The 44,657-nt window shown below is 68.1% G+C and carries 40 protein-coding genes; 18 read left to right on the forward strand and 22 right to left on the reverse strand.

The genetic code is table 11. The annotated features are described in order from the left end of the window. Positions 1 to 1,242: DEAD/DEAH box helicase (locus B2J86_RS15560; protein WP_173026051.1), on the reverse strand; the 1,242-nt coding region annotated here is incomplete at its 3' end. Between the two features lie 248 nt (positions 1,243 to 1,490). Here B2J86_RS15560 and ettA point away from each other — a divergent pair. Both ettA and B2J86_RS15570 read left to right on the forward strand, forming a co-directional pair. Beyond that, a complete protein-coding gene (gene ettA, locus B2J86_RS15565) occupies positions 1,491 to 3,152 on the forward strand; it encodes an energy-dependent translational throttle protein EttA (RefSeq protein ID WP_169169421.1) in 1,662 nt (553 codons plus the stop codon). A 61-nt stretch (positions 3,153 to 3,213) separates the two neighbouring features. After that, entirely contained in the window at positions 3,214 to 5,454 is a 2,241-nt protein-coding gene (locus B2J86_RS15570) for a DUF1631 family protein (protein ID WP_254068150.1), read from the forward strand. A gap of 11 nt (positions 5,455 to 5,465) precedes the next feature. Here the strand turns inward: B2J86_RS15570 and B2J86_RS15575 are convergent, their stop codons facing one another. After that, a complete protein-coding gene (locus B2J86_RS15575) occupies positions 5,466 to 6,788 on the reverse strand; it encodes a TAXI family TRAP transporter solute-binding subunit (RefSeq protein ID WP_169169419.1) in 1,323 nt (440 codons plus the stop codon). Positions 6,789 to 6,799: 11 nt separating this feature from the next. Continuing rightward, entirely contained in the window at positions 6,800 to 7,804 is a 1,005-nt protein-coding gene (locus B2J86_RS15580; protein ID WP_169169418.1) for a P1 family peptidase, read from the reverse strand. 312 nt (positions 7,805 to 8,116) lie between these two features. Here B2J86_RS15580 and B2J86_RS15585 point away from each other — a divergent pair, with 312 nt between their 5' ends. Next, positions 8,117 to 8,959, forward strand: a complete 843-nt coding sequence (locus B2J86_RS15585; protein ID WP_169169417.1) for a MetQ/NlpA family ABC transporter substrate-binding protein — start codon at positions 8,117 to 8,119, stop codon at positions 8,957 to 8,959. Between the two features lie 461 nt (positions 8,960 to 9,420). On the opposite strand, the gene B2J86_RS15590 is transcribed toward B2J86_RS15585, so the two are convergent. From B2J86_RS15590 to B2J86_RS15635, 10 genes are all read right to left on the reverse strand, one after another. Continuing rightward, positions 9,421 to 11,817, reverse strand: coding sequence for a copper-translocating P-type ATPase (locus B2J86_RS15590; protein WP_173026053.1), 2,397 nt, complete (start codon positions 11,815 to 11,817; stop codon positions 9,421 to 9,423). 36 nt (positions 11,818 to 11,853) lie between these two features. Then, entirely contained in the window at positions 11,854 to 12,291 is a 438-nt protein-coding gene (locus B2J86_RS15595) for a copper-binding protein (RefSeq protein ID WP_173026054.1), read from the reverse strand. Further along, complete coding sequence (locus B2J86_RS15600) at positions 12,288 to 12,818, reverse strand: DUF411 domain-containing protein (RefSeq protein ID WP_169169414.1); 531 nt, start codon at positions 12,816 to 12,818, stop codon at positions 12,288 to 12,290. Before B2J86_RS15600 ends, B2J86_RS15595 begins: the two co-directional genes overlap by 4 nt. Positions 12,819 to 12,861: 43 nt before the next feature. Continuing rightward, positions 12,862 to 13,362, reverse strand: a complete 501-nt coding sequence (locus B2J86_RS15605) for a cupredoxin domain-containing protein (protein ID WP_254068158.1) — start codon at positions 13,360 to 13,362, stop codon at positions 12,862 to 12,864. 23 nt (positions 13,363 to 13,385) lie between these two features. After that, the gene (locus B2J86_RS15610; RefSeq protein ID WP_173026056.1) at positions 13,386 to 14,768 is read right to left on the reverse strand and encodes a multicopper oxidase family protein; all 1,383 of its coding nucleotides are present in this window, start codon (positions 14,766 to 14,768) and stop codon (positions 13,386 to 13,388) included. Position 14,769: 1 nt separating this feature from the next. Then, complete coding sequence (locus B2J86_RS15615; protein ID WP_173026057.1) at positions 14,770 to 16,194, reverse strand: TolC family protein; 1,425 nt, start codon at positions 16,192 to 16,194, stop codon at positions 14,770 to 14,772. After that, positions 16,191 to 16,520, reverse strand: a complete 330-nt coding sequence (locus B2J86_RS15620) for a hypothetical protein (protein ID WP_173026058.1) — start codon at positions 16,518 to 16,520, stop codon at positions 16,191 to 16,193. The genes B2J86_RS15615 and B2J86_RS15620 overlap by 4 nt, the downstream gene beginning before the upstream one ends. 98 nt (positions 16,521 to 16,618) lie before the next feature. Further along, positions 16,619 to 17,026: a hypothetical protein gene (locus tag B2J86_RS15625; protein ID WP_169636248.1), complete on the reverse strand. Its 408-nt coding sequence runs from the start codon at positions 17,024 to 17,026 to the stop codon at positions 16,619 to 16,621. A gap of 59 nt (positions 17,027 to 17,085) precedes the next feature. After that, the gene (locus B2J86_RS15630; protein WP_173026059.1) at positions 17,086 to 17,718 is read right to left on the reverse strand and encodes a YitT family protein; all 633 of its coding nucleotides are present in this window, start codon (positions 17,716 to 17,718) and stop codon (positions 17,086 to 17,088) included. Positions 17,719 to 17,886: 168 nt separating this feature from the next. Then, the gene (locus B2J86_RS15635; protein WP_173026060.1) at positions 17,887 to 19,974 is read right to left on the reverse strand and encodes a cation-translocating P-type ATPase; all 2,088 of its coding nucleotides are present in this window, start codon (positions 19,972 to 19,974) and stop codon (positions 17,887 to 17,889) included. A gap of 88 nt (positions 19,975 to 20,062) precedes the next feature. Here B2J86_RS15635 and B2J86_RS15640 point away from each other — a divergent pair, with 88 nt between their 5' ends. From B2J86_RS15640 to B2J86_RS15655, 4 genes are all read left to right on the forward strand, one after another. Beyond that, positions 20,063 to 20,545, forward strand: coding sequence for a Cd(II)/Pb(II)-responsive transcriptional regulator (locus tag B2J86_RS15640; protein ID WP_169169407.1), 483 nt, complete (start codon positions 20,063 to 20,065; stop codon positions 20,543 to 20,545). Between the two features lie 103 nt (positions 20,546 to 20,648). After that, a complete protein-coding gene (locus tag B2J86_RS15645) occupies positions 20,649 to 21,449 on the forward strand; it encodes an ABC transporter permease (RefSeq protein WP_169169424.1) in 801 nt (266 codons plus the stop codon). A gap of 64 nt (positions 21,450 to 21,513) precedes the next feature. Continuing rightward, positions 21,514 to 22,512, forward strand: a complete 999-nt coding sequence (locus B2J86_RS15650; protein WP_173026061.1) for an MlaD family protein — start codon at positions 21,514 to 21,516, stop codon at positions 22,510 to 22,512. Beyond that, positions 22,509 to 23,249 carry a hypothetical protein gene (locus tag B2J86_RS15655; RefSeq protein ID WP_254068154.1) on the forward strand — a complete coding sequence of 247 codons (741 nt, stop codon included), beginning with the start codon at positions 22,509 to 22,511 and terminating at the stop codon, positions 23,247 to 23,249. The genes B2J86_RS15650 and B2J86_RS15655 overlap by 4 nt, the downstream gene beginning before the upstream one ends. A 37-nt stretch (positions 23,250 to 23,286) precedes the next feature. Here the strand turns inward: B2J86_RS15655 and B2J86_RS15660 are convergent, their stop codons facing one another. Next, positions 23,287 to 23,487 carry a hypothetical protein gene (locus B2J86_RS15660; RefSeq protein WP_169169405.1) on the reverse strand — a complete coding sequence of 67 codons (201 nt, stop codon included), beginning with the start codon at positions 23,485 to 23,487 and terminating at the stop codon, positions 23,287 to 23,289. A 150-nt stretch (positions 23,488 to 23,637) separates the two neighbouring features. Here B2J86_RS15660 and B2J86_RS15665 point away from each other — a divergent pair, with 150 nt between their 5' ends. Together B2J86_RS15665 and B2J86_RS15670 are read left to right on the forward strand one after the other, a co-directional pair. After that, on the forward strand, positions 23,638 to 25,068 hold the full coding sequence (locus tag B2J86_RS15665; RefSeq protein ID WP_169636264.1) for a DUF2868 domain-containing protein: 1,431 nt from the start codon (positions 23,638 to 23,640) through the stop codon (positions 25,066 to 25,068). Continuing rightward, positions 25,043 to 26,461, forward strand: coding sequence for a GTPase/DUF3482 domain-containing protein (locus tag B2J86_RS15670; protein WP_169169403.1), 1,419 nt, complete (start codon positions 25,043 to 25,045; stop codon positions 26,459 to 26,461). Before B2J86_RS15665 ends, B2J86_RS15670 begins: the two co-directional genes overlap by 26 nt. A 208-nt stretch (positions 26,462 to 26,669) precedes the next feature. On the opposite strand, the gene B2J86_RS15675 is transcribed toward B2J86_RS15670, so the two are convergent. The 3 genes from B2J86_RS15675 to B2J86_RS15685 form a co-directional block, all read right to left on the reverse strand. Further along, positions 26,670 to 27,200, reverse strand: a complete 531-nt coding sequence (locus tag B2J86_RS15675; RefSeq protein ID WP_169169402.1) for a porin family protein — start codon at positions 27,198 to 27,200, stop codon at positions 26,670 to 26,672. A 145-nt stretch (positions 27,201 to 27,345) separates the two neighbouring features. Further along, positions 27,346 to 27,705, reverse strand: coding sequence for a hypothetical protein (locus B2J86_RS15680; RefSeq protein ID WP_169169401.1), 360 nt, complete (start codon positions 27,703 to 27,705; stop codon positions 27,346 to 27,348). Between the two features lie 242 nt (positions 27,706 to 27,947). Then, positions 27,948 to 30,020 carry an ATP-binding protein gene (locus B2J86_RS15685; protein WP_173026062.1) on the reverse strand — a complete coding sequence of 691 codons (2,073 nt, stop codon included), beginning with the start codon at positions 30,018 to 30,020 and terminating at the stop codon, positions 27,948 to 27,950. A 166-nt stretch (positions 30,021 to 30,186) separates the two neighbouring features. On the opposite strand from B2J86_RS15685, the gene bamE reads away from it, so the two are divergent. Further along, positions 30,187 to 30,528, forward strand: a complete 342-nt coding sequence (gene bamE / locus B2J86_RS15690; protein WP_169169399.1) for an outer membrane protein assembly factor BamE — start codon at positions 30,187 to 30,189, stop codon at positions 30,526 to 30,528. A 103-nt stretch (positions 30,529 to 30,631) separates the two neighbouring features. Next, positions 30,632 to 31,363 (forward strand): response regulator, encoded by a 732-nt coding sequence (locus tag B2J86_RS15695; protein WP_173026063.1) that lies wholly within the window; start codon positions 30,632 to 30,634, stop codon positions 31,361 to 31,363. Positions 31,364 to 31,380: 17 nt separating this feature from the next. Here B2J86_RS15695 and B2J86_RS15700 read toward each other — a convergent pair whose 3' ends face one another. The 3 genes from B2J86_RS15700 to B2J86_RS15710 are packed head-to-tail and all read right to left on the reverse strand — an operon-like array spanning position 31,381 to position 37,148. Then, complete coding sequence (locus B2J86_RS15700) at positions 31,381 to 34,509, reverse strand: efflux RND transporter permease subunit (RefSeq protein WP_173026064.1); 3,129 nt, start codon at positions 34,507 to 34,509, stop codon at positions 31,381 to 31,383. Further along, positions 34,506 to 35,681, reverse strand: a complete 1,176-nt coding sequence (locus B2J86_RS15705; RefSeq protein WP_173026065.1) for an efflux RND transporter periplasmic adaptor subunit — start codon at positions 35,679 to 35,681, stop codon at positions 34,506 to 34,508. The genes B2J86_RS15700 and B2J86_RS15705 overlap by 4 nt, the downstream gene beginning before the upstream one ends. Positions 35,682 to 35,705: 24 nt before the next feature. Further along, positions 35,706 to 37,148 (reverse strand): efflux transporter outer membrane subunit, encoded by a 1,443-nt coding sequence (locus B2J86_RS15710; protein ID WP_173026066.1) that lies wholly within the window; start codon positions 37,146 to 37,148, stop codon positions 35,706 to 35,708. A gap of 311 nt (positions 37,149 to 37,459) precedes the next feature. On the opposite strand from B2J86_RS15710, the gene B2J86_RS15715 reads away from it, so the two are divergent. Genes B2J86_RS15715 through B2J86_RS15735 form a run of 5 tightly spaced genes read left to right on the forward strand, consistent with a single transcriptional unit; the run spans position 37,460 to position 41,962 of the window. Then, entirely contained in the window at positions 37,460 to 38,674 is a 1,215-nt protein-coding gene (locus tag B2J86_RS15715) for an amino acid ABC transporter substrate-binding protein (protein ID WP_173026067.1), read from the forward strand. Between the two features lie 24 nt (positions 38,675 to 38,698). Beyond that, entirely contained in the window at positions 38,699 to 39,562 is an 864-nt protein-coding gene (locus B2J86_RS15720) for a branched-chain amino acid ABC transporter permease (RefSeq protein ID WP_173026068.1), read from the forward strand. Then, positions 39,559 to 40,506 (forward strand): branched-chain amino acid ABC transporter permease, encoded by a 948-nt coding sequence (locus B2J86_RS15725; RefSeq protein ID WP_173026069.1) that lies wholly within the window; start codon positions 39,559 to 39,561, stop codon positions 40,504 to 40,506. The genes B2J86_RS15720 and B2J86_RS15725 overlap by 4 nt, the downstream gene beginning before the upstream one ends. Next, the gene (locus tag B2J86_RS15730) at positions 40,503 to 41,237 is read left to right on the forward strand and encodes an ABC transporter ATP-binding protein (protein WP_173026070.1); all 735 of its coding nucleotides are present in this window, start codon (positions 40,503 to 40,505) and stop codon (positions 41,235 to 41,237) included. The genes B2J86_RS15725 and B2J86_RS15730 overlap by 4 nt, the downstream gene beginning before the upstream one ends. Continuing rightward, complete coding sequence (locus tag B2J86_RS15735; RefSeq protein WP_173026071.1) at positions 41,234 to 41,962, forward strand: ABC transporter ATP-binding protein; 729 nt, start codon at positions 41,234 to 41,236, stop codon at positions 41,960 to 41,962. The genes B2J86_RS15730 and B2J86_RS15735 overlap by 4 nt, the downstream gene beginning before the upstream one ends. Before the next feature lie 18 nt (positions 41,963 to 41,980). Here the strand turns inward: B2J86_RS15735 and B2J86_RS15740 are convergent, their stop codons facing one another. Then, a complete protein-coding gene (locus B2J86_RS15740; protein WP_173026072.1) occupies positions 41,981 to 42,256 on the reverse strand; it encodes a hypothetical protein in 276 nt (91 codons plus the stop codon). Positions 42,257 to 42,922: 666 nt separating this feature from the next. On the opposite strand from B2J86_RS15740, the gene B2J86_RS18265 reads away from it, so the two are divergent. Then, positions 42,923 to 43,018, forward strand: coding sequence for a DUF4113 domain-containing protein (locus B2J86_RS18265; protein WP_254068161.1), 96 nt, complete (start codon positions 42,923 to 42,925; stop codon positions 43,016 to 43,018). Further along, positions 43,015 to 43,083: a DUF4113 domain-containing protein gene (locus tag B2J86_RS18270; protein WP_254068163.1), complete on the forward strand. Its 69-nt coding sequence runs from the start codon at positions 43,015 to 43,017 to the stop codon at positions 43,081 to 43,083. The genes B2J86_RS18265 and B2J86_RS18270 overlap by 4 nt, the downstream gene beginning before the upstream one ends. A 351-nt stretch (positions 43,084 to 43,434) precedes the next feature. Here the strand turns inward: B2J86_RS18270 and B2J86_RS15750 are convergent, their stop codons facing one another. Further along, the gene (locus tag B2J86_RS15750) at positions 43,435 to 44,595 is read right to left on the reverse strand and encodes an IS30 family transposase (RefSeq protein ID WP_173024929.1); all 1,161 of its coding nucleotides are present in this window, start codon (positions 44,593 to 44,595) and stop codon (positions 43,435 to 43,437) included. Positions 44,596 to 44,657: the final 62 nt, after the last annotated feature.

Consider the following 44,657-nt stretch of genomic DNA (forward strand, 5'->3'; position numbering starts at 1 on the left):
CTTGGCTGCGGCCTGCATCACGTCGCGGCTCGGCGGTTTGCCGGCACCGCCCCAGATGGTCTGGCGGCCCATGGCGATGGGCTCGGCCTTCTCGCCCTCGTCGGGGCCGAAGCCGTCGATGACCTGCACCGGAATCGTTTGCTTGGTGAAGCGTTCGATGTCCATCATGAAGCCTTCCTCGTCCATGCAGACCAGGCTCACGGCCTCGCCGCTGGCGCCCGCGCGGCCGGTGCGGCCGATGCGGTGCACGTAGTCTTCGGAGACGTTGGGGATTTCGTAGTTGACGACGTGTGGCAGCTCGTCGATGTCGATGCCGCGCGCGGCAATGTCGGTGGCCACCAGGGCGCGCACGTCGCCGCTCTTGAAGCCGGCCAGCGCCTGCGTGCGGGCGCTCTGGCTCTTGTTGCCGTGCAGCGCCATGGCGCTGACGCCGTTCTTGGTCAGGAATTCGGCCACGTTGTTGGCGCCGAACTTGGTGCGCGTGAACACCAGCACCTGGCTCCAGTTGTGCTCCTGGATGATGTGCAGCAGCACCTGCTTTTTCTTGCCGCGGCCTACCGGGTGGATCACCTGGGTGATGCGTTGCACCGTGGTGTTGCTGGGCGTGACCTGGATGCTCTGCGGGTTCTTGAGCAGGGTCGCGGCCAGGTCGCGGATCTCGTCGCTGAAGGTGGCCGAGAACAGCAGGCTCTGCTTGTCCTTGGGCACCAGCGCGAGGATCTTTTTCACGTCGTGGATGAAGCCCATGTCGAGCATGCGGTCGGCTTCGTCGAGCACCAGCACTTCCACGGTGGACAGGTCCAGGAAACCCTGCTGCTGCAGGTCGAGCAGGCGGCCGGGCGTGGCCACCAGGATGTCCACGCCGCGCTTGATGCGGTCGATCTGCGGGTTCATGCCCACGCCGCCGAACACCACGGTGGAGTTCAGGTCGAGGTATTTGCCGTACTGTCGCACCGACTCTTCCACCTGTGCGGCGAGTTCACGCGTGGGCGTCAGCACCAGGGCGCGCACGCCCTTGCCGCCAAACTTGCTCTTTGGGGCTGCTTCGAGCGACAGGCGGTGCAGCAGCGGCAGCGTGAAGGCGGCCGTCTTGCCGGTGCCGGTCTGGGCGCCAGCCAGCAGGTCTTGGCCGGCCAGCACGGCCGGAATGGCCTGTGCCTGGATGGGCGTGGGGTGTTCATAGCCTTGCTCGCGCACGGCTTTCATGATGGCTGGGGCCAGGTTCAGTTCGTCAAATGTCATGTAAGAAACGCGTCCATCCGGGCGCTGGGTATCGGCCTGTCGGGGCAGCCCGTGTGGGGTTGCCGAGCCAGTGTCAGGCTGATCTGGTTCAAATGAGGGAGCCCGCAATGAAGGTTTGCATCGTCCCCAGCAGAGAGCTGTATTGCGCACAACTGGAGTGCGCAACAGCGGTTATTGTCGCATGAGTCGATAATCGGGGTTTGTTTGCAGAATCCTCTGCCTTCTTTTTGCAGGTGTGACTACTTCCGATGGCCCAATACGTTTATTCCATGAACCGTGTCAGCAAGACCGTGCCGCCCAAGCGGCAGCTCTTGAAAGACATTTCGCTCTCGTTTTTTCCTGGCGCCAAGATTGGCGTGCTGGGCCTGAACGGCTCGGGCAAGTCCACCTTGCTCAAGATCATGGCCGGGGTCGACAAGGAGTTCGAGGGCGAAGCGCTGCCGATGCCGGGGCTGACCATTGGCTATCTGGAGCAGGAACCCAAGCTCAATGACGAGCACACGGTGCGCGAATCGGTCGAAGAGTCGATGGGCGCGGTCTTTGCCGCCAAGGCACGCCTGGAAGAGGTCTACATCGCCTACGGCGCCGAAGACGCCGACTTTGACGCGCTGGCTGCCGAACAGGCCCAGCTTGAAGCCATCATTGCCACCGCCGGCACCGACTCTGAGCACCAGCTCGAAATCGCGGCCGATGCACTGCGCCTGCCGCCGTGGGACGCCAAGATCGGCCTGCTTTCCGGTGGCGAGAAGCGCCGCGTGGCACTGTGCCGTCTGCTGTTGTCCAAGCCCGACATGCTGCTGCTCGACGAGCCCACCAACCACCTGGACGCCGAGTCGGTCGAGTGGCTGGAAGTGTTCCTCAAGCGCTTTACCGGCACCGTGGTGGCCATCACCCACGACCGCTACTTCCTCGACAACGCCGCCGAGTGGATACTGGAGATGGACCGCGGTCGCGGCATTCCATGGAAGGGCAATTACAGCACCTGGCTGGAGCAGAAGGGCGACCGCCTGGCACAGGAGCAAAAGAGCGAAGAGGCCCACGCCAAGGCCCTGAAGAAGGAACTTGAATGGTCGCGCCAGAACCCCAAGGCGCGCCAGGCCAAGAGCAAATCGCGCCTGGCCCGCTTTGAAGAGCTGAGCGACTTCGAATACCAGAAGCGCAACGAAACGCAGGAAATCTTCATCCCTGTGGCCGATCGCCTGGGCAACCAGGTGTTCGAGTTCAAGAACGTCAGCAAGTCGTTTGGCGACCGCATGCTGATCGACAACCTGAGTTTCAACATTCCGGCCGGCGCCATCGTCGGCATCATCGGTCCGAACGGTGCCGGCAAGTCGACGCTGTTCAAGCTGCTGGCTGGCAAGGAGCAGCCCGACAGTGGTGAGGTCATCGTCGGCTCGACCGTGAACATGGCCTTTGTCGACCAGCACCGCGACGTGCTGGCCAACGAAAAGACCGTCTGGGAAGATGTCTCGGGCGGGCTCGACATCCTCAACGTCGGCAAGTTCCAGATGGCCAGCCGCGCGTACTGCGGACGATTCAACTTCAACGGCGCCGACCAGCAGAAAAAGGTCGGCATGCTCTCGGGCGGCGAGCGCGGGCGCCTGCACCTGGCCAAGACCTTGATTGCCGGTGGCAACGTGCTGCTGCTGGACGAGCCGTCCAACGACCTGGACGTGGAAACCCTGCGTGCCCTGGAAGATGCGCTGCTGGAATTTGCCGGTAGCGTGCTGGTCATCAGCCACGACCGCTGGTTCCTCGACCGCATCGCCACGCACATCCTGGCCGCCGAGGGCGACAGCCAGTGGACATTCTTCGACGGCAACTACCAGGAATACGAAGCCGACAAGAAAAAGCGCCTGGGCGAAGAGGGGGCTCGGCCGCACCGCATGCGGTTCAAGGCGCTCAAGTAGCATCGGCGATCCAACGCCACCCGCCGGGGATCGCTTCGCCATGCCAGTGCCTCCATCCCGCTTGAGAACGGTCTTTCGGGCCTGTGTCGTCACCGCCGTGCGCGAGGGCGAGGCGGTGATGGCGCAACTCATCGAGGCCACGCGTGGGGCGTTGGCCGGCCAGGAATCGGGCACGCGCGGCATTGCGCAGCGCAACCTGGCCAGCGACGCGCTGCGCCTGCTGGGCCAGCACGAGGCTGCGCTGCTCAAGGCCTATCCGATGGCCTTGCTGGAAGTTTTTGCCGAAGGGCCTGCTGCCGCGCGGCCCCGGCAGACCGACCCTACCGGCATGGATTTTGGCGAACTGGCCCTGGTGGACGACGCCGAGGTCCAGGCCCAGGTCGAGCTCTCGCGCGCGCAGCAGCGGGCGCTGCATGCCACCGATGCGGCGCTGGCAGAACTCAACGCCCTCGTCAGCGCCGCCCAGGGCCTGCAGCGCGTGCAGCCCGAGCGCAACCCCTTGCGCCCGGAAAACTACATCCGTGCGCTGCAACGGGTGGTGACCGAGACCGGTGCGCCCGCGCCGGTGCGGGACCTGTGGATGCAGCATTTGGGCGAGTTGCTCGGGCCACAGCTCGTCGGCGCCTACCAACGCGCTGCCCAGGCGCTGCGCGGGCAGGGCGTCGAGCCCGTGGGCTACGGCGTGGCGCTTGTGCCCGGCGTGCGTTCGGGGTATTCGGGCTACGCGAGTGCCTATGCCGACAGTGGCCACCACAGCCAGGGCATGGCATACGGGGCACCGTCGGGATACGCGCGCGGTGGGGAGGGCGCCGGCTGGATGGGCGACCCCGCAGTGGGGACGTTGACCGCAGAGACCGAAGAGGCCTGGCTCACCGTAGGCATCCTGCGCCAGTTGTTGGCCGGCGGCGATCCGTACGCTGCGCTGCACGGCAGCGCATATGCAGTGGAGGCACCGACCCCAGGGCTGCACCCCGCATGGGCCGAGCCCCAGGTAGCAGGAGTCCCAACGCACACTGAACGGGCCGGTGGCCCGCTGCCAGCGGCTGCGGCCGAGGCCTTGCACGACATGGCGCAGCTGGAGCGGCTGGTCGGGCGCTTGGCCCAGGGCGCCCCCCTGTCTGGCGCGCGGCCCCTGGGGGCTGCGCTGGGCAGCCAGAATATTTCTTCTGGCAGTTCCATCGATTCCCCAGGGCGCGCCGCCGAGGTGGTTGCGCGCATGGTCGAGAACCTGGCGCAGGATGCGCGCCTGCTGCCAGCCGTGCAGCGTGCCGTGCAAAGCCTGGAGCCGGCGATCCGCAAGCTGGTGCGGCACGACCCCCGTTTCTTTTCCGACAGCCTGCACCCCGCACGCCGCCTGCTCGATGAGTTGACGCAGCGCAGCCTGGCATTCGCCTCACCGGAGGCGCCCGGCTTTGCTGGCTTCATGCGCACCGTCCATGAACGGGTGGAGCCGTTGTGCCGCCTCGAGGTCGTCAACGCCGCCTCCTTCGAGTCCGGGCTCGGCGCGTTGCAAGCCGCCTGGGATGCGCAGGCGCACGAACTCCAGGCGCGGCACGAGGGAGAGGCGCAGCAGCGGTGGCAGGCGCAGCAGCGCGAAGCGCTGGTGGGGCGGATCGCCGCCGACATCCGCACGCTGTCCGGTGCCGAACAGGTCCCTGCCGATGTCTTGGACTTCGTGGCCGGACCGTGGGCGGATGTGGTGGCGCTGGCACAGTTGGAGGGGCCTGAGGCTGCCGATGGCGATCCGGGGGGCTACCTCGCGTTGGTGCCCGAACTTTTCTGGAGCGCCCAGCCCGCGCTGGCGTGCACCGATCCCGCGCGGTTGATTGAGGCCATGCCGCACCTGGTGGCCACGCTGCGCACCGGACTGCAGTCGATCGGGCACCCCGAAGACCTGGCCCGCGCCTTTCTGGAGCGCTTGACCGGTCTGCACCAAAGGGCGCTGGCCGCTGTTGAGACCATGCCGTCTGTGCCCGCGCAGCACGCTGCAGAGCCCGTGCCCCCGAAGACGGCCACCGCGCCGGCGCCGCCCGAAGTGGAGGTCGAGTTCACTGTGGGCACCTGGGTGGAGCTGCTCAGCAACCGCCGCACGGTGCGCACGCAACTGACCTGGACCAGTCCGCAGCACACGCTGTTCCTGTTCACGGCCCCGGACGGAAGCACCCAGTCGATGACGCGGCGCATGCGTGACAAGCTGGCGGCGCAAGGGGCCCTGCGCGTGGTCCCTGCGCCCCCGATGGCGCGTGCCACTGAGGGAGGTGCGGCCTCAGCGCCCGTGCGCAAGCCGCCCCACAGCCGCTGACGCGGCCCGGCTCACGCCGGAGGAAGCCGCTGGCGCACCAGCTGGATGTGGTTGCGCAGCGCATACAGCTCGTCGGCATATGACAGCGGCACGCTCACTTTTTCCACCTGCGCTTCGAGCTGGTCCAGCGCCTGCGACAGCGCCGCCATGGGCAGCTGGCCCGATTCCATGTCGGTTTCGATCTCGCGCAGCCGCCCGTACCAACGGAACACGCGCGAGCGCACGCGAAACTGGTAGAGCGGCGGCACGATGCGCGAGAGCGGCAGCAGGGCGGCGAGCAAGATGCCCAGTACCAGCCACATGCGCTCGATCAGGTTGGCGATCCAGAACGGCAGGTAGCGCTGCAGCAGCGGCACCGGCTCGTTGATCGCGCGGTCGGCCTCGGGGGCCATCGGCAGCTCGCTGAGGCGCGTGTTCGGAAACTCGCGGGCCCGGTTGAACCAGCCGGCCCCGCTGTGCAGCGCCTGGCCGGCCTGGGCAAACAGCTGCAGCAGGGCCGGGTGCGTGCCGCCCTGCGCCAGCAGCGCGGTGGTGGACGCCACCAACCTCACGTCGGCGGGCGGCACATCGCCCGCCAGGTCGACCACGCCGCGCGGCAGCGTGACGGGGCTCAGGAACGCAAAGCGGCGGCCATAGGCTTCGTGCTGCGGAAAGTCCATCAGTTGCACGCCGGGCGTTTGCAGCAGCATCTGCACCATCGGTGCCTCGGGCGCCGAGGCAAACACCAGCACATCGAGCTTGCCGGCGAGGAAACCCACCGTGGCCGGCGTCTGCCCGAGCTGCGAGAGCCGGAGGTCGGTGGGCGCGATGCGGTTGGCAGCGAGCAGTTTTTCGACCAGCGTGGGCACACCGCTGCCGGCCGTTCCGACGTTCACGCGCAGGCCGCGCAGCTGGGGCAGGGCGTCCAGGCGCCCCGAGCGGTTGCGCTGGCGCGCGGCGTCCTCGCGGTAGAACAGCCACAGCGGCTCGACGAACAGGCTGCCCAGCGAGGACAGCCCTTCCCGGTCGCTGGCCTGCAGCTCGGCCGTGCCGCCTTGCACGAAGGCCAGGTCCGCGCGGCCCTCGCGCAGCAGCTGCAGGTTGGCCGACGAGCCTTCGCTGGGCAGCAGCACGACGCGGATGCCATCGGCCGCCAGCGCCTTCTGGTAGCGCTTGCCAAACTCTTCATAGGCACTTTGCGCCGGGCCGGTCGCCAGCGTCACCTGCTTGGGCGGCGTGGGCTTGAGCCACGCATAGGCCAGCGCCAGCAGGCCGACGGCGAGAAAGGCGAGGGGGCCGGCGGAGATCAGCAGGTCGCGCAGCGACAGCAGCGTGTTGCGAAAGGCCTGGGGCATGGGCTGGGCCTTCAGGCCAGATCGGCCATGCAGGGCAGGTGCAGGCCTTCGTGCGTCGTGAGGCTCCGCGCGGCCTGCACCGCGCGCAGCGTGGCGCGCGCCGTCGCCTCGGCGGCCATGGTGGCCAGCACCAGCATGCCGGGGTGATGCGCCGCTCGGCCGGTGGCCAGGGCGAACAGCGTGTCACCGTCGCTCATGGTGTGTACGGGATTGATGCTGCGCGCCAGCCCGTCATGACCGGCCATGGCCAGGCGCTGGGCCTGCACCTTGGAGAGCAGTGCATTTGTGGCGATCACGCCAATGGTGGTATTGCTGCCGGCCAGTATCGGATGGGGCGGCTCGCCGCGCAGCAGGGCGCGGCGCGTGTCGCGCAGCGCCAGTCCATCCACCGTGCGGGCTCCCGCCAGGGGCAGGCCAGTATCCGGGTCGACCACGTCGCCCACGGCATTGCAGGCGATGAGGGCGCCCACGGTCACATCGCCCACGCGCACCGACGCGGTGCCCAGTCCGCCCTTCATGGCGTGCTGCATGCCGAACATCTTGCCCACTACCGCCCCGGCGCCTGCGCCCACATTGCCCTCGACCGGCGGCTGCCGCGTGGCGGCGGCGCAGGCAGCGTAGCCAGCGGCCGCATCCGGACGGATGGTCATGTCGCCCACATGCAGGTCGAACAGCACGGCAGCGGGCACCAGCGGCAGGCGGCCCACGCCCACGTCCAGACCCACACCCTGCTCTTCCAGCCAGCGCATGGCGCCTGTGGCGGCGTCGAGACCCCAGGCGCTACCGCCGGCCAGCATGATCGCATGCACGCTGCTCACCAGGTTGCCGGGTGCCAGCAGATCGGTCTCGCGCGTGCCGGGTGCGGCGCCGCGCACGTCCACGCCGGCGACGGCACCCTCGCGTGCGATGACCACGCTGCAGCCGGTGGGGCGGCGCGCGTCGGTGTGGTGGCCGACCTCGATTCCGTCCACATCGGTGATCGCGCCGACCGACGGGTTGTGTGTGTCAAATGGCATAACGCGTCCATTATCCAGGGCGTGGCAGGGCGGCCTGTGGCAGCAGCTGTCACAAGTTTTCAGATGGGCGGTGAGCAGGGATTCGTCGCGACATGGCTTAAATAAATGAAATCACATAAGCATTCGTTTTTATATTTGTTGTGTGTATGAGGTGTTCTTTTCATACTACGTCCCGTTGGTACCGCAAGAGCTGGCGCCGCACCGTACGCGTCGACATGTACCCCGTGGCCAGCCAGCTGCAGAGGGGGCGTGCCGCCGATTCACATTCACAGAGAACGCAGGTGCCAGTTGTGCACCCGGAGATAGACACCCATGACCGATCGCTTCAAGACCCGCCGCTCCGTGCTGGCCATGGCCGCTTCCATCGCAGCCATCACCGCAACCTCATTCGGTTTGCCAGCAACGGCCATCGCCCAGGACGCTGGCAAGCAGCAGATCGTGATTGGCGGCACCGCCGGCTCCAACATCGACCAGCTGCAGGCCGGCATCGTGCCGCTGCTGCAGAAAAAGGGCTACAAGGTCAAGCTGGTCGAATTCAACGACTATGTGCAGCCCAACCTGGCACTGGCCGATGGCTCGCTGGATGCCAATTTCTTCCAGCACGAGGTGTACTTCAACCAGTTCAAGGGCGATCGCAAGCTGGATCTGTCGGCGCTGGTGCAGGGCCCCATCGCACCGATGGGCGTGTACTCCAAGCAACGCAAGAGCCTGGCCGAGTTGAAGGAGGGGGACCGTGTGGCCCTGCCCAACGACCCCAGCAACCTGGCGCGTGGCATCTTGCTGCTGCAGCAGGCGGGGCTGGTGAAGCTCAAAGAGGGTGTGAACCCGCTGCGCGTGTCGGAACTGGACCTGGCCTTTAACCCCAAGAAAATCAAGCTGGTGCCGCTGGACGCAGCCCACCTGCCCCGCGCGCTGGACGACACGCAGTTCGCCATCATCAATGGCAACTTCGCCATTTCCTCCGGTCTGAAGCTGCAGGAAGCTGTGTTGCTGGAAAAGACCCCCGAGCACTACCTGAACATCGCTGCCGTGAAGACCAAGGACAGGAACACGCAGTGGGCCAAGGATCTGGAGGCTGCCTTCCGTTCGCAGGAATTCAAGGCCGTGGTGGACACCAAGTTCGCGGGCTATGCCAAGCCCGGCTTCCTGCAGTAAACGTCATCGACACCAGCACCCCTTTTGCGTCAGGTATCACGCAGCCCAGGCGGCGTGATCCCGGGCCATGCATCTCTCCCCGGTGTGCTGCAGCAGCTTTCGCGGCAAAAGAGCCAGGCACGCGTTTCTGGCTCTATTTGCAGCCACGCTTTATCGGTGCGTTTGGGCATCGCCGCGCTGGCAAGGCGCACCAAAGTTACTGGCGCCGGATTGCCCTCGGCGGGTGATTGCAGGGTGCCAACAGATCGGTTTCGCTTGTCCCGGTTGTCGCGCCGCACATGTCCATGGCGCCCTCGAACGCCATGACAACACGGCAGTCCGTGGGATGGCGGTGCTCAGTGAAAGTGGCCGACCTCAATGCCCGCCACGCGGGTGCTGCTGCCGGGGGCGCCGGCGGGAGAAGGTGCATGCATGGCGGGCGATTGCGGCGCCGGGATCCCGTGGCCCGGCGCGCTCGCCATTCAGAGCTTGCTGTTGCGCAGCCGCAAGGCGTTGCTGATCACTGAGACCGAGCTCAGGCTCATCGCCAGCGCCGCAATCATGGGCGACAGCAGCCAGCCGGTGAATGGGTACAGCAGGCCCGCCGCCAGCGGGATGCCCAGCGCGTTGTAGGCGAAGGCGAAGGCCAGGTTCTGCTTCATGTTGCCCACGGTGGCCACCGATAGCGCGCGTGCCGTGGCGATGCCGCGCAGGTCGCCCTTGACGAGGGTGACCTGCGCGCTGTTCATGGCCACATCGGTGCCGGTACCCATGGCGATGCCGACATCGGCGCGCGCCAGCGCAGGCGCGTCGTTGATGCCGTCGCCGACCATGGCAACGTTGCGGCCTTCTTTCTGCAGGCGCTCGACCAGTGCCAGCTTGTCGGCCGGTTTGACCTCGCCATGCACCTCGTCAATGCCCAGCCGCTGGCCCACAGCGCGCGCAGTGGTCAGCCCGTCGCCCGTGGCCATCACCACGCGCAGGCCGGCGGCGCGCAGGCTGGCCAGGGCTTCGGGCGTGCTGGCCTTGACGGGGTCGGACACCGCCAGCAGGCCGGCCAGTCGGCCGTTTACCGCCAGGTGCATCACGCTGGCGCCCTGGCTGCGCAAGGCCTCGGCCTGCGTGGCCAGCGGTGCCACGTCCACGCCGGTTTGCTGCATTAGCACCGTGTTGCCCAGCGCCAGTGCCTGCCCGGCGACGTTGCCGCGCACGCCGATGCCGGAGGCGGAGTCGAACTGCTCGGCTGCGGTCAGCGCCAGGCCACGCTCACGCGCCGCATTGACGATGGCCGCCGCCAGCGGGTGTTCGCTGCCCTGGTCCAGGCTGGCGGCCAGGCGCAGCACGTCGTCGTCCGCAAAGCCCGCTGCGGCCACCGCGCGCTCGAAGGCCGGCCGGCCTTCGGTCAGGGTGCCGGTCTTGTCGACGATGAGGGTGTCGATCTGGCGCAGGTTCTCGATGGCCGCCGCATCACGGAACAGTACACCGCGGGTGGCGCCGCGACCGGTGGCGACCATGATCGACATGGGCGTGGCCAGGCCCAGCGCGCAGGGGCAGGCGATGATGAGCACCGCCACGGCATTGATCAGGCCATACACCCAGCTCGGCTGCGGGCCGAATAGCCCCCAGCCGAAAAACGTCAACAGCGCCGCTGCCACCACCGCCACCACAAAGTAGCCGGCCACGGTGTCGGCCATGCGCTGCATGGGTGCACGCGAACGCTGGGCCTGCGCCACCATCTGCACGATCTGCGACAGCACGGTGGCCGAGCCGACATGCTCCGAGCGCATGACCAGCGCGCCGCTGGTGTTGAGCGTCGCGCCGATGAGCTTGTCGCCCACGCGCTTGGTCACCGGCAACGGCTCGCCGGTCAGCATGGATTCATCGAGCGCGCTGCTGCCTTCCTCGACCACGCCGTCTACCGGCACCTTCTCGCCGGGGCGCACGCGCAGCCGGTCGCCCACATGCACATGGGCCAGCGGAATGTCTTCTTCGCTGCCATCGGGCGCGATGCGGCGCGCCGTCTTGGGCGCCAGGCCGAGCAGCGACTTGATGGCGGCCGAGGTCTGCGAGCGCGCCTTCAGCTCCAGGATCTGCCCCAGCAAGGTCAGCGAGATGATCACCGCTGCCGCCTCGAAATACACCGCCACCCGCCCCATGGAGATGAACGAGTCGGGGAACACCTGGGGCGCCACCGTGGCCACCACGCTGTAGGCAAAGGCCGCGCTGGTACCCAGGCCGATCAGCGTCCACATGTTGGGGCTGCGGTTCACCACCGACTGCACACCGCGCACCAGAAACGGCCAGCCGGCCCACAGCGCAATCGGCAGCGTAAGTACCAGCTCGATCCAGCTTTGCACGGCCATGTCGAACCAGCCCAGCCGGTGGCCGAACATCGCCAGAAAGGTGACCACCAAGGTGAGCGGCAGCGTCCACCAGAAGCGGCGCTGAAAGTCCACCAGTTCGGGATTTTCTTCCTCGGTCAGTTCGGGAATCAGCGGCTCCAGCGTCATGCCGCACTTGGGGCAATTGCCGGGGTGGTCCTGCCGGATCTCCGGGTGCATGGGGCAGGTGTAGACCGCGTGGTCGCCGGCTGGAGCGTTCACTGGTGCTGCTCCAGATGCGTGCTCGGGCACAGGCGGGGCGTGACCCGGTTCATGTGGATGTGCATGTGCATGCCCCTGCCCGGAGCCTTCCGGCTGCAGTGTCATATGGCATTGAGGGCAATGGCCGGGGTGGTCTTGCCGCACCTCCGGGTGCATGGGGCAGGTGTAGATGTTGCCGGGGATCGTCGGGGCCTGCGCCGACGGGTGCTGTGGGCCGTGGCCATGGTGCGAAGGGCCATGTGGGTGGCCTGGGGTGGCTGCATTGGGCGGGTTCATGCGGGACTTTCTGGCTGGATGTGCCGGTGGGTGTCCTTAGCGTGCGGCTTCCATGCGGGTGATGAAGTACCCGCCACTTTGCCGTTCGACGTGGAAGCGCACCTTGTCGCCGGGCTGGAACGACGCAAGCATGCTGGCGTCGTTCACGCGGAACACCATGGTCATGGGCGGCATGCCGAGGTTCTTGATTTCGCCGTGGCGCAGTGTGACCTTGAGCGTGCGTGGGTCCCAGCGGGTGATTTCGCCTTCGCTCAGCTCACTCTGGTCTGCAGACGCGCTGCTCTGTGCGCGCTGTGGGGCCGGCGCAGGAGGGGCCGGCGCAGGAGGGGCCGGCGCAGGAGGGGCCGGCGCAGGAGGGGCCGCGGCGGAGTGGTGGCTGTCGTGGTCGTCCGCCGAGGCTGGGGCCTGCGCCAGGGCTGGGCCCAGCGCGCCGGCCAGCAGCAGGGCGATGAGGGCAGGGGCGAGTGCTTTCATGACGCGGCCTTCTGGTTGTAGCTCTTGAAGACGCGGGTGCTGCCATCGCGCGCGACCAGCAGCACATCGTAGGGGTCGCGGCGGTTGCCGTACACCGCGCCGTCCATGCCGGGCGAGCCCACGGGCATGCCGGGGACGGCCAGGCCGAGCGCCTTGGGCTTTTGCTGCAGCAGGGCGCGCACGTCGCTGGCGGGCACATGGCCCTCGAGCAGGTAGCCGCCGACCAGCGCGGTGTGGCAGGAGCCGAGTTTTTGCGGCAGGCCCAGGCGGCTGCGCACGGCGTTGTTGCCGGTGTCGTGCACGGTGACCTTGAAGCCATTGGCCTGCATATGCTCCACCCAGTCTTTGCAGCAGCCGCAGCTGGGGTCTTTCCAGACCTCGACGGCGGTGGAGGTGCCGGTGGCCGCGCGCACCAGGCGCGGCGCGGCCAGGGCTGCGGCCAGCAGGGGAAGGGTCGTGAGCAGGCGGCGGCGGGCGAGGCCGCTGTGCGGGGCTGCCAGGGTGGTGAAAGCGTGGGGTGTCTGCATGGTGGTGTCCTTGGGTGAATAGCGTGGATGGGGGATGTGCGGGTCAGCGGGCGCGGGGCCGCACGGTGATGGTTCCGGTCATGCCAGCCTGGTAATGGCCTTCGATAAGGCAGGCGAAGTCGAAATTGCCGGGGCGGTTGAACTGCCAGACGATGTCCCCCTGCTTGCCGGGGGCCACGTGCGCCATCGAGGGCGCGTCGTGCTCCATGCCGGGGTGCTTGCGCATCATCTCGGCGTGGACGTCGAGGTCGGCCTGGGTGCCGAGCACGATCTCGTGCATCAGTCGGCCCTGGTTCTCGACGCGCAGGCGCACGGTGTCGCCCTCGCGCACTTCGATGTGGTTGGGCTCAAAGCGCATGGCGTCGGTCATGCGCAGCGTGATGGTGCGCTGCACGGCAGCAGCGTCGCCGGCAATGCCCCAGGCGGTTTGCTCTTCGGCGGGCTCGGCCGCGTGGGCTGGGGCATGGGTTGCGCCTTCATGGCCAAAAGTGGCTCCAGCGCTTACCAGTAAAGCGCAAGAAGCTATGAATTTAATAGTTTTCAGGGTTTCTCCTGGAACAAAAATCGTCAATGGGAATGGGTGCCGGCGGTGGGTTTGCGCACCGTGGTGGCGCCGGGGGCGGTGGCTGCGGGTTGGCTGCGCGGGGCTTCGGGCAGCTGCGCGGGTGCGCCCTGCCATTCATAGGGCTGCGTGCCCGGCGGGTGCTGAAAATCGCCCGGATCGCGGTAGTCGTCCGCAGCCAGCCCCTTGCGCACCTTGAGCGCGGTGAACATGCCGCCCATCTCCAGCGGGCTAAAGGGGCCGGTGCCGGTCATCATCGGGAAGGTGTTGTCGGGCAGGGGCATTTCCATGGCACCCATGTCGGCCATGCCGCGCTCGCCCATCACCATGTAGTCGGGCACGATTTTCTGGATTTTGCCGACCAGGCCGCGGTGGTCCACGCCGATCATGGTGGGCACGGCGTGGCCCATGGCGCCCATGGTGTGGTGGCTCTTGTGGCAGTGCAGCGCCCAGTCGCCCAGTTCGTCGGCAATCAGCTCGACTTGCCGCATCTGGCCCACGGCCACGTCGGTGGTCACTTCGGGCCAGCGCGCGCTTTGGGGCACGGGGCCGCCGTCGGTGCCCGTCACCTCGAACTCGTGGCCATGGATGTGGATGGGGTGGTTGGTCATGGTCAGGTTGCCCACGCGGATGCGCACCCGCTCGCCCTGGCGCGCCACCAGCGGGCTGATCGCGGGGAACACCCGGCTGTTGAAGGTCCAGGTGTTGAAGTCCGTCATGGTGTTGACCTTGGGCGTCAGGCTGCCGGGCTCCACATCGTAGGCAGACAGCAGGAAGGCATAGTCACGCTGCACTTCGGCGATCAGCGGATGCTTGCCCTTGGGGTGCGTGATCCACAAGCCCATCATGCCCATGGCCAGTTGCACCATCTCGTCGGCATGCGGGTGGTACATGAAGGTGCCTGGGCGGCGCGCCGTGAACTCGTAGACGAAGGTCTTGCCCGGCGGAATGTGCGGCTGGGTCAGCCCCGCCACGCCGTCCATGCCGTTGGGCAGGCGCTGGCCGTGCCAGTGCACGCTGGTGTGCTCGGGCAGGCGGTTGGTGACGAAGATGCGCACCCGGTCGCCTTCGACCACCTCGATGGTCGGGCCCGGGCTCTGCCCGTTGTAGCCCCACATGTTGACCATGAAGCCGGGCGCCACCTCGCGCACCACGGGCTCGGCCACCAGGTGGAATTCCTTGACGTTCTGGTGCATGCGCCAGGGTGCCGTCCAGCCGTTCAGGGTGACCACGGGGTGGTAGGGCCGGCCGGTGTGCGGCACCAAGGGTGGGGCGGTGTCGGCGCTGGACTGGAGGGCGGGCTCGGGCAGCGCGGCCAGGGCCACGCGGCTGACGGAGGCAGCGGCCACGGCGGCGGCTGCGCCGGAAAAGAAATTGCGGCGGTTCATGTCAGTGGCCTTGTGGGGATGAAGTGGCAGCAGCGCCGGATGTCAAACCTTGCAAGGCGCCCGGCGATGTGCCGGTAAGCGCGAGCTGCAGATCGGTCTCGGCCAGCCAGAAGTCGCGCTGGGCCTCGATGGCGTTGGCCACGGCTTGCGTGCTGGCGCGCGCCTCGGCCAACAGCTCCCACACGCTGGCCAGCATGCCGTTGTAGCGCAGGGTGGTCTCGTCGGTGATGAGCTGGCGCAGCGGCACCACCTCGCCCTGCTGCTGGCGCGCCAGATCGAGCGCGGTGCGGTAAGTGAGCCAGGTGGCGCGCACCTCGCTGCGGGCGCGCACGGCGGTGTCTTGCAGTTGGGCGGCGCTTTGCTCCACCTGGGCCTGGGCGCGGGTGCGTGCGGCGCCGCCCCAGTCAAACAGGGGCAGGGGCAGGTCCAGCTCCCAGCCGCGCTTTACGTCGCGCTCGCCCGTCGCTCTTTCGGTGATGGTGTTGCGGCTGTAGGCCAGGCCAATATCGCCAAACACGGCGCCCGCGCGGCTCCAGCCTTGGCGGGTGGCCTGGGTGTCGAGCGCGCGGCGCGCGGCCTGCACATCGAGCCGTTCACGCAGCGCGCTGGCTTCAATATCGTCGGCGGGTAATGCGGTCGCGGGCAGCGGCGGGAGCTGTTCTGCCAGCCGGTACTGCGCTTGCAGCCCCCATACGCCCATGCGGCGGTTGAGCTGTTCGCGCTCGGTGGCGGCGGCCAGGCGGGCGCGGGCCAGCTGGGCGCTGGCCTCTTGCAGCACGGCCTGTTCGCGCGCCTGCTGCAGGCGGCTCCAGTTGCCCACGCGCACCATGCGGCGGGCCAACTCGGCGCCGGCTTCGGCGGCTCCGACCATGCGCTCGTGCGTGGCAGCCACCTGCTCGGCGGCGACGGCGCGCAGCCAGGCGCGGCGAGTGTCAGCGGCCAACGCCACCACCCCTTGCGCGGCCTGCAGCGTGGCGATCTGCACATGCTCTGCCTGCCGCGCGGTGCGCCAGGGCAGCGTGATGAGGTCCAGCAGACTGAAGGCCAGCGTGCGTTCGATTTCGCGCTCGTGACTGTTGGTGAAGCGTCCCAGCGTCAGGTGCGGATTGGGCAGCGTGAGGGCCTGCACGCGCTCGGCATCGGCGATGCCCAACGCGGCCAGCCGGGCTTGCAGGCCCGGGTTGTTGAGCAGCGCAATGCGCACGGCCACGTCCTGCGTGAGGGGCTGGGCCAGCCAGCCCCGGATGGCGTCTTGCGCTTGCGCGCGCGCGGTGGGGTCGGACGAGGGCAAGGCGACCTCGGTGCCCCCGGTGCGGCTGCCGGCCAGGGCCTGGACTTCGCCGCGCAAGCCATCGGGCGAAACGCTGGCGCAACCGGCCAAGAGTGCCGCAGACGCCAGCAGCGCGAGGCGGTGAAAAGCGCTCATGGTTGCCTCTCCCCAGCGTGTTGCGGGTGCATGGGCGGGGCGCCCGCTGCGGCCTGCGTTGCCTCCCAGACCAGGATGTCGGCGTGGCCGCGCGGGAAGGCGCCTACCGCTTCGTTGGCTGCGCGCCAGGCCTGGGGGGCGGAGTCCTGCGCTTGAACTCGCAAGGGACTGATACCCCGGTAGTTAATGGGGGCCGTGGGTGCGGCGGGGTTGGCCGCGTCCGCCAGGGCATGGGTTGGCAGGCTTTGTGCCAGCGCGAGCCACGGCACCAGCAGGGCCAGGCCGGCAAGCCGGCGGGGCGGAAAAAACGGTAAAGGGGCGCGCATGGCGATCTCCGGACAACGAACAAGGCATTGCGCTGCGACCTGCCAAGCGCCGCAGGGGCGCTTTCAGGCTATTGCAGACGCACTTCGGGCGTCGGAGATCAGAGGATGGGTGGCTTGACGGCGAGCGCGGCCTGCGCGCTGGCGAACGGGGCGGTGGCGGTGGGATGCACTTCGCTCGAAGCGTGGGTGGGCGGCGCCGCCAGGGTGGGCGGCGCCAGCAGGGCCGAGTGGCAGATATCGCAAACTGAGCAGGCGGGGCTGTGCGCGAGGACGTCGCAGCCATGGCATGCGGCCTGCGCTGTGCTGTCACGGGGATCGCTTGCGCCGGCATGCAAAACGGCGTGCGCTGGGACGGTGGGGGCGGCGCTTTGCGCCAGTGCATGCCCCACATGCACCGTTGGGCTGGTGGCCGGCAGTGCCGGCACCATCCCCGCCGCCATGGCGGTGCCCATAAGACCCCGAAGGACCAGTAGGAGCATCAAGGCGAGGGAAAGAAAGCGGCGCATGGGCTAATGATAAGGCGGCGTCTGCAAAGGTTCCACGGCGCGCAGGGGAGATGCACGGGTCATACCGCCATGTAGCGGCCGGGCCGGTGGTTCATGGCCAGCACCAGGTTCAGGGCCACGGCGCCGGCCACCGACCAGGCCACGCGCACGGGCTCCACCGTCCACAGCGCCAGCAGCACGATGCAGCAGTCGACGCCCATCTGCGCCTTGCCGGCGCGCCATCCGTAGCGGTTTTGCAGGTACAGCGCCAGGATGCCCACGCCGCCCAGGCTGCAGCGGTGGCGGAACAGCACCAGAAAGCCGGTGCCCGTGATCAGCCCGCCGGTGATGGCGGCATAGAGCGGCTGCAGCTCGGCAAAGCGCAAGAAATGCGCCTGCAGCTCGGTCACCACCGACAGCAGCAGCACGGCCACAAAGGTCTTGAGCGTGAACGCGCGGCCCATCTTGCGCAGCGCCAGCCAATAGAACGGCAGGTTGATGGCAAAGAAAATCTTGCCAAAGCCGATGCCCGTGGCGTAGTGCAGCAAAAACGCCAGCCCCGCGGTGCCGCCCGTCAGCAGCCCGGCACTGGTGTAGAAGGCCACGCCGACCGAGATCAGCAGCACGCCGGTGAACACCGCCACGGCGTCTTCGGTGGGGCTGTGCGCGGTGGTCTGGGCCATGGAGGTAGTTGGGGTGGTGGGCGTCGTCATGGGCAGCGGGGCAGGCAGCGGGCGGCTGCGCGGGGGATTGCACCATGGCGCCGAGACTGCGCCTTGAGGCACATCAAGGCGCGCGCGCAGGCGACCGCGTTGTTGCTCTTGAATTGATAGCTTCAGGCGATTGTCCCATAAGCGATGGATGTCTTTTTCATTCGAAACTTACGCTGCCGTGCGCTCGGGCCGCAGCATGCGCAGGCCGTTGGCCACCACGAGGAGGCTGGCGCCCATGTCGGCGAACACCGCCATCCACATCGTTGCCTGCCCGGCCAGCGCCAGGGCCAGGAACACCAGCTTGATGCCCAGCGCGAACGCGATGTTTTGCCGCAGCACGGCGTGCGTGCGGCGCGACAGGCGCACCGTCTCGGCCACGCGGCGCAGGTCGTCCTTCATGAGGATGACATCGGCGGTCTCCATCGCCACGTCGGTGCCGGCGCCACCCATGGCAAAGCCGAGGTCGGCCTGGGCCAGGGCCAGCGCGTCGTTGATGCCGTCGCCGGCCATGGCCGTCATGCCGTATTGCTGCTGCAACGCGGCGATGGCGGCCAGCTTGTGCTCGGGCAGCAGGCTGGCCTGCACGTGCTCGATGCCGGCCGCGCGCGCGGCGGCGTGCGCTGCCGCCGCATGGTCGCCGGTGAGCATGGCAGGCACGATGCCGAGCGCGCGCAGTTCGGCCACGGCCTGCACGGTCTGCGGCCGCAGGGTGTCGGCCACGGCAAACAGCGCGCGCACGGCCGTGGCGTCGGCCAGCAGCGTGACACTGCGGCCCTCGGTCTCGTGCGCGCTGGCGGCGGCCTCGGCGGCGGCGCTCCACAGGCCACGCTCCTCCATCAGCCGCCGGTTGCCCAGCTGCCAGAGGCTGCCAGCGATCTGTGCCTGCACGCCGCGGCCCGGCAGGGCGGTGAAGCCGTGGACCTCGGGCAGCAAGATGGGCGAGGGCAGACCGGCCGCGATGGCCTGCGAGACCGGGTGGTCGGAGCGCCCCGCCAGCGCAGCGGCCACGGCGCTGGGGTCTGCGGCGCCCCCGCCAAAGAACTGGTGCCCGACCAGCACCGGGCGCCCGGTGGTCACGGTGCCGGTCTTGTCGAAGGCCACCGCGCGGATGCCGCGCGCCTGCTCGAGCCGCGCGCCGCCCTTGATGAGGATGCCGCGCCGCGCCGCCGCCGCCAGCCCGCTGACCACGGTGACGGGCGTGGACAGCACCAGCGCGCACGGGCAGGCAATCACCAGCAGCACCAGCGCGCGGTAAATCGCGTCCAGCCAGCTCCAGCCCAGCAGCAGCGGCGCGCCCACGGCGACCCCGGCAGCCAGCGCAAAGATGGCCGGCGTGTAGCGGGCAGCAAAGCGGTCGACCAGTCGTTGCGTCGGCGCGCGCGCGGCCTGGGCCTGCTCGACAGCGTGGACGATGCGGTCGAGCGTGGTGTGGCCGGCGGCGGCCGTCACACGCAGCTCCAGCTCGGACTGGGCATTGAGCGTGCCGGCAAACAGCGGGTCGCCGGGGGCCTTGTCCACGGCCAGGCTCTCGCCCGTCACGCTGGACTCGTCGACTGCGCTGCGCCCGCGCACCACGGTGCCGTCCAGCGGGACGCGCCCGCCGGGGCGCACGCGCACCGTGCTGCCCACGGCCACCTGCACGGCCGGCACGCTGCGCCACTGGCCATCGGGCCCTTGCATTTCGGCCTGGTCGGGGCTGAGCGCCAGCAGCGCGCCGATGGCGTGGCGCGCGCGGCCCACGGCGCGCTCTTCGATGCGCTCGGCCAGCGCGTACAGCGCCATCACCATGGCGGCTTCGGGCCACTGGCCGATGGCAAAGGCGCCGGTCACGGCCACCGCCATCAGCGCGCTGATGCCCAGCTGCCCGCGCCAGAGCGAGCGCACGCCGCTCTGGTACACGCCCAGGCCGGCGAGCAGGATGGCCGCCGCCGCCAGCGCCATGCCGGCGCCGTGCCACAGCGGTGTGTCGGGACCGACCAGGTGCAGCAGCTCGGCGCCGGTGGCAGCCAGCAGGGCAGCGCCGATGCGGCCCCAGCCGGGCAGGGCGCTGTGGTCGTGGCCGCCGTGGCTGCTGTGGCCGTGCGCGCCCTGCGGCGCGGTGGCGCCGGAACTGCACGCGGCGGCCCTGTCGCTCGGGCAGCACGAGAGGTCGATGCGCGCTCCGGTGGCGCTGCCCGTTGGGTGGCTGTGCGCCTGGCCATGGGGGTGCGCATGGCGATCGGCGCCGGGTGCGGGTGCGGCGGTGGGGTTCTGCATGGATTTCCTCTGTCTTTCTTCGGTGGCGGGCGGATTCCGATCCGCCATGCCATGATTGGAATCCTTGAAGCCACTTGAAGGTCAAGCCATGTCCGCACAAGTCCCTGCCGCGCTGGCCGATACCGCGCGCTGGCGCATCGGCGAGGCGGCGCGCCGCTCGGGCGTGTCGGCGGCCAACATGCGCTACTACGAAAAGGAAGGGCTGCTCAGCCCGGGCAGCCGCGAGGACAATCGCTACCGCCTCTACAGCGAGGCCGACGTGCACCGGCTGCGCTTCATCCGCCTGTGCCGGGCCATGGACATGTCGCTCGACGAAGTGCGCACGCTGCTGGCGCTGAGCCGCGACGCGCCGGCCGACGCCCACGTCGCCTGCCACACGCTCGACGAGCACCTGGCCCACGTGCGCACGCGCCTGCAGGAGCTGGAGGTGCTCGAGCACGACCTGCGCGCGCTGCGCAGCCGCTGCGATGGCGCCGACGCGCACTGCCGCACCCTCGACGCGCTGCACGCGCAGGCCGATGCCCAGGCCGGGGGCCTGCCGGGCGGTGCCGCGCCCAAACGCCATGTGTGAAGGCCGGGATCGGCAAGGCCATTCACTATGAAAACAATAGCTGTCAGCGTATGACAGGCAAGCGCAGGGGCCGGTTTTCATGGATATTCAGTATGATGCGCCCATGCTGACCCGCCTGCCCGCCCTCTCCCTGCCCGAGCGCCTGTGGCGCGCCGCGCAGCGCTGGGCGCTGGCCTGGGCGCGCATCGTCTACCTGGGCGCCGTGGTGCTGGTGATGGTGCTGTCGCCGTCGAGCTATGGGCGCGCGTCGCGCCGCACGCTGGCGCGCCACCTCTACACGGACACCGCGCCGGTGCTGATGGGCTTCACGGTGCTGGCGGCGCTGCTGTGCGTGGTCGTCACGCGCATCGTGGTGGTGGCGGCGCTGAGCTATGGGCTCTCGCGCTACGCGATGGAAATGCTGATCCGCGTGCTGGTGCTCGAGCTCATCCCGCTCACGGCCACGCTGTTCGTGGCCATGCGCTGCACCATTCCGAGCGGCTCGCAACTGGCACTGCTGCGCCAGTCGGGCCACTTTGCCGCGTTGCGCCGCGCCGGCGGCGACCCGATGCGCACCGAACTGCTGCCACGCGTGGTGGCAGGCGTGTTTGCCAGCATCACGCTGGCCGCGCTGTCGTGCGTGGTGGCGCTGGTCATGGTGTACCTCAGCGTCTATGGTTTCAACGCCGCCGGCCTGCCGAGCTACACGCGCGTCTTTGGCCAGGTGTTTACGCCCGCGGTCACGCTGGTGTTCACGCTCAAGACGCTGTTTTCGAGCATGGCGGTGGCGCTGATCCCCATGACCGCCGGCATGTACGACAGCGGCCAGGGTGCACAGCCCGACTCCGAACTGGGCGGCCTGGCGCGCATGTTTGCGGTGCTGCTGCTGATCGAGCTGGGCTCGCTGATGGGCAACTACTATTGAAAGGGAGGGCACCCATGCCCCTGCTTCGTGTTTCGTTTTTCCCGTGCCGCGGCGGCCTCGCCCCATGAACGGCGACCTGCCTCCCCAGCCTGCGCCGCCCAGCGCGCTGCCTCCGGCCGCCGAGCCGCTGCGTCCGGTGGCGCACCTGCAGCTCAAGGCCGCGGCGCTGCTGCTGTTTACGCTGGCGCTCATCGTCGGCTCGGGCGTCTACCTGCTGTATGCGCGTGGCGCGTTCGAGCCCACGCAGACGCTGGTGCTCACGGCCAACGACTCCGAGGGCGTGGTCGTGGGCATGGACATGACGTTCTCGGGCTTTCCGATCGGGCGTGTGCGCCGCATCGAACTGGCCGAAGGCGGCAATGCCCGCATCCTGATCGACGTGCCGCGCAAGGACGCGCACTGGCTGCGCACTTCGAGCGTGTTCACGCTGGTGCGCGGCGTGGTGGGCGGCACCAACATCCGCGCCTACAGCGGCATGCTGACCGACCCCGTGCTGCCCGACGGCGCCGAGCGCCCGGTGCTGGGCGGCGATGCGCTGGGCGAGGTGCCGCAGCTCATGGCGGCGGCGCGCGAACTGCTGGGCAACCTCAACACGCTCACGGCGCAGGACTCGGCCCTGGGCACCAGCATGGCCAACGTGCAGGCGCTGACCGAACGCCTCAAGGGCCCGGGCGGCGCACTGAACCTGCTCATGGGCAGCGAAGCCGATGCGAAAAAAATCGTCGCCACGCTCGACCACACCAATGTGCTGCTGGCGCGCATCGACGCCATGGCCGCCAAGGCCGACACGCAGGTGTTTGGCCCGGGCGGCGTGATGCCCGAAGTCCGGGCCACCGTGGTGCAGCTCAATGGCCTGCTGGCCGACACGCGCAACAGCCTCAAGAAAGTCGATGGCGTGCTGGCCGAGGCACAGGCCGTGGGCGCCAATGTGCGGGCGGGCACGCAAGACCTGGGCGCGCTGCGCGCCGAGGTCGAGAGCAACCTGGCCAAGATCGAAGGCCTGGTCAACGAGATCAACCGCAAATGGCCGTTTGCGCGCGACCGGCAGGTGACGCTGCCATGAAGCGGTTCCCGTCCGTGCCAGACATTTCGCAACGCCCTGTGCGCGCGCAACGCAGGCCGCGCCTGGGCGCTGCCGCCGCGGTGCTGCTGTGCGCCGCGCTGGCCGGCTGCGCCAGCCGCCCGCCCGTGCCCGACTGGCAGCTCAACGCCCACGGTGCTGCGGAAAAGGCCGTGCAGGCCTACCTGTCGGGCAATGCGCGTGCAGCGCAGCGCGCGTTCGACAACGCCCGCGCCGAGACCGCCCGCACCGGACAGCCGGCGCTGCTGGCGCGCGTGGAACTGCTGCGCTGCGCGGCCCAGGTGGCCAGCCTGGTGAGCGAGCCCTGCAGCGCGTTCGAGGCCCTGCGCGAGGACGCTGCCGCCCCGGAGACAGCCTACGCCCATTACCTGGCAGGCCAAGCTCAGCCAGCCGATGTGGCGCTGCTGCCCGCGGCCCAGCAGGGCGTGGCGGCGGCGGCCGCAGCGGGCGACGCAGACCATGCCGCCGCGGCGTTGGCGCGCATCCCGGACCCGCTTTCGCGCCTGGTGGCGGCGGGCGTGCTGCTGCGCAGCGGCCAGGCCAGTCCGCCGGTGGTGGCCGCTGCGCTCGACGCGGCGTCGCGCCAGGGTTGGCGCCGTCCGCTCCTGGCCTGGCTGGCCTTGCAGGCGGCACGCGCCGAGGCTGCGGCCGATGCCGAAGAAGCGGCGCGCCTGCGCCGGCGCATGGCGGTGGTGGAGCGCAGCGGGGCTGCGCAGTGAGGTGCGTGGCACCCGCGCGCGGGGCCGGGCTGGCCGCTCAGTGGGGCAGCAGGCTGGCAGGAATCCAGTGTTCGAGCCCCTGGCGGGCCCGTGCGAGCGCATCGGCCGCATTGGTGGCCGAATCGGGCCACAGCAGAGCGGCCGAAGCGACCAGGGCCAGAACCACGGTGCCCACGAAGGCCACCAGCGCGCGCGAAGGAGCGATGCCAGGACGTTGGAGGTGGTGGCGGCGCTTCATGGCGATTTCTCCGGTCAGTGCACGTGGCCGACGTGGCCACTGGCTGCAGTATTTCGATTACAGCCCGCGGTGGCGGTTCCGCATGTCAGACAAAGACGCTTTGCGGCCGTCGTTACAAGAACAAACCAGCACGCGCGGGGGCACTGCCTGATGGCGCCGGCATCCCGATCGCCTTTGGCCGAGGTGTGGATGGCGCTGGCCGTGCGCGGCATCGAGCAGGACGGGCCGCTCGACGATGCCCACGCCCTGGCCGAGGCCGCGCGCCTGCAGGCCGCGCCACAGCAGCGCTTGCGCGAGCGCGCCTGGCTGCTGGGCGAGCGGCTCGGCCTGGTGGCGCAGATGGCACGTTGGCGCGAGGCGGCCTGGCTGCTGGGCGCCGCTTTGGCCGTGGCCGTGGTGTTGCTGGCCAATGGCCTGGTGCTGGCCATGCTGACCGACGCGCGCAGCATCAACGCCGGCAGTGCCCTGGTCGCGGCGCTGGGGGTGCATGCGTTCACACTGCTGCTGTGGCTGGTGGCGCTGCTGCTGCCGGGCCGCTCCGGACCGGGCGCCTGGGGGAGACTGTCGTTCGGGCCCTTGCTGCTGCAGGCGCTTGCGCGCCTGCCGATGGGCCCGCGCCCCCAGGCGCAGGCGCTGGCACGCGCCGCAGCGCAGATGCTGCAGCGTGCGCGCCTCGCGCCCTGGGCCTTCGGGCTGGTCAGCCACCTGGTGTGGTCGGCCGCCTTTGTGCTGGTGCTGGGCGCACTGTGGCTGGCCTTTGCCTTCCGCGAATACCGCCTGACGTGGGAGACCACCATCCTCAGCGCCGACCTGTTTGCCGCCTTCGTGCAGGCCACGGGCCGGCTGCCGGGGTTGTTGGGCTTTCCGGTGTCCGAGGTGGCGGGGCGCGCCAGCGCGCAGGCGCCGCTGGTGCTGCCCGCGCGTGCGGCCGCCTGGTGGTTGCTGGGCTGTGTCACGGTGTATGGGCTGCTGCCGCGGCTGCTGTGCGCTGCGCTGTGCGCGGTGGTGTGGCAGCGGCGCAAGGGCCGCATACAAATCGACACCTCCGACCCGTATTTCAGCCAGTTGCTGGCGCGCTTCGCGGCCCTGCAGCCGGGCTGCGTGACCGATGCGGAGCACCCCGCGCCGCAGGGTCCCGCGTCGCTGGCCACGCTGGCGCCCGGCGCTGCCGGCCAGGCGCTGGCCGTGGTGGGCTTTGAGCTGCCGCAGGGCCAGGACTGGCCGCCCGGGGCGTGGGCCGCCGCCGCCCTGATCGAACGCATCTCCGGCACGCTGGACGAGCGCCGCAGCGTGCTTGGCGCGCTGGCCCGGCTGCGCCCGCGCGCGCTGGTGCTGGTGTGCAACGCCGCCGCCACGCCGGACCGCGGCACCGAGCGCTTTCTGCGCGAGGCCTGCGCCCACGCCGGCCACTGTGCGCTGTGGCTGGCCGATCCGCCCGCGGGACGGGGCCAGCCCCAGCGCCAGCGCTGGCGCGACTGGCTGGACGCCGCCGGCCTGCAGGGCGTGGCCAGTTTTGCCCAACCCACCGATGCCCTGGCCTGGGCCGAGCAACACCATGATCACAGCCGTACCGCCCCTTGAGATCGCCGTGGTCGGCCACACCAACGCGGGCAAGACCTCGCTCTTGCGCACCCTGGCACGCCAGCGCCACTTTGGCACCGTGGCCGACCAGCCCGGCACCACGCGGCACGTCGAGCGCATCGACCTTTGCATCGACGGCGTGGTGGCCGTGCGCTACTTCGACACCCCCGGCCTCGAAGACGCGGCCGCGCTGCAGCAGTATTTGAAAAACCTGCCCGGCGAGGGCACGCCGGTCGAGCGGGTGCGCGCCTTCTTGAAGGGCCCCGAGGCGCACGCTGCCTTTGAGCAGGAAGCCAAGGTGCTGCGCACGCTGCTCGCGGTGGACGCCGCCATCTACGTGATCGATTGCCGCGAAGAGGTGCTGCCCAAGTACCGCTATGAGATCGAGATCCTGAGCGCCTGCGCCAAGCCGGTCATGCCGGTGCTGAATTTCCTGCGCAGCGGGCACAGCCAGGAAGCGCAGTGGCGCGAAACGCTGGCCGCCTACCACCTGCACGCCTGGGTGCAGTTCGATGCGGTGGCGCCTTTCACGGGCGCCGAGCGCCAGCTCTACCAGGACCTGGGCGTGCTGCTGCGCGCGCGCCGCACGCAACTGCAGGCCATCACGGACGAGCTGGAAGCGCAGGCGCACGCGCGCCGTGTCGCCGCCACGCAGCTCGCCGCCAGCGTGCTGGTGACGGCCGCTTCCATGCGCCGCGAAATCGGCCGCGATGCAGCCGCCGACGCGTTCCGCAAGGCCGCCCTGGTGCGCGACTTCAAGGCGAGCCTGGCCGTCCATGTGGACCGGGGCGTGCAGGCCATGCTGGCGGTGTACGGCTTTGGCGCTGGTGACGCCGACGTGCACCTGGCGCCCTGGGCCAGCGGACGCTGGCAGACCGACCTGTTCAACCCGCACACGCTGGCAGATGCGGGCCAGAAGCTGGGCACCGGCGCCGCCGTGGGCGCGGCCGTGGGGCTGGTGGCCGATGTGGCGCTGGCCGGGCTGTCGCTGGGCGCGGCCACTGCCCTGGGCGCCGCCGTGGGCGGCCTGGCGAGCCAGGGCTGGAGCCAGGTGCCGCGCAAGATCGCCAACCGCGTGCGCGGCACCGAAGAGCTGACGCTCGAAAACGAAGTGCTTTTGCTGCTGGCGGGCAGCCTGCTGCACCTGTGCGCGGCGCTGGAGCAGCGCGGCCATGCAGCGCTGGACACACTGCACGTGGCCGCAGCCGGCGACGCCGATCCACCGCAGGGCACGCAGGCGCTGGCCGCCCTGGTGCGCAGCCTGGCGCCAGCGCGCAGTTACCCGCAGTGGGAGCTGGCGCAGCACGACCTGGCCGGCGCTGATGCGCGGCGCAGCCGCCTGGTCGAGCGCGTGGCGCAGGGGCTGCGCACGCTGCTCCAGGAATTTCCCTGAAAAGTGCCGGTAACGCTTGGTGGTCAAGCGCTGGCAGCTATTAAATCAATAGTTTGATGCAGCGCTGGCGGCGCGGACACGCCGATCCGCCGGCCGGCTGCGTTCGGGTGGAAAACCTAAAAAGTGAGCTGCTTGCGCACATGCGTGCTGTGTTTCGATGTGTTTTATGCCTGAAACCCAACAGCAGAATGCGCAAGCAGCTATGGATTTAGAAGCCCACGCGTACGCCGATGGTGTAGAGATCGACGTTGCTGTGGCCACCAAACACGCTCGGGCGGTAGCGCTCCCACTCGCCGCGCAGCGCGACATTCGGGGTCAGCAGGTACTGCGCGCCCAGGCCGAGCTTGAGCCCGTTGCCGCTGCTGTCGCCGGCCGGTGTGTCGAGCGTGGCGTGGGCCAGGCCCAGGCGTCCCAGCAGCGCCCACTGGTCCGTGAGCGGCGCCAAGCCCACCGCATCGACGAATGCGCTGCGGCCGCGCACCCGGCTGCCGCTCAGCCCGACGCGGCCCAGGTCGCTCAGGCCCGCTTCGAGCGCGAAGTTGGGTGTGAACTGGTAACCCCCATAGAGCTTGCCGGCGACCGATGAGCCGCCGCTGTCGAAGCCATTAACGGTGTCGGGGTAGTTGGGAACGCCCAGACCGCCTCCGACGTAAGGTCCCTCATTGGGCGCGCAGAAGGCGCCCACGTTGCATAGAAGCAGTGCCGCGCCCAGCGCGGCTTTGAGCGTGAAGATCTGCATGGTCGACTCCTTTGGGACAGTGCGCAGCGGCAGGCTCCATGGTTCGCAGTGCAATGATGCGCCCGCGCGATGCCAAATGCATCTCTGCATTGCATTTGCCATCGATATGTGACGACTCGTTACGTACTCTGGCCTTCTGCGAGCCTCAGTGCCCAGGATGCGGCAGGCGCACGTGCAGGTCGAACGAACTGCCCGGGCTGAGCGCGACGGTGTAGCTGCGCCGGGTGTTGCCACGCCGGGCGGTGACGCGGTAGGTGCCGGGCTGCAAGGCCACGTCGACCAGCGAACCGGCCAGATCAAGCGCAAGCACGCTGTGGCCTCGCTGGTCATGGATCTCCAGCGCCAGCCGCGTGCGCTCCGGGCACGGTTGCGGCAGGACACGGGCGCGCATGCGCTGCAGCAGGGCTTCCAGGCTCCAGCCCTCGGCCACCGCGGCACCGGTGTGGATCAGCAGATGCGCCCCGGCCGCCGAGCCGGTGCCTTGGGGCAGCGCAGGCAGGCTCATGGGTGCAACCGGTTTCTCGCTCCACAACGCCATGCGCATGCACCCGCCGGGTGGCTGCCGGGCCGGCAAGGCGCTGGCTGCACAGCGGTGGCAGCTGCGCGCGGGATGGCGCTCGGCGGCATGGGCGGACCTCTTTTCATGGGAACCATCGCAAAGGGTGGGAGCGGTGACGCGCATGCTCGCAAGGCCCGGGTGCAGCCATGTGTCCGAAGGCTGGGCGCGAAATGCCATTTGCAATGAAATCAGCCCAGCAGATCGACCAGGGCACGGGCAAGATCGGCGCGCTGCAGGGGTTTGGCGAGAACCCGGGCCACGCCGGCGGCAGTGGCGCGGCGTGCCAGCGACGCACCGCCGTAGCCACTGAGCAGCAGCACGGGCAGCCCCGGCGCATGTGCCCGCAGGGCGGCGGCCAGCTCGGTGCCGGTGAGCCCGGGCATGGCCTCGTTGGTGAGGACGGCGGCGAAGCGCTGCGGCTGCGCCTGCAGCGCCTGCAGCGCGGCGCGCGGGTCGGTGAAGCCGGCGCTGGCATAGCCCATGTCCCGCAGCAGCTCCCCCACCAGTGCCATCAGTGAGGGGTCGTCGTCCACCACCATCAGCTCCAGTGCCGTGCCTTCGGGGAAGGTGCGGCGTGCGGGTGCGCCCGCGCCGCCGGCCTCGGTGCATTCGGGGAAGTAGAGGGTAAAGCAGGCGCCCTGGCCGGGCGTGCTGCGCACGTCGATGGCGCCGCCGAATTCGGCCACCACGCCATGGACCACGGCCAGGCCCAGGCCGGTGCCCGACTGCGCGCCGCGCGTGGTGAAGAAGGGCTCGAACAGGTGCTCCATGACCTGCGGCGTGATGCCGACGCCCTGGTCCGATACGCTCAGCGCCACATAGTCTCCGGCCGGCAGGGCACTGTGCGAGAGCACGCGCGGTGCGGCCACGTGGGCACGCTCCAGGTGCACGCTCAGCAGGCCGTTGCCGGGCATCGCCTGCAGGGCGTTGGTGCACAGGTTCATGACGGCTTCAAAGGCCTGGGTCGGATCGCCGCGCAGGCGCGCGCCCGTGGCATCAAAGCCGCGCTCCAACACCAGCCCGGGGCGCAAATTGACCGAGAGCAGGGTGAGGACCTCTTCGACCACGGGTTCGAATTCGAAGACGGTGGAGACGCGGGCCCCGCCGCGGCTGAAGGCCAGGATGCGTTCGACCAGCGCCTTGCCGCGCAGGGAGGCCTGGAGCACCTTGTCGAGGTGGCGCGCCTGGTCGCTGCCATTGGGGGCGGCGTCGCGCGCCATCTCGCCAAAGCCCACGATGCCCGCCAGCAGGTTGTTGAAGTCGTGGGCCACGCCGCTGGCCAGCGTCCCCAGCGATTCGAGCCTGCTGGCGCGCACCAGTTGCCGCTGCAGCGCGCGCTGGGCCTGCAGGCGCCGGCGCTCGGCGCGGCGCACAAAAAGCAGGGCGGCCAGCGTGGTGGGCAGCAGCAAAGCCAGCACCGCCGCCGCCATGTCAGCGGCTCCGCGCCAGGGCCGCAGCGCGGCCTGGAGGTCGAGCGACACCAAAATCTTGACGTTATAGCGGGGCACATGGTGCAGGCTCACCAGGTTCTCGCTGCCGTCGCGAAAGCTCCGGATCTCTTGGTTCGGGCGCTGCGCCAGGCGCTGCGCCATCAGGGACTCGCTGACGCTGGACGGGGCGGCATTGGCGCTGGCCAGGCGCACGCCATCGTTGCGGAACACCGCCATGCGCGTCTCCGGCCCCTGCTGGGCTGCGCTGAAGGCGCCCAGCAGGGCGCTGGCCGGCAGGGCGGCCAGGATCCAGCCGCTCGACGTGCCCTGCGCGCTATGGAAGCGAATGCCCAGCGCCACCTGCATCTCGTGCGCGCTGCCATCGGCGAACGGACGGCTCAGCGTGGCGGCGTCCTCGGCCAGCTGCGCGCCGGCGGGCGCGAAGGCCGCTAGCTCTGGCGCGGCTGCCGTGCTGGAGGCGGCGAGCACCTCGCCCCCGCCGTCGACCAGCCACAAGGTGCGAACCAGGGGCATCAGGTCGGCGCGCATGCGCAGCGCCTGCACGGCGTTCGGGCTCTCTATGGGCAGGCGTCCGTCATGCAGCTCGGTGCGCAGCGCGTACAAGCCTGCCTCGGTGCCGCGCAGGCTGCGCTCGATTTCGTCGGTCAGCGCCAGCGCCAGCAGCTCCAGTTCGCGGGTCTGGTGGGCGACTGCGTCTCGGCGCAGCTGCCACAAGGCGACGCTGGCAACGCCCGCCAGCGCCAGCCACAGGCCGAGCGCCACCACCCAGGGCAGCCAGGGGTGCGAAGGCAGCGGTGCGTCTGTTTCCATGCGCGGTGCGATCGGGTGGCTGGTGGGAGGGTTCCTCATGACATCTGACATGCGGCGCTGGCCTGCTGCAATGCGCGCGCTGCTTTGTGCGCCCACCATGGCGGCCCAGGTGGGGTGTTTCTGTCGAAGACCGCCCTGAGACCTCATTCCAAGAAAGAAGGACATCATGGCACTCAAATTCATTCCCGGGGCCGCACGTCTGCTCGTGGTTGCCGGGCTGGCCTGTGGCGCAGTCGCCTCCCAGGCGGCAGGCGGCGTCACGATCAGCCATGCCGAGGAAGCGCTGGTGTCGCCCGGCATGAGCATGGACCAGGTGCAACAGGCCCTGGGACGACCGGAGCAATCCATCAAGTATCGCAACCAGCCCGGCCCTACTTACACGTACCGGGTCAGGGACGTGGAGCAAACCCTGTTTGATGTCGATTTCAGTGCCGACGGGCGGGTGCTTTCCATGAACGAACGCATGGATCCCAATGCCGGTGGTGGCGACGGCGGCAGAAACCAATGAGCGCTTGCACCGATATCCACAAGCCGGGTTGACAGACTTGCACTGTGGCTTCCATTGGAACTATGCTGCACAGGCGCCGCAGCCATCTTGGCGCGCCTGCACCATGTCCACAGCCTCCACCCCGCACATCCTCGTGATCGACGACGACGCCGGTGTGCGCGACCTGGTGGTCGAGTACCTCGGCAAGAACGACATGCGCGTGAGCGCCGGCTGCTCGGGCCAAGAGATGTTCGAGCTGTTCGACCGCGAGGCCATCGACCTGGTGTTGCTGGACCTGCGGCTGCCCGGAGAAGACGGTATGCAGCTGGCGCGCAGCCTGCGCGATCGTGCCACCGTGCCCATCGTGTTGCTCTCCGGGCGCAGCGACGAGGCCGACCGCGTGATGGGCTTGGAGCTGGGCGCTGACGACTACATGACCAAGCCTTTCAGCCCGCGCGAACTGCTGGCGCGTGTGCACGCCGTGCTGCGCCGCTACCAGGTGCAGGCCACGCTGCCCGAGCGTGACAACACGCGCCGGGCCTTCCGTTTTTCGGGCTGGGAGCTCAACTTGCGCACGCGGCGCCTGGTGGCGGCCGACGGCCACTCGGTGGAGCTGTCGAACGGTGAATTCAGCCTGCTCAATGCCTTGTGCCGGGCGCCGCAGCGGGTGCTGACGCGCGACCAGTTGCTGTCCCTGTCGCGCTTGCACGAGGCGGAGGTCTATGACCGCACGATCGACGTGCAGATCCGGCGGCTGCGGCTCAAGATCGAAGCCGATTCGGCCCATCCCACACTGATCGTGACTGAGCGCGGCGCCGGCTACCGGCTTGCCTGCAGCGTCGAGACGCTGTTCTGAGCCGCTCCCTTCCTGGTTCAGGGCGTATGTGCCTGCCCCATGCCGCGCCGGCGCATGAACCAGTAGTGCGCCCGGTCCAGGTAGAGGTAGACGACGGGCGTGGTGAACAGCGTCAGCGCCTGCGACAGCAGCAGCCCGCCGACCATGGCGTAGCCCAGTGGCCGGCGCAGTTCCGAGCCGGCACCGTGGCCCAGCATCAGCGGCAGGCCACTGAGCAGCGCGCACAGGGTGGTCATCATGATGGGGCGAAAGCGCAGCAGGCAGGCCTGGTAGATCGCGTCACGCGGCGCCAGGCCCTGCTCGCGCTCGGCGGTGAGCGCGAAGTCGATCATCATGATGCCGTTTTTCTTGACGATGCCGATCAGCAGGATGATGCCGATCAGCGCGATCACCGTCAGCTCGTAGCCGCCCGCCATCAGGATCAGCAGCGCACCGACGCCGGCCGAGGGCAGCGTCGACAGGATGGTGAGCGGATGGATGTAGCTCTCGTAGAGCAGGCCGAGCACGATGTAGACCGCGACCAGCGCGGCGGCAATCAGGTAGGGCTGGGTGCGCAGCGAGTCCTGGAAGGCCTGTGCCGTGCCCTGGAACGACCCCCTCAGCGCCTGCGGCAGCCCCATGCTGCTCTGGGCCTGGTTGATGGCCTCCACCGCCTCGCCCAGCGCCACGCCGGGCGCCAGGTTGAACGACAGCGTCACGGCCGGGAACTGGCCCTGGTGGCTGATCGAGAGGTAGGCGGTCTTGTTGCTGTCGAGCTTGACGAAGGCCGACAGCGGCACCTGCTGGCCGGTCAGCGGCGAGGTCATGTAGAGCTTGCCAAACAGCGAGGGATCGGTCTGCAGCGTCGGCGTCACCTCCAGGACGATGTGGTAGCTGTTGATCTGCGTAAAGAACTGGGCCACCTGGCGCTGGCCGATGGCGTCGTAGATCGTCGCGTCGACGGCGGCGGGCGAGAAACCGAAGCTCGACGCACGGTCACGGTCTATCGTCAGCGTGGCCGTAGCGGCGGCATTTTGCAGGTCCGAGGCCACGTCGGTGAGCTGCGGCAGTTGCGCAAAGCGTTCCAGCAGCCGGGGCGCCCACAGGTTGAGCTCGTCGAGGTTGGCGTCGGTCAGGGTGTACTGGTACTGCGTGCGCGACAGGCGCCCGCCCACGTTGACGTCCTGGCCGGCCTGCATCAGCAGCGAAGCGCCCTCGATGTTGGCCACCTTCGGGCGCAGCCGGGCAATGATCTGGTCGGCGCTCAAGGTGCGCCCCTCGTCCCTGGGCTTGAGCGAGATGAAGAAGTTGCCGGTGTTGAAGATCGACGAGTTGCCGAACATCGCCAGGCCGGTGACGTCGGGGTCCTGGCGCACCACGTCGGCAAACTGCACCATGCGCCGGTTCATCGCAGCAAACGAGGAGTCCTGTCCGGCCTGCGCCGACCCGAAGATGAAGCCCGTGTCCTGCTGCGGGAAAAAGCCCTTGGGGATGGCGATGAACAGCGCCACCGTGGCCACCAGCGTGGCAAAGAAGACGCACAGCGTGATGAACTGGTGGCGCAGCACCACGTTCAGGCCGCGCCGGTAGCCGTCGAGCAAGGTGTCGAAGCCGCGCTCGAAGAACTGGTACAGCCGCCCATGCGCGCGGGCGTGCTGGTTTTGCAGGAAGCGCGAGCACAGCATGGGCGTGAGGGTGAGCGAGATCAGTACCGAGACGGCGATGGCCAGCGTCACGGTGATGGCGAACTCGCGGAACAGCCGGCCCACGATGCCGCCCATCAGCAGCAGCGGAATGAACACCGCCACCAGCGAGACCGAGATCGACACAATGGTGAAGCCGATCTCGCCGGCCCCCTGGGTGGCCGCCTCCATCGGCGCCATGCCGTCCTCGATATGGCGGTAGATGTTCTCCAGCATCACGATGGCGTCGTCCACGACAAAGCCGACCGAGATCGTCAGCGCCATCAGCGACAAGTTGTCCAGGCTGAACCCCACCAGGTACACGATGGCCGTGGTGCCCAGCAGCGCCAGCGGCACCGTCACGCTCGGGATCAGCGTCGCCGCCACATTGCGCAGGAAGATGAAGATCACCAGCACCACCAGCGCGATGGTCAGCATCAGCGTGAACTCGACGTCGTGCACCGAGGCGCGGATGGTCTGCGTGCGGTCGACCAAGGTGTGGACCTCGACCGTGGGCGGCAGCGCGGCCTGCAGGCGCGGCAGCGCGGCCTTGATCTGGTCGACCGTCTCGATCACGTTGGCGCCCGGCTGCTTGAAGATGACCAGCAACAGAGCGCGGCCGTTGTGGATGCCGCTGTCGGGTTCGGCGGCGCCGGCATAGGCCCAGGCCGCCACCTTGTTGTTTTCCGCGGCATCGACGGCCACGCCAATGTCGCGCACCCGCACTGGCGCGCCGTTCTTGTAGGCCAGCACCACGTCGTTCCAGGGCGCGGCGCTGAGCAGCTGGTCGTTGGTGTAGACGGTGAAGCTCTGCGCCGGCCCGTCCAGCGTGCCCTTGGGCTGGTTCACCGACACGGTGGCCATCACGCCGCGAATGTCTTCCAGGCTCATGCCCGTGGCGGCCAGCTTGGCTGGGTCGACCTGGATGCGCACGGCGGGCTTTTGCGCTCCGCCGATGTTGACCAGCCCCACGCCCGTGATCTGCGAGATCTGCTGGGCCAGGATGTTGTCGGCGTAGTCGTTCACCTGGATCAAAGGCAGCGTCTGCGACTGCACGGTCAGCAGCATGATGGGCGAGTCCGCCGGGTTGATCTTGCGAAAGGTCGGCGGGCTCGGCAGGTTGGCCGGCAGCTGGCCGCTGGCGGCGTTGATGGCGGCCTGCACGTCGAGCGCGGCGGCGTCGATGGGGCGGTTCAGGTCGAACTGCAGGGTGATCTGCGACGAGCCGGTCCCGCTGAGCGAGGTCATCTGCGCCAGGCCGGCGATCAGCGAGAACTGGCGCTCCAGCGGCTGCGCCACGTTCGAGGCCATGGTCTCGGGGCTGGCACCGGGCAGGCTGGCCGACACCTGGATGGTCGGAAAGTCCACCTGCGGCAGCGGCGCGATGGGCAGCAACGGAAACAGGGCCATGCCCACCAGCAGCAGCGCCAGGGCCAGCAGCGTGGTGCCGATGGGGCGCTGGATGAAGTGGGCGGAAAGGCTCATTTCCGTGCCCCTGCGCTGGAGGGCATTGCAGCGGCAGGCGGCGTGGCTTCAGCGATGGCCGATCCCGGCTTGAGCTTGTACTGTCCGGCCACCACCACGCGCTGGCCGGCGCTCAGGCCCTGGGTGATCACAGCCAGCCCGTCCTGGATCTGCGCCACGGTGATCGCCTGGTTTTGTACCGTGCGGCCATCGGCTCTGACCACATAGGCATAGGTGCCGTCCTGGCTGCGCTGCACGGCGGCAGCGGGCACGGTCAGCGCCTGATCGCGCATGCCCAGCAGCAGGCGCACGTTGACGAACTGGCCCGGCCACAGGCGGTGCTGCGGGTTGGGAAAGCGGGCCTTGAGCTGCACCGTGCCGGTGGCCGGGTCGATCTGGTTGTTCAGCAGCACCAGCGTGCCGCTGCCCAGCAGCTCCTGGCTTTCGCGCGGGTAGGCCTGCACCGCCAGCGGCTCGTGGCTGGCCTGCAGGGCGCGGTTGATGTCCTGGAAGGCGTCCTCGGGCAGCGTGAAGACGACGGCAATCGGGTCGATCTGGTTGATCACCACCAGGCCATTGGCGTCGGTTGCGTGCACGATGTTGCCCGGATCGACCAGGCGCGCACCCACGCGCCCGCTGATGGGTGCCAGGATGGTGGTGAAGCTCAGCTGCACCTGCGCGTATTGGACCTGCGCGTCGTCGGTCTGCACGCTGGCCTGGAGTTGCGCGACCAGCGCTTTTTGCGTGTCCAGCTGCTGCTGCGTCGCCGCGTCTTCGCCGATCAGGCGCACAAAGCGCTGCAAATCGCTGCGCGCATTCATCAGCTGGGCCTGGTCCCTGGCGCGCTGGGCCTGGGCCTGCGCCAGCTGCGCCAGCAGCGTGCGCGGGTCGATGCGCGCCAGCATCTGGCCGGCCTTGACATCCTGGCCTTCGGTGAAGCCGACCTGGTCCAGCTGGCCGTCGATGCGGGTCTTGACGGTGACGCTTTGCGCGGCCGTGACCGTGCCCAGGCCCGTCTGGTAGATGGGCACCGCCTGCGACAGCACGGGCGCTGTGATGACCCGCACGGGGGGTGCCGCAGTGGACCGTGCAGCCGGCGCCGGGCGGCTGAAATACCAGGCGCTGGCGAGCACGGCAACGAGGCAGACCAGGCCCAGCAGAACGTAGCGGCGGCGGACAGGCGATGCGTTCATGGGGGCGGCTTCCTTTGAAGCGCATCAAGGCGTGCGTGCAAGCGCTGCGGCATCGCGTTCGCGGCCGGCCGCGCTCCAGCCGCCTCCCGTGGCCGCGATGAGCGCGACACTGGCGACAAGCTGGCGGCCGCGCAATTGTTCGAGTGCGCGCTGGTTGGTCAGCGACAGCGTCTGGGCATTGATCACCGCGAGGTAGCTGGCGCTTCCGGCGCGGTACTGGCTCAGGGCCAGCCGCTCGGCCAACCCGGCGGCCTGCACGGCACGCTCCTGCACGGCCGATTCCTGGCCGAGCACGCGCAGGGCGGCAAGGTTGTCTTCCACCTCCTGAAAGCCGGCCAGCACGGTTTGCCGGTATTGGGCCACGGTGATGTCGTAGGCCGCCACCGCCTGGGCGTCGCGCGCCCTGCGCAGGCCGCCGTCAAAAAGCGTACCCGCCAGTGCAGCGCCGAGTGACCAGACGCGGGCCGGGGTGGAGAACAGCGTGGCCAGGCTGGTGGCGGTGCTGCCGACGCTGGCGCTGAGCGTCAGCGCGGGGTAGTAGGCAGCACGGGCCACGCCGATATTGGCGTTGGCCTTCGCCGCGCGGCGCTCCGCGCTGGCAATGTCGGGCCGGCGCTCCAGCAGTTCGGAGGGCAGTCCGGTCGGAATCAGCGGCAGCGTTGCCACCGGCGCATCAAGCGCTGAAAGCGCGAATGCAGCCGGCGCCTTGCCCAGCAGGACGGCGATCGCGTGTTCCAGCTGGTTGCGCTGCACTTGCAGGTCGATGCGCTGCGCGTTGGCCGCTTCGAGCTGCGTCTGGGCCAGCGCCACGTCCGAGCGCAGCGTAACGCCGGCGTTGTACTGTGCCTGCGCCAGTGCCAGCGCCTTGCGGTAGGCGGCGACGGTGCGTTCATAGAGCGCGATCTGGCGGTCGGTGGTGCGCAGCTGAAAGTAGTCCTGCGCCAGCGTGGACTGCACGCTCAGGCGCGCGGCCGCCAGATCGTCGGCGCTGGCCTGGCTGCCGGCGTTGCCGGCCTCGACCGCACGCCGCACGCCGCCCCACAGGTCGGGCTCCCAGCCGGCCTGCAGGCCCACGCTGACCGTATTGCCAAGATGGCTGCCGTTGCTGTTGGTCAGGGCATGTTCTGCACCAGCCGTGGCGCCAACCGTCGGAAAAAAGCCCGCCCGGGCCGCATCGGCAATGGCACGCGCCTGGCGCACCTGCGCTTCGGCTTGGGCAATGTTCTGGTTGGCCTGGGTTGCTTGCGCGATCAGGCGATCGAGTGTGCCGTCGGCATACAGCGACCACCAGGGGTGCTCGCTGTCGATGCTTTGAGGCTGTGCGGGCCGCCACGGCCCCTCCTTGTAGGTGGGGGGCGCTTCGATGGGCGGGCGCACATAGCTGGGGCCCGCGGCACAGCCGAAAAGCAGGGCGGCAGCAACCAGACCCGCAGTGCGGCGCGCTGAAGCGAACCATGGTGCATCCATGAAGTCTCCGGAAAAAAGCAGCGGGTGCTCCGAAGTGCCATGCTCCGGGTGGATTCAGCATCCCGCCCAGGGGTGCGCGGCCTATGTCAAGTGTTCTGCGCCGCGTGACATTTGCAACAACCGCAGCAGAGCAGGGCCTGTCAGTGCATTTGGGTTAGGTGCGCTGGCGACAGGACATCGCACTGGCCTTTGAGCGGTAACAGTGCTATATATGCATTCATGCTGCATCTTTTTGGAGAAAGCAGGGCGCGGCGATAGCCCCTCTCTTTCGGATGTCGGCTCGACGCTGTCGCCTTGTCTAGGAGATCGTCATGCTGTCTCTCAAGCGCTCCCAGTGGATTGCCTCTGTATTGGCCGGCTGTTTCGCGGCATGGACTGGGTGCGCTGCGCTCGCGCAGGAGGTCGTGCTGGGGGCCTCGGTGCAACTGACCGGGCCGGTTGCCAACACCGGCCGCTATTACCGCGATGCGTATCAGCTGGCGGTCGACAAGATCAATGCTGCCGGTGGCGTGAAGATCGCCGGCCAGCCGCACAAGCTGGCGCTCAAGCTCTACGACAACCAGTCCGATGTCAACCTGAGCGTGCGCCAGTACACCCAGCTCGTCTCGCAGGACAAGGTCAACCTGCTGCTCGGCCCGTTCGCCAGCAACTTCGCCCTGGCCGATTCGGCCGTATCCGAAAAGTACAAAGTGCCCATGGTGCAGGGCGGTGGCGCCTCCGACCAGATCTTTGCGCGCAATTTCAAGTACATCTTCGGCACGCTCGCACCGGCAAGCAATTATTTTGGCAGCACCGTCGACATGCTTCAATTGCTCAAGCCGCCGCCTAAAACGGTGGCGCTGCTGTATGCCGACGATGCGTTCGACGTGTCGGTGGCCCAGGGCACGCGGCCGATGCTGAAGAAAGCCGGGCTGGAGATCGCCGTCGACGAGCGCTACAGCACCAACGCCACCGACTTCAGTTCACTGCTGTCGCAGATCAAAAGCAAGAACGTCGAAGTGATGCTCGTGGCGGGTCACGAGACCGAGATTCTCAACTTCGTGCGCCAGGCCAAGAGCCTAGCCGTGGCGCCGAAGATGTATTCGTTCACCGTGGGCGTTCCCAGCGAAGACTTTCGCAAGGCCCTGGGCAAGGATGCCGACTACGCCTTCGGCATGACGGCCTGGCTGCCGTCAGCGGCGCTGAAGGACCGCTGGTTCGGCGATGCCCTGCAGTTCGCCAAGGAGTACCAGGCGCGCTTCGGCTACGAGCCCGACTACCACGCCGCTTCCGGCGTGGCCGACGTGGAGGCGCTGGTGCAGGCGATGGAAGACGCCGGCAGCACCGATCCGCAGAAGGTGCGCGATGCACTGACCAAGCTCAAATTCGACAGCGTCTACGGCCCGGTTTCGTTTGGCAAGAACGGCCAGATCGATCTGCCCCAGGTGGTGATCCAGGTGCATGGCGATAAGCTGGTCGAGATTTACGGCGCCAAGGGCTTCGTCACCCCACCCAAATACCCGATGCCGGCCTGGAACGCGCGGTAGCAGGCAGGCCCTTAGGAACGCCGCGTGGACCTGCTCGCGCAAATCCTGCTCAACGGCGTGCTGCTGGGCGGGCTCTATGCCGTCATGGCGCTGGGCCTGGCCTTGGTGTGGGGCGTGCTCAACATCGTCAACTTGGCACATGGCGCCTTCATCATGCTCGGCGCGTACCTGTCTTGGTATCTTTACACCGACGCGCACATCGACCCTTTTCTGGGCCTGCCGATCACGGCGGTGCTGATGTTCTGCCTGGGCTACATGCTGCAGCGCGTCGTGCTGAACCTGGTCGTGCGCGCACCGATGTTCAACACGCTGTTGATCACCTTCGGCATCGAGGTCGTCCTGACCTACCTCGCCCAGATGGCGTTCTCGGCCGACTTTCGCATCATCAACCCGCCGTATGCGGGCAACAGCGTGCAATGGGGACCGGTTGTGTTGCCGCTGGCACGCCTGGGCGCGTTTGGCGTGGCCATCGTGCTCACGGTCGGCATGTGGTTGTTTTTGCTGCATTCTTGGCTCGGGCGGGCGATACGCGCGACCGCGCAGAACCTGGTCGCGGCGCGCCTGTATGGCGTCGAGCCCAGGCACCTTTACGCCAGCACTTTCGGCCTAGGGCTTGCGCTGGCGGGCGCCGCGGGCGGGCTGTATGGCACGGTGTCGCAGATCAACCCCTACATCGGCGCGTCGCTGACCGCAAAGTCGTTCGCCATCGCCATCATCGGCGGGCTCGACAACCCGCTCGGCGTCATCGTCGGCGGGCTGTTCCTCGGCATCGTCGAGGCATTGACCTCGCTCTACATCGGGCCCACCTACCGCGACGTCGCCAGCTTCGGCATCCTGGTGCTGGTGCTCATCGTGCGCCCGGGCGGCCTGCTGGGGAGGACGGCGTGAAGGCCGTGCGCGTCGGCCTCGTTCTGCTGGCGCTGCTGTTGCTCGCCGGGGTACCGTGGTATGGCTCCGACGTGCTGGTGCAATTTGGCATCAACACCCTGTTGCTCGCCGTACTGGCGCAGGGCTGGAACATCATCGGCGGCTACACCGGTTATGCCTCCTTCGGCAACTCCGTCTTCTATGGCCTCGGCAGCTACGGAGTGGCCATCGCCATGGTGCAGTGGGGCCTGCCGTTCGGCGTGGGCCTGGCCTTCGGCGTTGCGCTGGCCGTGGTGTTCGCCTTCGTGCTCGGCTTGCCGGTGCTGCGGCTCAGGGGCCACTATTTCGCCATCGCCACGCTGGCACTGTCGCAGGTCATGACGGCCATCGTCTCGAACGTCGAGCTGGCGGGCCGCAACATCGGCCTGGTGCTGCCGCCGCTCAACAACGACCGGCTGTTCTACGAGCTCTCACTGGCGCTGCTAGTGGTGGCCACGCTGGCCATCTTCTGGCTGACGCGCAGCCGCTTCGGTTTCGGCCTGATCGCGATCCGCGAGAACGAGGAGGCCGCCGCCGTCATGGGTGTGAACACCACGCTGTACAAGGTGCTTGCGTTTGCTCTCTCGGGTGTGTTCAGCGCGCTGGCCGGCGGCGTCCATGCTTACTGGATCACCTTCCTCGACCCCGAAAGCGCGTTCGACATCGGCCTCAACGTCAAGATGATCATCATGGCCGTGTTCGGCGGCCCGGGCACGGTGCTCGGCCCCATCGTCGGCGCCTTCACGTTGTCGGCGATTTCCGAATACCTGTCGAGCGCAGTCACCAGCATCGCCGGGTTGTTCTTCGGCATCGTCATCGTGGTGGCCGTGGTGCTGATGCCGCGCGGCCTGGCCGACCTGCTGCGCCACTTGTGCAAAACAGGCTGGCGCTACTTCATCGACAACATCAAGGCACACCGGCTATGAGCGCGCTGCTCGACGTCCGCCATGCCTCCCGGCGCTTTGCCGGGCTGGTGGCCGTCAACGATGTCAGCTTCACGCTCGCGCCCGGCGAAATCCTCGGCCTGATCGGCCCCAACGGCGCGGGCAAGACCACATTGATCAGCCTGATCAGCGGCACACTGGCTGCCAGCGAGGGCGAGGTGCTGTTCCAGGGCGAGCGCATCAATCACCTGCTGGCCTACCAGCGCGCGCGCCTGGGCATTGGCCGCACGTTCCAGCTCATGCGGCCGTTTCCGGGCCTGTCGGTGCTCGACAACGTGGCCATCGGCGCGCTGTTCGGCCATGCCGCCCAGCGAGCCAGCCTGGCACAGGCGCGCGAACAGGCGCAAGCCTGCCTGGAATTCGTGGGCATGGGCGCGCACGCCGCGCAGCGCGCCGACGAGCTCGGCGGCCCGGGCCGCAAGCGCCTCGAATTGGCCAAGGCGCTGGCGATGCAGCCCAAGCTGCTGCTGTGCGACGAGGTCATGGCCGGCCTGAACATAGTCGAGATCGACGAGGTGATAGCCATCATCCGCAAGCTGCGCGACCAGGGCATCGGCATCCTGGTCATTGAGCACGTCATCAAGGCCATCAAGAGCCTGTCGGACCGGCTGTTGGTGATGCACCATGGAGAAAAAATTGCCGACGGCGTGCCCGATGCCGTGCTGTCCGACCCCGCCGTGGTCGAGGCCTATCTCGGAAAGCGGCGCGCATGAGCACGGCACAGGCGCCGGCACCGCTGTTGGCCGTGCGTGGGCTCAGCGCGGGCTACGGCGGCATGCTGGCACTGCACGATGTGACGCTCGATGTCTACCCGGCTGAGCTGGTGGCGCTGGTCGGCAGCAATGGCGCCGGCAAGACCACCTTGCTGCAGGCTCTGTCGCGCGTGCTGCCGTGCACCGGCAGCATCGCCATGAACGGGCAGGAAATATCGGGCATGACGCCCGACCAGGCGTTCGGCCTGGGGCTGGTGCAGGTGCCCGAGGGGCGCCAGTTGTTCGACCGCATGAGCGTGCAAGACAACCTGCTGATGGGCGCCTACCGGCGCCCGGACAAGGTGATGGTGGCGCGCGACCTGGAGCGCATGTACGCACTCTTTCCGCGCCTGTCCGATCGGCGCCGCCAACTGGCGGGCAGCATGTCGGGTGGTGAGCAGCAGATGTGTGCCATGGCCCGGGCGCTGATGGCCGCGCCTACGCTGCTGCTGGTCGATGAGATGAGCCTGGGACTGGCCCCGGTCGTGGTCGAGCAACTGATGGACGTGCTCGCCAGCATCCGCCGCAACGGCGTCACCATCCTTCTGGTCGAGCAGGACGTGCAACTGGCCTTGTCGGGTGCGGACCGGGGCTATGTGCTCGAGACCGGGCGCATCGTGCACAGCGGCGCCGCACAGGACTTGATCGACGATCCGGCGGTGCAGCGGGCGTATCTGGGGCTGTAGTGAATCGCCCCTGATTTTCTAGACACTTCCGAGCCTCAAACTTGAGGCCCTGTAGGAGGTGCCATGCCCCATCACGAGGACAATGACGATAACGCTCCGAATCAGGCAGGCGACGGTACCGCCAATGTTGTAAGCCAGATTGGCCTTCGGTATCGCACCAGACAACGCCTTGCCGCTCACCCAGACGGAATACAGCCACAGCGGCAACATTAACAGCATAGGCATGCCGACCGCTGTCAAGCCCGCAGGCAGCATGCTCACCACCAGCCACGATGCGACGAGCAGGTTGAACATGTCGCCCTGCCCATCCCAACGTCCGCCGCGGCGCTGCAACAGGGAATGCACGCGCATGATGCGGCCGACCACCTGGATACCAAAGTTTGCGTCGCGGTACCGCGCAAGGCCGCAAGGGTGAAGGCGCGTGGGGAATCAAAGCCCATGGCAATCGCCATCTTAAACACCAGCACTTCAACGCCCGGGTCGTGCGCCAGTGCCTGCAAGTTGGGGTCCGGCTCTTCGCTGACATGCACCTTGACGGCAGACACGGGGAACTTGAGCGGGCCGGTCAGCGTCGAGGGTGGGCCAAGTGGGGCGCACTAAAACCATTTACCTCTGCCAAAGCCAGTGTGGCAGCCTGTTCTGGTCGAGTGCGCACTGCCACCAACACAATGCCTTTATCGAGCGCACCGAGAGCGTGCCATCGAACATGGGCTGGGACGATCAAGTGCGCCACGCCCAACACCAGCGCGATCAGGCCCAGGCGCTCACTGCCCCTGCGCCAAGAGCTGCGGCTCCGCAGCGCCAGCCACTGCCGAATCGCACGGCCGAATGCTCAGCGCTCGATGAGCGCGTGAAGATGCTCGACAGCATGGGTCGTGCCGAGAGCCGGCACTACGACCTCGACTGGGTCAGAAGGGAGAGAAAAGACGCGCGGGATCAGCAGTTCAGGTGGCGATGCTGATGGTGGCGCTGGACACGCTCAACGGGCGCTACGGCAAAGGCACCGTGCATTCAGCGAGCACGGGTGGCACCCACAAGGTGAAGGAGTGGGGATGAAGCAGGAGAGGCGCACACCGCAGTACACGACGCGGTGGGAGGATGTACCGATAGCAAGAGCGTGATTGAACCGATGTGCTGGGCCTGATGGCGGCAGCGGTTTTGAGTTTTTTGCTTCCTACGGGCGCACCTGCAGCTTTCGGGCTGCTCAGTAGGCCCAGGCGTACTTCTGCTCAGAGTGGCGGAGCAGTGGTTCGCGCCGGAATCAAGCAGCCGGTCGCGCTTTCCGGATCAAATTCTGCAAGCAAGGAGCGGTACTCCTGAAAGCCGTGGTTTGGGTCGGCACAATGTCGCGCTGACGAACGGCAATAAAGTGGCCTTTACTTTATAGTGCGCGCGCCGCGAACACCGGGCAACAACCGCTGCCGATCAGCCGGTCACGCGCTCGGAGTCAATGACCGCAACAGGCGGCGGATTCAACCGGTCGACGCAACAAGTTCGCTGAACATCTCAGCGGGCGTCTGGAAGCCAAGCGTCTTGCGCGGCCTCTCGTTCAATTGTCTCGCGATCGCGTTGAGCTGAAGCTGCGAGTCCCCCGAGATGTCAATGCCCTTCGGCATGTACTGCCTGAGCAGCCCATTCGTGTTCTCGTTGCTTCCACGCTGCCAAGGGCTTTGCGGATCACAGAAGTAGACCTGGATATCAGTGGCCATCGTGAATCGCTTGTGGCCATGCATTTCCGTACCTCGATCCCAAGTCAGTGATTTGTAGAGCTCCTGTGGCAACTTGCGAGCATTCTTGATGAGCGCGTCGACGACCGTCTGCGAGTCCTTGCCCTCCAGCTTCACCAACATCACATATCGCGATTGGCGCTCGACCAGCGTCGCGATCTGGCTGTTGGCGCTGCCGAAGACCAAGTCTCCTTCCCAGTGCCCAGGCACTGCACGATCCTCGATAGAGGCTGGGCGCTCGCTAATCGAGACGGCATCAACGATCTGCCCATGGATTGCCGTCTTCTGCGTGTAGTGGCGAGAGCGCCGCATGCCACGCGTACGTCTCAGGTGCGCCAGCAGCTCTTTCTTTAAGGCGCCGCGCGCTTGAATGAACAGGCTGCGGTAAATGGTCTCGTGTGACACGTGCTGGCTCTCGTCGCATGGATAAGTATGCTTGAGCCAGCCGGCGATCTGCTCGGGTGACCACAGCAGTCGCAGCTTGCCGGCCACGATGCGCGCAAGGGCCCGATCCTGAGTCAGTTTGGAATGCTTCGGGCGATGTGCGCGATCCCATGCAGCGCTGTCGGCATAGCTGGCCCGATAACCGATGCGCCCGCCGTTGCGTTCGATCTCACGACTGACCGTGGATGGCGCTCGGCCAATCTGGGCGGCGATAGAGCGGATCGACTGGCCAAGCGCCAATCCGAGTGAAATCTCTTCCCGCTCAGCCAGCGTAAGTGCGAGCCGTGAACGGCGGCGATCTGGTGGGCGAATCCCACCGGTCTGCGCAATGACCCTGTGGATCGACGAGTGAGATCGGTCGAAGATCTTACCGATCTCATGCAACGTCCAGCCCTCCTTCCAGCGCGCCCACATCAGCGCCTTCTGGCTGTCCGAGTAGTAGATCCGCGGTCGCTGTTTCATGTCCAACACTCCTTCGGCCTGAGCGGCTCTTAGTGTGTTGCGTCGACCGGTTGAACCCGCCG

Origin of the sequence: Acidovorax sp. SRB_14 (genome assembly GCF_012932145.1) — a bacterium.
Lineage (GTDB): Bacteria > Pseudomonadota > Gammaproteobacteria > Burkholderiales > Burkholderiaceae_C > Simplicispira.

What these genes read in the sequence shown, in the direction of transcription:
- B2J86_RS15660 (WP_169169405.1), bottom strand. Translation starts at nt 23,487, where the DNA reads ATGAAGCGCCGCCACCACCTCCAACGTCCTGGCATCGCTCCTTCGCGC.
- B2J86_RS15600 (WP_169169414.1), bottom strand. Translation starts at nt 12,818, where the DNA reads ATGCAGACACCCCACGCTTTCACCACCCTGGCAGCCCCGCACAGCGGC.
- B2J86_RS15665 (WP_169636264.1), top strand. Translation starts at nt 23,638, where the DNA reads ATGGCGCCGGCATCCCGATCGCCTTTGGCCGAGGTGTGGATGGCGCTG.
- B2J86_RS15675 (WP_169169402.1), bottom strand. Translation starts at nt 27,200, where the DNA reads ATGCAGATCTTCACGCTCAAAGCCGCGCTGGGCGCGGCACTGCTTCTA.
- ettA (WP_169169421.1), top strand. Translation starts at nt 1,491, where the DNA reads ATGGCCCAATACGTTTATTCCATGAACCGTGTCAGCAAGACCGTGCCG.
- B2J86_RS15705 (WP_173026065.1), bottom strand. Translation starts at nt 35,681, where the DNA reads ATGAACGCATCGCCTGTCCGCCGCCGCTACGTTCTGCTGGGCCTGGTC.
- B2J86_RS15575 (WP_169169419.1), bottom strand. Translation starts at nt 6,788, where the DNA reads ATGCCCCAGGCCTTTCGCAACACGCTGCTGTCGCTGCGCGACCTGCTG.
- B2J86_RS15620 (WP_173026058.1), bottom strand. Translation starts at nt 16,520, where the DNA reads ATGCGCGCCCCTTTACCGTTTTTTCCGCCCCGCCGGCTTGCCGGCCTG.
- B2J86_RS15655 (WP_254068154.1), top strand. Translation starts at nt 22,509, where the DNA reads ATGAAGCGGTTCCCGTCCGTGCCAGACATTTCGCAACGCCCTGTGCGC.
- B2J86_RS15670 (WP_169169403.1), top strand. Translation starts at nt 25,043, where the DNA reads ATGATCACAGCCGTACCGCCCCTTGAGATCGCCGTGGTCGGCCACACC.
- B2J86_RS15710 (WP_173026066.1), bottom strand. Translation starts at nt 37,148, where the DNA reads ATGGATGCACCATGGTTCGCTTCAGCGCGCCGCACTGCGGGTCTGGTT.
- B2J86_RS15695 (WP_173026063.1), top strand. Translation starts at nt 30,632, where the DNA reads ATGTCCACAGCCTCCACCCCGCACATCCTCGTGATCGACGACGACGCC.
- B2J86_RS15750 (WP_173024929.1), bottom strand. Translation starts at nt 44,595, where the DNA reads ATGAAACAGCGACCGCGGATCTACTACTCGGACAGCCAGAAGGCGCTG.
- B2J86_RS15610 (WP_173026056.1), bottom strand. Translation starts at nt 14,768, where the DNA reads ATGAACCGCCGCAATTTCTTTTCCGGCGCAGCCGCCGCCGTGGCCGCT.
- B2J86_RS15625 (WP_169636248.1), bottom strand. Translation starts at nt 17,026, where the DNA reads ATGCGCCGCTTTCTTTCCCTCGCCTTGATGCTCCTACTGGTCCTTCGG.
- B2J86_RS15700 (WP_173026064.1), bottom strand. Translation starts at nt 34,509, where the DNA reads ATGAGCCTTTCCGCCCACTTCATCCAGCGCCCCATCGGCACCACGCTG.
- B2J86_RS15585 (WP_169169417.1), top strand. Translation starts at nt 8,117, where the DNA reads ATGACCGATCGCTTCAAGACCCGCCGCTCCGTGCTGGCCATGGCCGCT.
- B2J86_RS15645 (WP_169169424.1), top strand. Translation starts at nt 20,649, where the DNA reads ATGCTGACCCGCCTGCCCGCCCTCTCCCTGCCCGAGCGCCTGTGGCGC.
- B2J86_RS15615 (WP_173026057.1), bottom strand. Translation starts at nt 16,194, where the DNA reads ATGAGCGCTTTTCACCGCCTCGCGCTGCTGGCGTCTGCGGCACTCTTG.
- B2J86_RS15590 (WP_173026053.1), bottom strand. Translation starts at nt 11,817, where the DNA reads ATGAACCCGCCCAATGCAGCCACCCCAGGCCACCCACATGGCCCTTCG.
- B2J86_RS15735 (WP_173026071.1), top strand. Translation starts at nt 41,234, where the DNA reads ATGAGCACGGCACAGGCGCCGGCACCGCTGTTGGCCGTGCGTGGGCTC.
- bamE (WP_169169399.1), top strand. Translation starts at nt 30,187, where the DNA reads ATGGCACTCAAATTCATTCCCGGGGCCGCACGTCTGCTCGTGGTTGCC.
- B2J86_RS15685 (WP_173026062.1), bottom strand. Translation starts at nt 30,020, where the DNA reads ATGGAAACAGACGCACCGCTGCCTTCGCACCCCTGGCTGCCCTGGGTG.
- B2J86_RS15715 (WP_173026067.1), top strand. Translation starts at nt 37,460, where the DNA reads ATGCTGTCTCTCAAGCGCTCCCAGTGGATTGCCTCTGTATTGGCCGGC.
- B2J86_RS15680 (WP_169169401.1), bottom strand. Translation starts at nt 27,705, where the DNA reads ATGAGCCTGCCTGCGCTGCCCCAAGGCACCGGCTCGGCGGCCGGGGCG.
- B2J86_RS15730 (WP_173026070.1), top strand. Translation starts at nt 40,503, where the DNA reads ATGAGCGCGCTGCTCGACGTCCGCCATGCCTCCCGGCGCTTTGCCGGG.
- B2J86_RS15595 (WP_173026054.1), bottom strand. Translation starts at nt 12,291, where the DNA reads ATGAAAGCACTCGCCCCTGCCCTCATCGCCCTGCTGCTGGCCGGCGCG.
- B2J86_RS15635 (WP_173026060.1), bottom strand. Translation starts at nt 19,974, where the DNA reads ATGCAGAACCCCACCGCCGCACCCGCACCCGGCGCCGATCGCCATGCG.
- B2J86_RS18265 (WP_254068161.1), top strand. Translation starts at nt 42,923, where the DNA reads ATGGTGGCGCTGGACACGCTCAACGGGCGCTACGGCAAAGGCACCGTG.
- B2J86_RS15640 (WP_169169407.1), top strand. Translation starts at nt 20,063, where the DNA reads ATGTCCGCACAAGTCCCTGCCGCGCTGGCCGATACCGCGCGCTGGCGC.
- B2J86_RS15580 (WP_169169418.1), bottom strand. Translation starts at nt 7,804, where the DNA reads ATGCCATTTGACACACACAACCCGTCGGTCGGCGCGATCACCGATGTG.
- B2J86_RS15650 (WP_173026061.1), top strand. Translation starts at nt 21,514, where the DNA reads ATGAACGGCGACCTGCCTCCCCAGCCTGCGCCGCCCAGCGCGCTGCCT.
- B2J86_RS15630 (WP_173026059.1), bottom strand. Translation starts at nt 17,718, where the DNA reads ATGACGACGCCCACCACCCCAACTACCTCCATGGCCCAGACCACCGCG.
- B2J86_RS15740 (WP_173026072.1), bottom strand. Translation starts at nt 42,256, where the DNA reads ATGTTCAACCTGCTCGTCGCATCGTGGCTGGTGGTGAGCATGCTGCCT.